Source organism: Acinetobacter sp. UBA2581 (assembly GCF_002339435.1).
Taxonomy (GTDB): Bacteria; Pseudomonadota; Gammaproteobacteria; order Pseudomonadales; family Moraxellaceae; genus Acinetobacter; species Acinetobacter variabilis.
Map to the genome: position 1 here is coordinate 1 of NZ_DDLD01000098.1, position 55,041 is coordinate 55,041.

The window sequence follows — 55,041 nt, forward strand, 5'->3', positions numbered from 1 at the left end:
TCTTTGTGCAACAAAGCCGTTGTATGAGAAAACTATAAAATTATTATTTAGATTTTTCTAATATACTTAATTAAGCGACATCCATGTCATCAAATATTAAGTAAATTAATATTCTTAAATCCTTTAAATACTATTTTTAAACTCAAACCTTCTGAATAAACAGCTCTCGATCAAAACGATACTGCGGGAAGAACACACCATCTTTGGCACGTTCACCAGCACCAATCACCATCACAGGATATTGCTGGTCATTTAGGTCTAGAAGTTCACGAACCATCGGTTCATCGAAACCTTCCATCATACAGCTATCAAAACCATAAGCACGTAAAGCCAGTACCAGGTTCTCACAGGCCAATGCTGTGGTTTTACTTGCCCATAGCTTGGCATCGGCAGGACTAAATGCAGAAACAGGCATTTGTTTATCGAGTGTACGAGCTACTTTGAAAGCAACTTTCTTAAAGTTACCAAAGGCATTCAAATAACCGGTCTTGTAGTTATAGGGAATGTACTTATAGTACTTTTTAATGGCTGGTGGAGCCTCAGGAAATGGAAACTCGCTGATATTCAGTTTTGCCATTTCATCTACACGGTCAGTACGTGCCACACAGACAATCAGCTCTGAAGCTGTTTTAGCAGCAAGCTGGCTCATACATGCTTTAACCAGACGTTTTTTCTTGGATGGGTTCTGCACCACATAAAAAGTCCACGGCTGCAGGTTTGAGGAGTTTGGTGCCAGCAAGGCCAGATCCAGACAGGCATCCAGTACTTCAGCAGGAATTGGCTTCTTGGTAAATTTACGCACTGAACGGCGGCTTTCGATGACCTTGCGGAAATTGTCTACATCAATATCCTGAGGAGCAGGTTCGTAGTAACGTTTCTTTTCAGGATTTGAACTATCGGTTGTTTGAGAAGTCGTTTGGGAGTTTTTATTAGTCATAAGCTAGATTCTTTCAAAAAAATAAAAGATTGAGGCAGTCTAAACTGCCTCAATTAAAAGATAAGTTTCAGAATTAGTTGAATTGTGTGAAATCAGGTTTCCGTTTTTGCATAAACGCCTGAACGGCTTCCGTCATTTCAGGTGAACCCACACGTTTCATAAATATCTCAGCTTCATCATCAATACACTCGATAATTTCAGCCAGATTATGCTTCATTAATGCTTTGGTCTGCTTAATGGAAGCAAGTGGTAAAGCAGCCAAAGTTTGTGCCTGTTTTTCAGCAGCAGCATAGACATCTTCCTCAATGCTATTTACCAGACCTGCACCCAATGCTTTTTCACTATTAAATCGTTGTGCAGTAAGCAGTAACTCAGCTGCTTTATGATAGCCAGCTTGTTGTACTAGCAGTTTACTTGAAGCGCCTTCAGGCGACAGGCCAAGGCTAACAAATGGAATTTGGAACAGGGCAGTATTGTCACTATAAACCAGATCAGCATGCAGCAGAATCGTTACCCCGATCCCAATCGCTACACCACGAACGGCAGCAATTAGAGGCTTGGAAAATTTTGCAGCGGACTTCAACAGCACAAAAGGAGGGGTATTGCCAGCCTTACCTTGTAGAGGCGTCTGAATAAACTTCATGAAGTCCTGCATGTCATTGCCGGCACTAAAGTCTGCATCCTGACCACGTAGAATCACGACACGCACACTACTATCCTGATCTGCTTCATCCAGTGCCTGTGCGATCCATAGATATAGTTCGCCGTAAAGCGCATTTTTTGCCTCAGGACGGTGAATGGCTAAGGTCAGTACGCCATTGTCTAAATTCGCATTTAAATGCTGATGCGGTTGTTGAATACAGCTCAGTGTCATCGTACTATCCTTGCTTTATTAATATGAATTTATTGGCGCTTATTATGTCGCAAAAAATTCCCTGTGGCATAACTGATGCGTTCATAAAAGTAAGATGTGCTATGAAATATAAATTTGATTACCTGGTGTTTATTGGTCGTTTTCAACCTTTCCATCTGGCCCATATGCAAACGATTAAAATTGCCTTGCAGCAGAGCCAGCAGGTGATTCTGGCATTAGGCTCAGCACAGCAAGAACGCAATATTAAAAATCCATTTCTAGCCACTGAACGTGAAGAAATGATCCTGTCGAATTTTTCTGAAGCAGATCAGAAGCGCATTAAATTTGTCCATGTCATTGATGTCTATAATGATGAAAAATGGCAAAAACTGGTGAAATCGCTGGTGTCTGAAGTAGTTGAAGCAGAAGCAAAAGTTGGTCTAATTGGACACTTTAAAGATGAATCTTCTTATTATTTAAGTTTGTTCCCAGAGTGGGAAATGGTGGAACTCGATAGCTTGGTGGGTGCAATTTCAGCCACCCCGTTACGTGAAGCGTATTATCGCGGTGAAGTGGTGGAATCAGCTTTTCCTTTAGGCACCAGTGAATTTTTACATAAATTTAAAAATAATGAGATTTATCAACAATTGGTCAACAAGTTTGAACTAAATGATAAAACAAATCTCGGCTGAAACCGTTTTAAGGTAGTGAGTTCATTTGATTGTTAAGGATGAACACAATGAATCTATTCCTGAAACATATAGCTTATGCGGGCGCTCTATCTGCTATGTGTATATCGGCTGCGTATGCTAAAAGCTGGACATTGACGCCTCAAAGTAGTGTCGGCTTTAGCATTAACTCCTTGGGTTTGAATGTGGTAAAGGGAAATTTTCAAGAGTTCAAGGCAACCATGCAGTTTGATCCCGATAAGCCAAAACAATCATCTACTGAGTTCACTATGCAGGTGGATAGCTTGGAGGTTTCCAAACCCAGCCTTAAAAATATGATTATGGGTGAGGACCTGTTTCATGCATCTCGCTATAAAACAGTCAATTTCAAAAGTACGCAGTTTAAGCCAAATGGTACGAATCGTTATCAGGTCATGGGTCAACTTACTCTAAGAGGTGTTACTCGACCAGTGGTATTCGATACCACGCTGACACCGAACAAGGGTAATCCTAATTTACTCGATGTGAAATCCACCACGGTGATTAATCGTTCAGATTTTGGGATGAAGAAAGCCACTGCAGGCGTGGGTGAAAAAGTTAATATTCATTTAATGGGGCAGTGGAAAACCCAATAATGTGATATTCAATTTCTGTGAATTCGACAGGACATCATAGAACTGTTTAATGAACTGGATTATTCATACATTGTTCTGCCTGTTCTAGAATGACTTTGGTTAACTGTTTTAGAGCGGGAGACTGCTGTTTCCAGTGATGCCAATATAAAGGTACATCACAACTGCATTCAGGTAGTATCTCGATCAATGTCCCATTTTGAATCCGGTCCGCAATTTGATAGTCCGGAACCAAACCATATCCTACTCCAGAAAAAATAGCATCCGCAAAGGCGGTCGAGGAGGGGATATAGTGAAAAGGAAAACATTGCTGGTTTAAGCCAAATTGAGCCAACAGTAGATGGCTATGTAAATGATCCTGATCATTATAAATCACAGCGGGTGCCTTACGCAGTGATTCCCGGTGAATGCCTTGTTTAAACCAGGAATGCACAAAGGCAGGTGTTGCGACCATTCTATAATGCATCTGTCCAATAAAATGAGCCTTACAGCCTGGCATGGCTTCACTCTCACTGCTAATACAGGCATTGACTTGACCCTGCTCTAGAAGCTTATGAGTTTCACTTTGAACAGCAACCTGAAGATTCAAAGTAATTTTCTCTGCAAGCAGAGTGGTGTTCAGACAGGGAAATAACCAGGTTGCAAGAGAATCTGCATTTACCGCAATATGAATCGAGCTAAATTCTGCTTTATTTTGACCATTTAATTGCTGGATTAATTGTTGCTGCAACAGACGTTGATGCTGCAAATAATTCAGTAAGGTTTGACCGGCATTGGTCACTTTACAAGGACGCTCACGTAGCACTAGAACTTGCCCCAAATCTCTTTCCAGATTCTGTACTCTTAAAGTGACTGCTGAAGCCGTAATATTTAATACTTTTGCGGCAGCATCAAAACTTTGGGTTTCTGCGACGGCTAAAAAAGCATCACAGTTTTTAGAATTAAGTGGCATAGCTTACCTAAATAAAATTTAGTCTGAATGATATTTTCTTAATTATATTTAATTGAAAAGAATAACATAGATAATGATCTCCATCTTTATAATTCCATGATATTCCAATGTTAAATGCATATATACAAGGTCTGGCAGTAGGCTTTAGCCTGATTATTGCCATTGGTGCACAAAATGCTTTTGTATTGAAACAGGGTTTGAAACAGCAGTATGTCTTTGCGATCTGTATGTGTTGTGCCTTATCTGATGCGATATTGATTTTTGCCGGTGTTCTGGGATTTTCACAATTGATGCTGGTCAATCCGCACTGGATCAATATGGCGAAATATCTGGGCGCGACTTTTCTGGCGATCTATGGCGCTCAGCATTTTTATCAGGCCTGGAAGAATGAGCAGCGTCTGGACACAGATCAAAAAGATGTGCCTTCTTTATATAAAGTTTTGCTGATCTGTTTAATGCTGACCTGGCTCAATCCGCATGTCTATCTGGATGCTTTGGTCTTGATTGGTTCCATCTCCACCCAATATTCCAATGCACAGATACAATTTGCTTTAGGAGCGATTAGTGCGTCCTTTGTATTCTTTTTTGGACTGGGCTATGCAGCACGTTATTTGCAACCTATTTTTCAGCGACCACAAGCCTGGAAAATATTGGATATACTTATTGGCTGTGTAATGTGGTCGATTGCGGTTTCTTTAGTGAATTGAATTATTCTTTGCAGCAACTCTAAAGAAGAAGGCATGATATTTCTATGCATGCCTTTTTGATTTTATGAAACACCTTAAGCAGCCTGTAAAGCTTTCAAATCTTCTAAAACCTGTTCAGCATGGCCAGCAGCTTTTACCTTGCGGTATTCTTTGACCAGTTTTCCATTATGGAAAATGAAGGTAGAGCGTTCAATGCCCATGACTTTCTTGCCATACATATTCTTTTCTTTAATGACATCAAAGTGTTTGCATAACACTTCTTCTTTATCACTGATCAGATTAATGGTCAGATTCTGTTTTTCAGTAAAGTTCTGATGCGCTTTAACTGAGTCACGTGATACGCCCAAAATAGTCGTATTCAGTGCATCAAACTGATCTTTTAAACAAGAGAAGCCGACTGCCTGAGTAGTACAGCCAGGTGTCGAATCTTTAGGATAAAAATAGATCACCAGCCATTCTGCATTTAATTGGGCCAGATTAATTTCACCTGTAGTGGTCGGAAAAGTGTGCTCAAGTAAGCTGATCTCAGACATGATCTCTCCAATTTTTCTAAATTTTTTCAAAAAAATAAGCCACATTATAGTGGCTTATCCTAGAAAAACATCCGTCAGGATTATTTCTTTTGAGCGGCTTTATTGGCTTCTGCAGCAAGTGAATTTAATTTACCTGCGAGCTGTGGGCCTACACAAGACTGCACGTTCTGGCTTTGTTTTTTAACAAAGTCTAAAGTAGCAGGGTTTTTCTTCTGGTTGATGGTGCTTTGAATCTGCCATTTCTGAGCTTGAGTTAATTTACCTTCTGCATCCACTTCACATGTACAAAGCTTATTCACATCAGACTGAGTCAGTTTTTTGTACTTCACTGCCTGTTTGTAGGGAATAGCGCAGGCTTTAATTAAACCGTCACGCACATTTGAACTGCTTCCAGCATTTTTCATGGCAGTTGTATATTCTTTTTTCATCGCCTCAAATTCTGCTTTTGCCTTAGCTTGATCATTATTTGCAAAAGATGCAGTTGAAAATAGGGCAGACAAAGAGAGTAGGGTAGTCGCAAGTAATTTGGCTTTAATATTCATAATATGGATTTATAACCTTGATCGATTTTAAAGGTAATAACGTGTCGGGTCTTCAACACCTGCATCAGCAAAACCTTGCTTGCGTAAACGACAACTGTCACATGTTCCACACGCACGTCCTTGGTCATCTGCTTGGTAGCAAGATACCGTTTGACTGTAGTCTACGCCATGTTCTAGGCCTAAGCGAATGATATTTGCTTTGGATAAATGTAACAAAGGTGTTTCAAATTTCAGGGCTTGACCTTCAACACCGACCTTGGTTGCAAGGCGTGCCATATTGGCAAAAGCTTCAATAAATTCCGGGCGGCAGTCTGGATAACCTGAATAATCCACCGCATTAATCCCGATCACAATTGCCTCTGCACTGAACACTTCTGCAGCGGCCAAAGCATAAGATAAGAAGATGGTATTTCGTGCAGGCACATAGGTTACCGGAATACCTTCCTGCAATTGGTCTGGTACCTCAATGCTATGATCAGTAAGGGCTGAGCCGCCCAAGTTACCTAAATCAATATTGATGACACGATGTTCTACACCCGAGCGTTGAGCCAGCGCGCGAGCTGCATCAAGTTCTGTAGTAGAGCGTTGGCCATACATAAAACTCAGTGCGATACATTCATAGCGTGCCTGCGCCCAAGCCAGACAGGTTGTTGAATCTAATCCGCCAGATAACAATACAATGGCACGAGGGCGCATAACAAATACTCCAATATAGTAAATTTACAAAAATTAACGACCAGTTTCATCATTCCATAACAACTTGTGCAGCTGCAGCTGGAAACGAACAGGGAGATGGTCTTCTAAAATCCATTGAGCCAGATCACGTGCCAATTGTGGCAAGCGCGCAGCTCCTTTTTCAACTGCAAAGGCAGGGGAGAACCAGACCGTACTGACTTTTTCATTCAACTGGTACTGTTCTACCTGCTGTTTTGACCATTCATAATCTTCACGATTACAGATCACAAACTTAATCTGGTCATGCTGAGTTAAATGGTCCAGATTTGTAAGCAAATTTCGTGCAACTTCACCTGAAGTTGGTGTTTTTAAATCCAGAACTTTGGATACCCGTGCATCCACTTTAGAAACATCTAACGCACCGCTGGTTTCTAAAGAGACTTCACAGCCTAAATCTGCAAGTCGTTGCATCAGAGGCAGGGCGTTCGGTTGAGCCAATGGTTCACCACCGGTCACACAGACATAAGGCGTTTTAAAATCAAGCGTGGTCTGGATGATGTCATCTAAAGATTTGCGCTCACCACCTTCAAAAGAATACGTAGTATCACAATAGGTACAGCGCAGTGGACATCCGGTTAAGCGGATAAATACGGTTGGTAAACCTGCAGTATTGGCTTCACCTTGTAATGAATAGAAGATCTCCGTAATGCGTAAGCCCGCAGACGGATCAGAAACTGGAATTGCGGAAGATCGAAGCGTATTCATAACAACATTAACCACTGAAAAATAAATAACAATGTATAAAAATAAAAATCCCTACGATCATTGCTGACCGTAGAGACGAGGAGCGGTTGAAGCTCCGAGGAACACAAATGTTTCCTCTAAGTTAAGACATCTTAGTCTTCGCGTAGCAGATCGTTCAGGCTAGTTTTAGCACGAGTTTTCGCATCTACTTTTTTCACGATTACAGCTGCATATAAGCTGTATTTACCGCATTTAGATGGCAGGCTGCCTGATACTACAACAGAACCAGCAGGTACACGGCCATAATGGATTTCGCCAGTTTCACGGTCATAAATCTTGGTAGATTGACCAATGAATACGCCCATTGAAATTACAGAACCTTCTTCAACGATTACGCCTTCAACGATTTCAGAACGTGCACCAATGAAACAGTTGTCTTCAATAATTGTTGGGTTAGCTTGAAGCGGTTCAAGAACACCACCGATCCCTACACCACCAGACAAGTGAACATTTTTACCGATTTGAGCACATGAACCTACAGTTGCCCAAGTATCGACCATTGTACCTTCATCTACATAAGCACCGATGTTCACATAAGAAGGCATCAGTACCACGTTTTTCGCTTGGAAAGAACCTTTACGCGCTACCGCCGGAGGAACAACACGTACGCCAGCAGCTTTAAATTGCTCGTCAGTCCAGTCAGAGAATTTAGTATCTACTTTGTCGTAGAAGCGAAGATCACAAGCTTCCATTGGTTTGTTATCGTTTAATTTAAATGATAACAATACCGCTTTCTTAATCCATTGATGAACAACCCATTCACCTTCGATTTTTTCAGCAACACGTAAAGTACCATTGTCCAGGCCAGCAATTACTTCCTCAACTGCTTGACGGATTTCAGCAGGACAGTCTGCTGCTGTGAAATTCGCACGGTCTTCAAACGCTTGTTCAATGATTGTTGAAAGCTGAGACATGATCTTCCTTCCAGAAAAAAATTTCCGATATTTTACACTATATTGCTCTAAAAAGATGGAAAACTAGGAGGGGTGCTGAATTAAATTCGCAAGTAAAGTGATTAGTATCCTTTTCGTATTTTAGATATGTACAAACATTGTTTAAAAAAGGCTTATCATTCAACAAGAAAAATTAATATGTATCAAAAAATAACAAAAGCCTAGCAAAACACAAATAAAAAATATTCATTGGCTCCTTTATATTGAGCTCATCACGAATAACTAATGATGAAAAAAAAGTTCTTTTGAGGAGAGAAATAATGAAAGCTTTATATCAACTTTTAGCAGTATCCGTTCTAGCTGCCACAGCTGGATCTGTTATGGCTGCTGATGAAACAATTGTAACAGATGAAGGCGTAGCTGAATTCTCTTTCTTTAAACCTGCAGCTGTTCGTGCTGAAGTCGGTACTACCGGTTACGGTGGCGCGATCTCTTGGAATGCTAACCCTTATGTAGGTGTTACTCTAGGTTATAACGGTGGTGATATTTCATGGTCAGATGATTTATCAATCAACGGTTCTAAATATGACTTAGATATGGACAATAACCTGACTTATTTAAATGCTGAGATTCGTCCTTGGGCGAACTGGTTCTATATGGCAGCCGGTGTAGCATATATCGATAATGATTATGATATCGATCGTCGAGTAGATCCAGAGCGTGGTTTTACAGTAAATGGCAAAGATTTTACAGCTGGTGCAGATGGGGTACGACTTAATGGTCAATTATCCTACAAAAATAATATTGCTCCGTATGTAGGTATTGGTTTCTCTCCAGCAATTACTAACCGTTGGGGTGTATTTGGCGAGTTGGGTGCATACTATAATGGTAACCCACGCGTTAATTTAGTAAGTGAAGGAACTGTAGAAGCGCGTCAAGGTGAATTTGAACAAGCTGTAAGAGATGAAGAGCGTGAAATTCGTGAAGATAATAAATACGAATGGCTTCCAGTCGCAAAACTGGGTGTAAGCTTCCGCTTCTAATATTTTACTTAATACAAAAAACGGGCTTCGGCCCGTTTTTTGTTGTTAGAACAATTTTAAAAGTGATAACCCAGTTTCAAACCTAGGATCCAAGCACTGTTATCAGAAACTGCGGATAAACCTGCGATCTGCGGCGTAATAGGTTCGGATAAGGAAATTTCAGGTTTTTGAAACTTTAAATAATATAGTCCTGTAGCAATATCCCAGGTTTCTTGAATCTTATAAAGATGACCTAGTCCGATGCCCCAATAACCATCACTCGGATTCAGGGTTGAAGCCGGATTTCCTGTACCAGAATCCCATAAGAGTTCGATAGAATTTATGCCAAAAGATGGCCATTGATAAGCAAGTCCGATTTTTCCAGACCATTGATCCTCACGATAATCAATCATCCTGAATGGTTTTACTTCCGGAAACTGTAAGGCCGCATAGTCAATTACAGCGCCAAATTTAGGCGGCTGGATCACGAAATTTTGCCAGTTTGACCAACGCAGCGTGCCATAGAGCGCATTTCGATCAGTTAAAGCTGTCTGAAAATCCAAGTTCACAGACTGTGGAGTTTGAATTTCTGTATAAGGTGCTGGATTCGTACCTACAATAATCGACTCAGTGGTTTTATTGTGATGAGTAATTGCAGAGCGATAGGTCAGTGCGGTTCTAAAAAAATATTCTTGAATCTGATAACTGATTCCAGCAAGCCAGCCCCGAGCGGCATCTCGTTCAAATGTGGCCCGATAACCATTGAATATATAAAATGTCTGTCCGGATAAATATAAATTTCCTTCTAAGCTTTGATAACTTAGCCCTGTATAAAAATTCCAGTTATCGTTTGGTTGAAAGCCAATTAATGAGGTCAAATTATGGCTCTCAAACTGAATGGTAGCAGCCTCAATTGGAAGTGTTGCACCTGCAAAAGCAGGATCATAATGATAAGCGATATCTATAGAATAAGGCTGATCGTAAATCAGTTCCCACGACACTTGAGGATTCAACTGGAATTTTAATGCGACATTAGAGATCAATTGGTTATGGACAAGATTTCCTGTTGAAAAATCCGTGATGCCTAATTGTTGCAGCTCTTCGGTATGTTGTACCTGACCGCTGATATCAGGGCGAACCCAAGCCAGTGAAACTTCAGCATAATTATTTTTTTCAAAAAACGATTGGATGCTTTGGTTAGATTGCTCAAAAGCGGCAGCAAAACTTGTCCCGGAAAAAATCAGTCCACATCCCAAGAGGGAAAATTTTTAGCTCATCATTAATATAATTTATTTATTGAATTATACTGTGATTATGCTTGATTTTTAATGAAATAATCTACTGGTAAAATTGAAAAAAGAGGCGATAGGCCTCTTCAATTTAGATAGTACAATCCATATTATTCATCTGGATAAGCGACTTTTTTCAGTGCCTTGATATCTGCATCTGGTGAGCATAAAGAAATAAACTCATAACCATAACCACGTAATAAGTGGCCTTTACGTACTGCAATCCAGGTAGTATTTACCCCAAAAATATCGGTTTTAATCTGTTTCAGACGATAGTCACGTTCTGGATCATAAGCCAGATCATTGACAATACCGACACCCATGTTGAGCTCGACATAAGTTTTAATAACATCGGCGTCCAGAGCTGACATTACAATATCCACATCCACACCGGCTTCTTCAAAGGCTGAGTCGATTTTAGAACGGCCTGTAAAACCACCGTGATAAGTAATAATCGGATAGCCAGCGAGGTCTTCAATACGAACCTGTTCTTTGCTATTCAGCGGGTGATTTTGCGGCGTAATAATACTGTGCTGCCAGTTATAATAAGGCACACTCGCCAGATTTTCTTCAGTCGTTAAGGCTTCAGTCGCAATCCCGATATCTGCTTCACCCTGAAGAAGCATTTCAGTGATTTCCATTGGACTGGCTTGTTGCAAAATTAGATGAACTTTCGGAAATTCTTTTTTAAATTGGTTCACGATTGGCGGTAATACATAACGTGCCTGGGTATGTGTTGTTGCAATCGTTAATGTACCTTCATCGACCTTGTTAAAATCATCTGCAAGACGTTTGATATTGTCTGCATCAACCAGCATACGCTCTACAATGCCAAGAAGTGCCTGACCTGGTTCAGTCAGTCCTAAAAGGCGTTTACCTTTACGGATAAATAGCTGTACACCAAGCTCATCTTCTAAATCTTTAATATGCTTACTGACCCCTGACTGCGAAGTATAAAGCGCGGCTGAAGCTTCAGTTAAGTTAAAATTCTGTCTAACAGTTTCTCGAATAATTCTTAATTGTTGGAAATTCATAATTCTTTACCCTATAAGAGGATGGGGCATTTAAAAGCCCCATCTTGCAGTCTTACGCGACCTGGTTTTCAAATAAATGCAGATTTAATGCACTCAACCAAACAGTTTGATCCGGACGGAATTGATGAGCGCGGGCTTCTTCTGGTGTAAGTGAAATTTCAATCAGATTACCTTGGCGGTCATTCAGTTCCGCAACGACTTTTCCTGCAATCCAGAGTTCACGAATAAACGTGGCCTGAATCGCATTCTCTTGTGGTTGTGCATGAATACGCAGTTCATCCGGGCGAGCGAATACAATGACATTACCCTGAGCTGCCTGTTTGGCGGCATCGAACTGGATACGATCTTCACCTAGCTGAAGTATGCCGCCATTATTCTGGCCTTCGAAACGGTTAGCTTGTCCCAGGAAGTCAAACACGAATGGTGTTTTCGGTGTTTCATACACTTCACGTGGTGAACCGATCTGTTCTACATTGCCTTTGTTCATCACCACGATCTGATCTGCAACTTCTAAGGCTTCTTCCTGGTCGTGAGTGACAAAAATTGAAGTAATGTGCAGTTCATCATGCAGGGTACGTAACCAGCGGCGCAGTTCTTTACGGACTTTGGCATCTAGTGCGCCGAATGGTTCATCCAGTAATAGTACACGTGGCTCAACGGCTAGTGCACGCGCAAGTGCAATACGTTGACGCTGACCACCAGAAAGCTGAGCCGGATAACGGTCTGCCAGGAAGCCAAGTTGTACTAGATCAAGCAAACGGGTCACACGTTTTTTAATTTCTGCTTCTGATGGACGGGTTGAACGTGGGCGTACACGTAGACCAAAAGCCACGTTATCGAATACGGTCATATGACGGAACAGGGCATAGTGCTGGAATACAAAACCCACTTCACGTTCACGGACATGAACATTGGTTGCATCCTGTCCTTCCAGAATCACCTGACCACCGTCAGCAGATTCCAGACCAGCAATGATACGCAGTAGAGTCGTTTTACCACAGCCTGAAGGACCGAGAAGGGCAACCAACTGACCATCCGGGAAATCTAGGGAAATGTTTTTCAGTGCATGGAATGCACCAAAGTGTTTTTCAATATTTTTAACTTGAATACTCATGTGGGCATTCCTTAAGAAACTGTTGAATCGTCATTACGTTTGTCTTGTTTTTCCTGGCGCAGTTCGACCCAGGTTTTCAGAACCAGAGTCACAATTGCGAGGAGAGCCAGGAGCGATGACACGGCAAACGCAGCACTAAAGGTATATTCGTTATATAGAATTTCGACGTGTAGCGGCAAAGTATTGGTTTCACCACGAATATGGCCAGAAACCACTGATACTGCACCGAACTCACCCATGGCGCGGGCATTACACAGAATTACGCCGTAAATCAGACCCCATTTGATATTTGGCAGGGTCACTTTCCAGAAGGTTTGCCAGCCAGATGCACCGAGTACAATAGCAGCTTCTTCTTCTTCAGTACCTTGCGCTTCCATTAAAGGGATCAGCTCACGTGCTACAAAAGGTACAGTAATAAAGATCGTTGCTAGAACAATCGCAGGAACGGCGTAAAGGATCTTAATGTCATTATCCATCAACCAGCCACCCATCCAGCCTTGAGTACCGAAAATCAGTACGAGCATCAAACCTGCAATAACAGGTGATACCGAGAAAGGCATATCGATAATGGTGGTCAAAATTGATTTACCCGGGAAGTTAAACTTCGCTACTGACCAGGCTGCAGCTACGCCGAATATTACATTCATTGGTACCGCGATCACAGCCGTTAGTAAAGTCAGTTTCACCGCAGATAAAGTATCTGGATGAACAAGGGCTTGCGTATATACGCCCACCCCTTGTTTAAATGCTTCAACAAAGACCAGAACCAAAGGCAGAATCAGGCAGCTTAAAAAGAAGATCAGTGCAATCGCAATCAGGGTATAACGTACCCAGGTCGGCTCACGAGTCGCATCGCGGGATTGCAATTTTTCAGCCAGCGCATTGCTGTTGGTATTTAAACTCATCGTGCAGTTCTCCCGGTACGGCGGCTTGCCCAAGCTTGCAATAAGTTAATCAGGAAGAGCATCACAAAGGAAATGAGCAGCATCACTACAGCAATTGTGGTCGCACCTGCATAGTCATATTCTTCCAGACGGGAAATAATCATTAATGGCGCAATTTCAGTTTCAAAGGGCTGGTTACCGGCAATGAAAATGACCGAGCCATATTCACCGACACCACGTGCAAAGGCCAAAGCAAAACCTGTGATCAGTGCTGGCAGCAGAATCGGGAAAATGACTTTGGTGACAATCTGAAAACGGTTTGCACCGAGTGCAGAAGCCGCTTCTTCCAGTTCAGTTTCTAAATCAGAAAGAACTGGCTGTACCGTACGGACCACAAAAGGAATACCGATAAAGATCAAAGCCAGGGTAATACCGATCGGGGTATAAGCCACCTTGATGCCAATTGGATCTAAATACTGACCAATCCAACCAGTCGGTGCATATAAAGAAGTCAGAGCAATACCGGCAACTGCAGTTGGTAGGGCAAAAGGCAGATCGACCAGTGCATCGACAATGCGTTTACCCGGAAAGCTATAACGCACCAGACACCATGCCAGTAACAGGCCAAAAACTACATTAATCAAAGCAGCGATAATGGCTGAACTAAAGCTTAACTGTAATGATTTCAAGATACGTTCAGAGCTCAGGATTTCCCATAAGCCTTCCCAGCCAATGCCGAGTGATTTAATAAAAACGGCAGATAACGGGATCAGAACGATTAATGACAAATACGCTAGGGTAAAGCCTAGAGAAAGACCAAATCCTGGCAGCACTCGGGATCGCTGCGACATGATTACTCCTCAAAAGAGAGAATGCTGGTTAAAGTTAATCAGCGAAAATTAGAAAATAGAATCGGCACAAGCATAATTTGCAGGGACTAAAATGCAAATTTAAAATAATACTTGCTCTCATCAACTTTGCTGATATGGTGCATAGCCTTTTCTGAAATCAAATATTGTTCAATTTCAGGGAAAGGACCAAAACCGGAAGCAACATTGACATGGCCTACAGCTCCCAGATTAATCGGTTTGATTTTCCAGGCTTTTGCCAGAACCTGGGCATCTTCAAAACTTAGCCATGGATCATTTTCACTGATCAGCAAAGTCGTTGGAGCCTGAATCTTGAGCTGCTGGAAATAGGCGCTGTAATCCGTCTGGCTATCACGGGCAAAACCATTTTCCCCAAAACGTGCCGGATTGGCAGGTGCAACCAGAACCAGATTTTTGACTTTAGTATTCAGTTCAGGATGCTGGGCCAGTGATGCCACGCTGGTCAAACAGCCAAAGCTATGTGCCACAATCTGTACATCATCTGGAATGGCTTGCAGAGTTTTAACAAATTCTGTGACCCATACATCCAGTACCGGATGATTCCAGTCCTTTTGCTGCACACGGGAGCAACGCATGAGCCGGTGTTGCAGGCAGGTTTGCCAGTGATTGTATTCACTGCCACCTACACCGGGAACAATAAGCGTATGAGTCATGTCGATGCTCCTGTATGAAATCAGTTTAAATTATTTTTTTGCGCTGTTAGCTTTAACGATCTGGTCAAAAACACCACCATTTTCAAAGTGGGTTTTCTGTACTTTATCCCAGCCACCAAACTCCTGATCAATAGTCACCAGTTTTAATGGCTTAAAGACTTGGCTGTATTTCGCTAGCACTTTTTCATTACGTGGGCGATAGAAGTTACGTGCTGAGATTTCCTGCCCCAATGGTGAGTACAGGAAGTTTAAATAACCTTGTGCCAGGTATTTGTTGCCTTTTTTATTGGCATTCTTTTCAACAATCGCCACGGGTGGCTCAGCTAGAATTGACAGGGAAGGAGTCACAATTTCAAACTTGCCCGGTTGTTCACGAAGGGCTAAATGTGCTTCATTTTCCCAAGCCAGTAATACGTCACCGATGCCACGTTCAGCAAAAGTGGTGGTTGAACCACGCGCACCTGAATCAAGTACTTTGGTTTGTTTATAGATTTTACGAACAAATTCTTGTGCAGTTTTGTCGTTACCGCCCGGTAAGTGTTTTGCATATGCCCAAGCTGCTAAATAGTTCCAGCGTGCACCGCCTGAGGTTTTAGGATTTGGTGTGATAATCGCTACACCCGGTTTTACCAAATCACCCCAATCCTTGATGCCCTTTGGATTGCCTTTACGTACCAGGAATACAATAGTAGAAGTATAGGGTGTTGAGTTTTGTGGTAATTTTTTCTGCCAGTCTGCAGGTAACAGTTTGGCTTTTTCGACCAGTACATCAATATCAGCGGCTAATGCCAAAGTTACGACATCGGCATCCAGACCATCAATCACGGCACGCGCCTGTTTACCTGAACCACCATGTGACTGTTTGAAGTTAATGCTTTGGCCAGTACGGCTTTTCCAGTATTTACCAAATTCTTTATTGACGTCTTCATAGAGTTCACGCGTCGGATCATAAGAGACATTCAGAAAGTCGCGCGCTGCAGCAGAAAACGAAGTTGCTGAAATAACAGCAGCCAGAACCCCTAGTTTTAGTTTTGTTGAAATGCTCATGTGAACCTCAAACTCTTACACGTTTTGTAACATGAGTGAAGAATAAACCTATTCTTTATGCATAAAAAATAATTAAAAATGAATTTTATATGAAAATATAAGATAAAAGAGTTTATAAGTATTTGAAACAACAATGGCCTTATTCAATAAGGCCATTGCATAGACATTTATTATTACGATTTTGTGCTATTTGCCTTTACGATCTGGTCAAAGATACCGCCATTGGCAAAGTGTTTTTTCTGTACCTTGTCCCAGCCACCAAACTCTTTATCAATAGTCACCAGCTTCAGCGATTTAAAGACATTGCTGTATTGTTTTAATACTGCCGCATTACGTGGGCGATAGAAATTCTTCGCAGCAACCGTTTGACCCGCAGGTGAGTACAGGTAATTCAGATACGCTTTAGCCAGATTTTCATTACCATCTTTTTTGGCATTCTTTTCAACGATTGCCACTGGTGGCTCAGCCAGAATCGACAGAGAAGGGGTGATGATTTCAAACTTGCCTGGTTGCTCACGAATCGCTAGGTGCGCTTCATTTTCCCAAGCCAGTAACACGTCACCGATCCCGCGTTCCGCAAATGTTGTGGTTGAACCACGTGCACCTGAGTCCAGAACTTTAGTCTGTTTGTAGATTTGACGAACGAATTCTTGTGCTTTGGCATCATTACCACCCGGTTGGTGTTTCGCCCATGCCCAAGCGGCCAGGTAGTTCCAGCGCGCGCTACCAGAAGTTTTCGGATTTGGCGTAATGATTTCTACGCCCGGTTTCACCAGATCGCCCCAGTCTTTAATGCCTTTAGGATTACCTTTTTTCACCAGGAAAACGATGGTTGAGGTATAAGGTGTCGAGTTTTGCGGGAATTTTTTCTGCCAGTCTTTAGGTAGCAGGCCGCGTGCTGCAATCTCATCAATATCTGCAGCTAGGGCCAAAGTCACGACGTCCGCATCTAGACCATCAATGACAGCACGTGCCTGTTTACCTGAACCGCCATGTGACTGTTTGAAGTTAACATCCTGACCAGTAGATTTTTTCCAGTAAGCACTGAATTCTTTATTAAAGTTATCGTACAATTCGCGAGTTGGATCATAGGACACGTTCAGGAAGTCTTTTGCAGATACGCTAAAAGCGGTTGCTGAAATAAGTGCTGCCAATACCCCAATTTTTAATTTACGGATGTTCATATTTGCCTCAAATGTTTCTTTGTTTTGTTGGATGGGGCAAGAATAGCTGGAGATTTTTTGCATAAAAAATAATTAAAAATGAATTTTATGTGAGTAAAACAGATATATAGACAGAGCTTATATTTCATCGCTCTATCCGTCACCAGAGAGGCCTTAAAAGCATGTTGTATTTAAAAAATGCTCAACTCGTCAAAGATATAGATGTGCTGGATCGTGCCTTTCATTATGGTGATGGCTGCTTTACTACCGCCCGCATCCGTCGAAACCGGATCGAGTTAGCAGACCGTCATCTAGCCCGTTTAAGGATGAGCCAGCAAAAATTAAGTTTGCATGCTGATCTGGACCTGATTGAAAAAAGTTTGCAAGCGTTATTGAGGTCAGAAGCTGAACTGAACGGAACCTTAAAGATTGTACTGAGTCGTGGTATAGGACAGCGTGGTTATAGCCTGCCAGACCATCCGGCAGATCTTTGGATGTTCTATTATCCGAAAACTGTACAGGACTTCAGTTATGAGCAGATTCAGGCGGGTGTATTGCAACAGGCCATTGGCCTCAGCATGCCGAATCTGGTGGGGTTGAAAACCTTAAACCGTCTGGAACAGGTCTTGCTTAAACAGGAAGCGGATCTGCATGGCTGGCCGGAAGCACTGGTAACTGATGTGCAGGGTACAATTGTTGAAGGGGTGAGCAGTAATTGCTTCATTCGTATAAACAATACATGGATTACACCAGAACTTCGTTATAATGGCGTCTTCGGTGTGATGCGTGCAGAAATTTTGCAACGTATGCAGGATCAAGGCATTATCTGTCAGCGGCGTGATGTGGAAATGGATGAAATTCCCCATATCGACAGCCTGTTTTTCTGTAATGCGCTCAGTCCGATGAAAATTGCCACTCAATTTGAGCAGCGTGCTTTAAATGTAGATGCTTGTATTGAACTTTTTAACCGTCTTCGATTGAATCAGATGCCTTATTAATATGTCAGCTTCCAAGTCTAAAACCAAAAAGAAAAATAATGCCAAACGCCCTGGTTTCATGAAGGGGATAGTTCTATTTCTAATCGGGATACTCCTGGTTCTAGGGCTGATCCTAAAAGCCAGCCTATGGAAAGATTATCCTGTAGAAGGTCAAAAACAGTTACTGGCAATTAGTAACGGTGAAACCTATTCTGGATTTATTGATCGGCTGGCCAAAGAAAATCATGTCAGCTTTCCGATTATTTTAAAGCTGTATCAGCGCATCATGATTCATGACACCATGAAGGCAGGTGTTTATGAAATTCCTCAAGGTATGAGTATCCGTGCAGTGCTGGACATGATTTCCAATGCAGAAAATGCTCAGATGAACCGGATTCTGGTGATTGAGGGCACGACCTTTAAACAGCTGATTGATGCTTTAAAGAAAGATGATCTGGTGACTAAAGAAGTGGTGAATTTGCCAACCGATCAATTGCTCAAAGAACTCAATATTCCATTTAATCATCCTGAAGGTCTATTTGCTCCAGATACCTATTTCTTTGCCAAAGGTGAAACGGATCGCAAGATTCTGACCGATCTTTATCAGCGCCAGATGAAGTCTCTGGATCAGGCTTGGGAAAAACGTGCTTCAGATCTGCCATATCAGAATAAATATGAAGCGCTCATCATGGCATCGATCATTGAAAAAGAAACCAGTCTGGATAGCGAGTTACAACAGGTATCTGGTGTATTTGTGCGCCGTTTGAAAATAGGCATGCGTCTACAGACAGATCCAACCGTGATTTATGGTATGGGTGAGAATTACAAAGGTAATATCACCCGTCAGGATCTACGCACTCCAACACCCTATAACACCTATACCATGGCTGGCTTACCACCGACACCGATTGCCTTGCCAAGCAAGAAAGCCATTGAAGCAGCGATGCATCCGGACAATTCACAAAATCTTTATTTTGTTGCAACGGGTAATGGTGGGCATAAATTCAGCAGCAGTCTGCAAGACCACAATAGAGCAGTGCAAGAATATCTCTCTGTTTTACGTTCAAAAAATAAGGAATGAGCATGTTTATCAGCTTTGAAGGCACTGAAGGTGTAGGGAAAACCACACTCATTCGTCGTATCTATGATGATTTTATTGCTCAAGGTAAAGAGGTCGTGCTGACCCGCGAGCCGGGCGGTACACCGATGGCAGAACAGATTCGTTCGCTATTGTTGGCCGTAAACCACGAAGAAGCGATGTGCCATGATACAGAGTTATTGCTGATGTATGCGGCACGTGCCCAGCATCTGACACAAGTGATTCTACCCGCTTTAAATGCTGGAAAAATTGTCTTATGTGATCGCTTCAGTGATGCCAGTTTTGCCTATCAATGTGCAGGGCGTGGACTCAGTGAAGACAAGCTGAATCTGTTGAATCAAAATTTCGTGGAACGTATGCCGGATATTACGTTCTGGCTGGATGCACCGATTGAACTGGGTATGAATCGCGCACGTGCCCGAGGTGCGCTGGATCGGTTTGAGCAAGAGAAAGTTACTTTCTTTGAGAAAGTTCGCGCCGGATATGCCACGCTATGCCAGCGTCATCCAGAGCGGATTAAACGTCTGGATGCGACTCAAACACCGGATCAGGTGTTTGAACAGGCGCTGTCTTATTTAAAATAATTTTATTCTAAAGATATTTTTGGCATACTTTTCTCTAGTTATTTCAAGGAAGAATCTTCTATATTGGAAGAAATCAGGAAGATAAAACATGATGAAAAGTACAAGAGAAGAAATCATCCAGTTTTTACAGCAGGAATTTCCACAGAGCCTGGAAAAGTGCCAGATCGAAGCTGTAGTGCCTCAGGGTGCAATCTTACTGTATCGAGTGAGTGAGCAGGAATTACGTCCCGGCGGCACAGTGTCTGGCCCCACCATGATGACCTTAGCTGATCTGGCCTTATATATTGCGATCCTCGGTGAGATTGGACTGGTTGGCCTGGCAGTGACTACGAACTTAAATATCAATTTTCTGCGTAAACCTTCGGGTGGTGTTGATCTGCGAGGGGAAAGTAAATTGATGAAAGTGGGGAAGGCGCTCATTGTGGGAGAAGTCTGGATTTATTCGATTGATCAGGAAGAGCCGGTTGCTCATGTGACAGCGACCTATTCGGTTCCACCACGTAAAGAACACGTGCATTCCTTAAAATGCTGATTAATTCTTACAAATTATATGCTTTATTTAAATCCTGATTATTCTAAAAACTTAAAAAATCAGAGCCAAAGAAAAGGCAGATAACATTTAAAAATATTATCTGCCTTATTTATATTTTTAAGCATTCACCAAAGGGGTTTCTACTTCAAAACTTGGTGGAATCAGTACAGTTTTACGTAGTTCAGGCAGCAATTCTGGATAATCCAGGGTGAAATGCAGGCCACGGGACTCTTTACGCTGCATGGCACAACGCACGATCATCTCTGAAACTAACACCAGATTACGTAGCTCAATCAAGTTTTTGCTCACCTGATAATCCTGATAGTACTCGGTAATTTCTTTCTTCAACATCTCAATTCGGTGCAGGGCACGTTCCAGACGTTTAGTGGTACGCACAATACCGACATAGTTCCACATGGTCTGACGCAGCTCGTCCCAGTTTTGCAGAATAACTACATCTTCATCAGGATTGGTCACCTGAGAATCATCCCATTCTGGTACCTCAGGGATAGCTTGATCTGTTCTGAAATTTTCCTGAATCTGTTTGGCAGCACTCATGCCATATACAAAACATTCTAAAAGTGAGTTACTGGCCATACGGTTAGCGCCGTGTAAGCCAGTATAAGAAGTTTCACCAATGGCATAGAGTCCAGCAATATCGGTCTGACTGTTTTCATCTACGACCACACCACCACAGGTATAATGCGCAGCAGGAACCACAGGAATCATTTCCTTGGTGATGTCGATGCCAAGTTCTAACAGACGTGCATATAAGGTTGGGAAGTGTTCTTTGATGAAGCTTTCATCTTTATGGGTAATATCTAGCCAGACATGACGAATGCCCAGACGTTTAATCTCATAGTCAATCGCGCGTGCCACAATATCACGTGGTGCCAGCTCTGCACGCTCATCAAAACGCAGCATAAAACGCTCACCATCAGGTAGGCGTAAATAGGCGCCTTCACCACGCATGGCTTCTGTGATCAGGAATGAACGGGCTTGTGGATGATATAAACAGGTCGGATGGAACTGGTTGAATTCCATATTGGCAACCCGGCAACCGGCACGATAGGCCATCGCAATCCCATCACCAGTCGCGATATCCGGATTGGAAGTATAAAGATAAGCTTTCATCGCACCGCCACAAGCCAGGGCAGTAAATGGTGCTAAGAAAGTATGAACTTGTGCACTTGCTTCATTGAGTGCATATAAACCTAAGGCGCGATTTTCACCATCTAAGCCCAGTTTTTGTGAACAGATCAGGTCGATCGCAATGTAATTTTCAAAGATGGTAATATTTTCTTTTTCCTGAACGCGCTGTACTAACGTGGTAGAAATGGCACGCCCAGTCGCATCAGCTGCGTGAATGATTCGGCGCTGTGAATGGCCGCCTTCACGGGTCAAATGTAATTGTTCCTGCTCATCCAGAGTAAATTGCACGCCATGTTTCAGTAGAAAATCCACCGAAGGCTTACCACCTTCCACCGTCTGCTTCACAGCATCCATTTCACACAGATGTACACCTGCAATCATGGTGTCATCAATATGCTGTTCAATCGAGTCTGTCTCATCCAGTACGGCTGCAACACCGCCTTGAGCATAATAGGTACTGGCATCGGTCAGGGTAGATTTGGCAAGAACTGCAATATTAAAATGTTCAGGCAAAGAAAGTGCTAAACTTAGGCCGGCACCACCACTGCCCACAATGATCACGTCAAAATGATGGGTAAGGGGAAAATTAGACATGTCCATCAGCTAATTGAAAAAAGTCCGGTAATCAGAGCGCTTTTTTGTACAAAAGGCAAGCGTTTAAGTGCTCATTTATTGATGAAAAAAATTAATAAAAGCTTTAACTTAATGCTTTAGAAAAATTAAAGGTTGCTAACATTCAAGCTTTCGAACATATTTTTACTTAAAATATATGAAGTTTGTGATAAAACCTATTTACATAAATTTATCAACAATTTGGGTGAATAATTTATATGAAAATTCTGGATTTAAAAAAAGGATTATTTGCAGCGACTGTTACTATGAGTGCTGCTCAGTTACAGGCAGTAACACCCGTCGATTTTTCTAACCTGGTTGATCAGGTCAGTCCGGCAGTTGTCAGTGTGAGTGTTGTCAAAAAAATGAGCGAAGAAGAGCTCTTGCAACAACAGGTTCCTGAAATTTTACGCCGTTTCTTTGGTAATCAAGTGATTATTCCGCAGCCACGTGTACCGCAGGAAAAAACCGGATATGGGAGTGCCTTCTTCATTAGTAAGGATGGCTATCTGCTGACCAACCACCACGTAGTTGAAGATGCGTCTAAAGTGACAATTACCTTGAATGATCGTCGGGAAATTGATGCAACAGTCGTGGGAAGCGACGAGCGTACTGACGTCGCTTTATTGAAAGTTAATGGTTCAGGTTTCCCGGAACTGCGTACTGGTGATGTCGATAAATTACGTGTAGGTGAACCCGTATTAGCAATCGGTTCACCTTTTGGTTTTGACTACTCCGCTTCTGCCGGCATTGTCAGTGCCAAGATGCGTAACATGATGGGTGAAACAGCCGTACCATTTATTCAAACTGACGTTGCCCTCAACCCGGGAAACTCGGGTGGACCGCTATTTAACCAGCGCGGTGAAGTGGTTGGGGTGAACTCACGAATCTTCAGTGGTACTGGCGGTTATATGGGGCTGTCATTTTCGATTCCGATTGATGTCGCTATGGAAGTCGCTGACCAGCTGAAACGTGATGGTAAGGTGACTCGTTCTTATCTGGGGGTAAGCCTGCAAGATATCGACCGTACTTTGGCTGAATCTTATAAATTATCTAAGCCAGAAGGTTCTTTAATTACCCAGGTTGCACCAAATTCGCCAGCGGCTAAAGCGGGTCTGCAAGCCGGTGATGTGATTTTAAAATACAATGGTACTGATATTTCACGCACTAGCCAGTTGCTGAACTATTTAAACCGTTCTGCGCCTAAACAGCAGATCCAGTTAGAAATATTACGTGATGATAAACGTCGTAATATCAATGCAACACTCACGACTGCGCCAGATGAAACGCCAGCCAAAGCAGGCAACCAGGCTCAGCCAAATAAAGGTCCGGTATTAGGCGTTACTATTCGTGAATTAAGTCCGGCTGAAAAAGAGCGTTTAGAGATTAAGGGTGGTGTAGTCATTCAGGACGTTCGTAGAGACGGGATCGCAGCTCAGGCACGGATCATGCCAAATGATGTTGTGACTCAAATCAATGGTAAAGCGATATTGAACAGTAACCAGTTTGTGGAAGCTGTGGCAGACCTGAAAAAAGGTAGTGTTGCCCGTGTCGGTCTGATTCGTCAGGGTCAACGTGCCATTGTCGGGATGCGCATTTCATAAAATATATGAATCTTCAATAAAAGACCGCTTGTATAGGCGGTTTTTTATTTTTCGCAATTTACCCGAGCCATAATTTCTGTAGACTCTGTACATGGAAAAAATTGCGATAAAGGATAAGAGAAAAGTGACTGGTATTTTTGACCAAGTTTTAAAGGTACATCCTGAACATATTGATCGTCTAGGACATGTGAATAACGTCATTTATGTGCAGTGGATGCAGGATGTGGCCTCGGCCCATATCGAGCAATTAGGACTCGGTTTAAATGAGTATCTGCAACTTAAACATGCCATGGTTGCAGTTGAACATCATGTCCAGTATCGCAAGGCGGCATTTGAAGGGGATGAGCTGATTCTACGAACCTGGTTAAGTGATTTGAATGCCTTATATTCATTCAGACAGTATGCTTTTTATCGTCCACAGGATCAGAATGTCCTATTTACCGGTAGCACGCAGTGGGCTTGTATCGAAATTGCGTCGGGTCGCCCGAAGCGTATGTCGCCAAGTTTTACCCAAGCTTATCAGCCCCTCTCAGACAGTATTAACCCTTATGATTTTTCTACTTTATATTTGAGTGAAGAAGCAAAGGCAATAAGAGAAGAATCAATCTAATAAGGTGATGATATTGAGATCGAATAGAAGGCAGCTACTAAATAGGAAACAGCCCATTTAACAAGCTGTTTCTAAGAAAAAGCTGAGGAAAAGAAAAATAAGAAGAAACTGGTCATGTGCTTAAGACAGCTAAGAGAGAAGAAAGATAATTCTTTTTCTGTATCTCCATTCTGCTATAATCCTCGGCAATTTCTATTCGGCTTTTGTTATGCAATGACTTTTTAAATTGCATGGCGCGTTTTTTTCTCAAGGTAGCCCATGGCGCAAGCTAAAAAATCTGTTGATATTAAAAACATTCGTAACTTCTCGATTATTGCGCATATTGACCACGGTAAATCGACTCTGGCAGACCGTTTTATTCAAACTTGTGGTGGTTTACAGGATCGTGAAATGCAGGCTCAAGTTCTTGATTCTATGGAACTTGAACGCGAACGTGGGATTACCATCAAAGCGGCTTCGGTCACCTTGTACTATACCCATCCAAATGGTCAAGAGTATCAGTTGAACTTCATTGATACCCCGGGACACGTGGATTTCTCTTATGAAGTTTCACGTTCTTTAGCGGCCTGTGAAGGTGCACTTCTCGTTGTGGATGCAGCGCAAGGGGTAGAAGCGCAGTCTGTAGCAAACTGCTATACCGCGATTGAGCAGGGTCTGGAAGTTTTACCAGTACTGAACAAGATTGACTTGCCACAGGCTGAACCCGAACGTGTAATTCAGGAAATTGAAGATATTATCGGGATTGAAGCGACTGAAGCACCGACCTGTTCAGCAAAAACTGGCCTAGGTATTGAAGGTGTACTTGAAACGCTGGTGAATGTCATTCCTGCACCAACAGGTGAACGTGATGCACCGCTGCAAGCGTTGATTATTGACTCATGGTTCGATAACTACTTGGGCGTGGTATCTCTAGTTCGTGTGAAACAGGGGCGTGTTCGCAAAGGCGACAAGATGCTGGTGAAATCGACGGGTCAGACACATATCATCACTTCAGTCGGTATTTTCAATCCGAAGCATACTGAAACCGATATCCTTGAAGCGGGTGAAGTTGGTTTCGTGATTGCCGGTATTAAAGACATTTTTGGTGCACCAGTGGGTGATACCATTACACTGGCAACTACTCCAGAAGTTCCAACATTACCTGGTTTCAAAAAAGTAAAACCACAGGTCTATGCGGGCCTGTTCCCAATCGATTCCAGTGATTTTGAACCTTTCCGTGAAGCATTGCATAAACTGCAAATCAATGACTCTGCGCTGTTCTTCGAACCAGAAAGTTCTGATGCTCTAGGCTTCGGTTTCCGCTGTGGCTTCTTAGGTATGCTGCACATGGAGATCGTACAGGAGCGTCTAGAACGTGAATACGATCTGGATTTGATCTCTTCAGCACCAACTGTAATTTATGAAGCAGTGATGAAAAATGGCAATACCATTTACATCGATAGTCCGTCAAAAATGCCAGATGGCTCAACTGTTGAAGACCTGCGTGAACCAATTGCAGAGTGTCATATCCTCGTGCCACAGGAATACCTGGGTAATGTCATGACCCTATGTATTGAGCGCCGTGGTGTACAGAAAGACATGAAGTTCATGGCGAATCAGGTATCCGTTACTTTTGAAATTCCAATGGCCGAAGTGGTGATGGATTTCTTTGATAAATTGAAATCTTGTTCACGTGGTTTTGCGTCACTAGATTACAACTTTGTGCGTTTTGAAAGTTCATCACTGGTGAAAGTGGATGTCCTGATCAATGGTGAAAAAGTCGATGCTTTAGCAATGATTTGCCATCGTCAGGATGCACGTCATCGTGGAATTGCACTGGTTGAAAAAATGAAAGACCTGATTCCTCGTCAGATGTTTGATGTGGCAATTCAGGCTGCTATTGGTGCGCAAATTATTGCCCGTTCTACTGTAAAAGCAATGCGTAAAAACGTATTGGCAAAATGTTATGGTGGGGACGTATCACGTAAGAAGAAACTTCTTGCAAAACAGAAAGAAGGTAAGAAACGTATGAAACAGGTGGGTAGCGTTGAAATTCCACAAGAAGCGTTCTTAGCTGTACTGAAAGTCGAACGCTAATACTATAAGGATAATAAGCCCATGGATTTTGATTTTAATTTGATTCTTGTTCCTGCGACCTTATTTTTCGTCGCGGTCTGGTTGCTGGATAAGTTTGTTCTGAAACAACGACAGACCAAAGGTAAGGGCAATGAAAACTTCATTATTACCTGGGCTTATGATTTCTGGCCGGTTTTGGCGGTCGTTTTAGTATTGCGTTCTTTCCTGTACGAACCTTTCAATATTCCATCAGACTCCATGGTTCCAACCCTGGAAACCGGTGATTTTATCCTGGTCAATAAATTTGACTATGGTGTGAAATTACCAATTGTTAATACAAAAATTCTGGATACAGGTAGCCCGGAGCGTGGTGATGTCGTGGTCTTCCGCTATCCGCCACAACCAACGATTAGCTATATCAAACGTGTAATTGGTTTGCCAGGTGATCATATTGTTTATGATCATGGCCAGTTAACCATTAATGGTGAGAAAGTAGCAAAAGTTCCAGTAGAATTCAGCCGTGAAAAAGATCGCCTGGATACGCCAAATTCGATTTATCATAAAGAAACCATTGGCGAACATACTTTCACTATGCGTGAACTGGAAGGAGTAAATGTAGCTCGTCAGGCTCCATTCCTTAACTATATAGAAAATGGTAAGTTTTCAGCTGAAAATGGTTTATATTGGGAAGTGAAAGTTCCAGAAGGCCATTACTTTGCGATGGGGGATAATCGCGATCAAAGTGCTGACAGTCGTTTCTGGGGCTTTGTTCCGGAAGAAAACTTAACAGGTCGCGCATTCTATATCTGGATGCATAAAGAACCTGGCTTTAAACTGCCATCGTTTAGTCGAAACGGAATAATCGATTAATTATTTCAGTCAGGAAAATAAAAAATGAAACATCAACAAGGTGCTTCGTATATTGGAATTTTATTTGCAATCATGGGGTTTGCTTTTCTTGCCAAAGTGGCGATTGCAGTTTGGGGGCCATACTTTGATGATCGTATGGTGGACAATCAGATTGAGGAACTTTTAAAGAGTTCTCCGGCAAATATTGCACCAGAAAAATTTCGTCAACAGATGGGTCAGCGTTTAGAAATGAACAATATTCGCGATCTGAAATTTGATGAAATTGCCAAGGTAACCAACACTGATGGTTTACAGGTGCACAAGAATTATGAAATTCGCAAGAATTTTATATTGAATATAGATTTAGTGATGAAGTTTGAGAAAGATTTTGATCAAAGCACAGTCAAAACTAAATGATGAGCGTCTTGCCAAACGGATCGGTTATCAGTTTAAACAAGCTGATCTGTTAAAACTGGCATTGACCCATCGTTCAGTCAGTCATAAACACAACTATGAACGCCTAGAATTTCTAGGCGATTCTCTTTTAGGGATGATTATAGCCAATTATCTCTTTACTGCTTACCCGCAGGAAAACGAGGGCCGTCTGACGCGTATGCGTGCGACTCTTGTCCGACAGGAAGCGTTAGGGAAAATTGCTAATGATCTAAAATTGAGTCAGAACCTGATTCTCAGTACGGGTGAGCTGAAATCGGGTGGTCATCATCGTGAGTCTATACTTGCGGATACGGTCGAAGCCATTATTGGTGCGATCTATGTGGATTGCGGTGATCTCACTGTACTACAGGCGATTGTGCTAAAATGGTACGAACCGTATTTAGACAATATAGAACCAACTGACCAGCTGAAAGACCCTAAATCACGCCTACAGGAATATTTACAAGCACGTAAAAAACCTCTCCCAGTTTACGAGGTTGTAGATATTCAGGGTGATGCCCCGAACCAGCATTTCAAAGTGGAATGCCAGGTAGAAGGCTTACCGGTCATGGCCGGTGAAGGTTCAAGCCGACGATTCGCTGAACAGGCGGTTGCGGCAGATATTTTAAAACATTTGGAGCATAAGTCTTAATGACTACTCATTCCGATCACATTGATGCTGATCACGAGTCGCAAAGCGACAGCAATGACTTGATTAGTCAATTTTTCAGTGCACAGGGTACTGAAATTCCTTCTGATTATCGTAGCGGTTTCGTGGCGATTGTCGGACGTCCAAACGTAGGTAAATCGACCTTGATGAACCACTTACTGGGCCAGAAACTTTCGATTACTTCACGTAAGCCACAAACCACACGTCATAAAATTGTAGGGATTGATTCACGTGAAAAATCTCAGGCAGTATTTGTTGATACACCGGGGATGCATAAGAAAGAAGTGCGTGCCATCAATAAAATGATGAACCGAGCTGCGCACTCTGCACTGCGTGACGTGAACCTGGTACTGTTTGTAGTTGACGCACAGAAATGGACCCAGAACGACGAGCTTGTTCTGGAGAAATTAAAAAATGCGGATATGCCAGTAATTCTGGTGATTAACAAGCTGGACACGTTTGAGAACAAGAATGAGGCCTTACCGCTGATTCGTGAACGTGCTAAACTGATGAACTTTGCTGAAATCGTACCGGTATCTGCACTTCGTGGTGCAAATCTCGAACACTTACGCGATACGATTGCCAAGTACCTGCCATTCCAGCCACCACTGTATTCATTAGATCAGCTTACCGATCGTTCAGAGCGTTTCCTGGCCTCTGAAATTATCCGTGAAAAGATCATGCGTCAGTTAGGCGAAGAACTGCCATACGATTTAACTGTTCAGATTGAATCTTTCAAAACTGAAGAGCCGACCCTGAACGAAAAAACAGGTCGTATGAAGCCGGCATGTACTTATATTGATGCCACCATTTTCGTTGATCGTGCTGGCCAAAAAGCCATTGTGATTGGTGAAAAAGGCTCCAAGCTGAAAAAAATCGGTATGGATGCACGTGTCGATATGGAAAAGATGTTCGAACAGAAAATCATGCTAACGCTTTGGGTGAAAGTCAAAGGCGGCTGGTCTGATGATGAGCGAGCCCTGAAAAGTCTAGGTTATAGCGACATTTAAATTGGATAGGAACGGATCATGATGAAATTTCTGGTAGTCATTGCATGTGTTTTATTTTTGCAGGGCTGTATTCATAAAGTAGTGACCGTTCCTGCCAAAGTTGCCTATAAAACCACAAAGTACGCGGTCAAAGGGACCGCGGCTGTTGTGGGTGCCGCCATTCCCGATGGGGATGACGAAGAAGACGAGAAAAAATCAAAAAAGAATAAAGACTAAAGAAGTAGCCTATGCGTAATGAAGTGCTGCATGGATACTTGATTCATCATCGTAAATATCGCGATCGCAGTCATATTGTGCATTTATTTACCCAGGAATATGGCCGTATTGACGGGATACTGAGACAAAATCCTCCACCACAATATCAACCCATCAGCTTGCTAGCCTCTGGCAAATCTGAACTCAAAAACTTCACCAAATTAGAAATTGTTAATCAGCCGATCTTTTTTTTTGGCGATGCCTTCTTTTCTGGCTTTTATCTAAATGAAATCCTGTTGCGTTTATGTCCGCTTGAAGTGCAAATGCCGCTGACCTTTGCCAAATATGGCGAAACGTTGAATGCCTTGCAAAAACTCTCCGATCAGGAAAATCCCAATACTTATTTAAAACAGGTTCTGCGTCAGTTTGAACATATCTTATTAGAAGAACTGGGCTATGAACTGGATTTTTCGGTTGATGCCAATCAGGCACCAATCAATCCCTTGCAACATTACTATTTTCAGTTGAATGAAGGTTTTATGCCTTCGGCCAAGGCCTTGCACTCAACCATGTCGGGCCAGCAGATTTTAACAATGCAGCACTATGAAAAGGGTAGGGATTTTAATCCAGAACAGTTACAATTACTGACGAAGCTATATCGACAGGTGATCACTGCTTTGCTTGGTGACCGACCACTGAAAAGTCGACAGTTGTGGATCCAAAATTCTCAATCTCAATCGTAGTTAGGAAAATATTATGGCTGCATTACTTGGTGTCAATATTGACCATGTCGCAACTTTAAGACAAGCACGTGGTACGACGTACCCAGACCCAGTCAATGCTGCATTGATCTGCGAACAGGCGGGTGCAGAGGGCATTACCTTGCATTTACGTGAAGACCGTCGTCATATCCAGGATGATGATGTACGTCGTATGCGTCCGGTATTGACCACGCATATGAATCTGGAAATGGCTGTGACTGATGAAATGGTGGCTTTTGCTAAAGAAATTCAGCCGCATCATGTCTGTTTTGTGCCTGAAAAACGTCAGGAAGTCACTACTGAAGGCGGTCTGGATGTGGTTGGTCATTTTGAAGATGTGAAAAAAGCCACTCAAGAACTGACTGCGATTGGCTGTGATGTGTCACTATTTATTGATGCTGACTTTGCCCAGATTGATGCTGCGGTCGCGTGTGGTGCGCCGACGATTGAGATTCACACAGGCGCCTATGCCGATGCAGAAACTCCAGAAGCGCAACAAGCGGAACTTGAACGCATTGTGAAAGGCGCTGAATATGCTGCTTCTAAAGGTCTGGTGGTGAATGCAGGTCATGGTCTGAATATGGATAATGTCACTCCAATTGCTGCAATTCCTCAAATTCATGAATTAAATATTGGTCACTCGATTATTGCAGATGCAGTTTTTGTTGGTTTAGCGCAAGCGGTTCAACAAATGAAGGCTGCAATTAAAGCTGCGCGTTAAGATTGCAAGAAACATATGTCAAATATTGATTATGATGAACTGATGAAGCCTGTCATTGGCTTCCTGGGTTGTGAAACACCAAAAGCCTGGCTCGATGAGGCATTACAGAATCTGGAGATCCTGATGCAGGATCATGCTAACTGTGAGAAGAAAGCAGCCAGTACAGCAATGAACCTGATGTTCCGCTATAGCTTCTTTGTAGATTTACAGGTGAAACTGGCGCAACTGGTACGTGAAGAAATGCTGCACTATGAACAGGTGCTGGAATTCATGAATAAGCGTGGCCAGCAATGGATTGGTCTCAGTGCAGGGCGTTATGCGGGTGGTTTGCGTAAGGAAATCCGGACCTATGAACCAGAAGCATTAATTGATGTGCTGGTGATTGGTGCTTTTGTAGAAGCACGCTCTTGTGAGCGTTTCTATGCGCTTGCTCCGCTGGTGGATGACGAGTTAGGACGCTATTACCGTTACTTGCTCAAATCTGAATCTCGCCATTTTGAGGACTACTTGGCCTTAGCTTTGGATGTGGCTAAAACTGCAAAATTGAAAAATCCGCAAGAAGATATTCAAAGTCGAATTAAGCATATCCGGGAAGTAGAAAAGAATCTGATTCTCAGTCCAGATGAAATGTTCCGTTTCCATAGTGGTGTGCCAACAAAAGCAGCTTAAGAAGCTACTTTATTAAGACATCAAAGAAGATCCTCCAAATTGGGGGATTTTTTTATAACTATAAAGAATCTGTAACTAACTTATTTATTAAAAGAATTTAAAATAGCCTAAGCGATATAAAATTTAATCTGATGTTTCTTACAGTAAGAGTGGAGAAATTAGCATCATGCAAGATAGTAAACGTTGTTATTAACTAAAAATAAGTATGTATAAACACATTTGATTAAATGAAAATATAAGCCAATCTAACTAGGTAAATAAAAGGGCAGAGTAAGAATATATAAGAGAAAAGAAGAATCGAATCATTTTATAAATGAAATTTCAGGCAATAAAAAAGCCCGCTTTAATGCTGCGGGCTTTCTTGAATTTGGCTCTCCCACCTGGGCTCGAACCAGGGACCTGCGGATTAACAGTCCGTCGCTCTACCGACTGAGCTATGGGAGAATCTGAATGCGATTATAGAGAGATTTTATCAAGGGTCAAGCAAAAACTGTCATATTTATTACAAATTGCGCTTATCTGATTTTAATTTAAACGATTGCATTAATTTCTTAAAAAATGCTTGTCAGAACAAATTTCACTTGCTAGATTGAAAACATAAAGTCGTTTGACCAAATGGTCAAACAGTGTGGATTTAAACCTACTTGCCAGCACAAAAATGGCTAAACCGGAGAAAGCGAATGAATACGCTCACTATCCCTCAAATTTTCTCTCAACTGTCTTTTTATCAAGATCATTATCTCGAAATTATTCAAGATTCTGCTCAATACTTTACCCCTGTGGCTGGTGCAGAAATCCGTTTATGGCCCTTAGCGACTAAACAGTTATATCTGGGTGACTTGTTGCAACTATGGTTTGCAGAAAAGTGGCTGGTCGAAAAAGAACGCCAATTTAGTTTTGAGATTTTTCTGAACATGCCTGAAGCTCAGAAAAAAGATCTTTATATTTATGCGCTTGCTGGTAATCTTCTGACCGGATCGAACCAGTCTAAAGTGTGGCAAGCTTCTGCTAAAGAAACTCAGGTACTGAGTGTAGCAAATGTTTCTAAGCATTATTTCGAATATCGGGCATTGACCCAGCCGAAACTGGTAAAAGCACCGCAAGGGAAATGGGGCGTACTTTAAGCCTTAAACACGTTAATGGTCGGAATTGCGAAAAATCATGCAGGTTGCTGTGGCATGGGCATAAATACGGCCTTCGTCATCCAGAATTTGACCCTCAGAAATGCCTAGATTTTTACTGAGATTAATTGATTTTCCGATTGCTTTTAGTTCTTGGTTGTGAGGAATTGGACGGCACATTTTTACATTCAGATCAATTGTGCCATAACCGACACCGGCTTCAAGTAAAGTATGAATCGCGCAGCCTGTTACCGTATCTAAAACAGTTGCAGCAAAACCGCCATGTATACCTCCCATAGGATTCAGATGGCGTTCATCTGCTTTTACAACAAAGGTCACGTGTCCCGGTTCGACTTCGCTTGCAGACATGGGAATAGTGGTTGCCATAGAAGGCATAGGTAGGTTGCCCTTAAGCATCTCTTGCATAATCTGCAAACCTGAAAGATTCTTGAGATCCATAGCTTGTCCTTATTATTTTAAATACTGGATTTGAATGACAAGTTTAGGCAGATGGTGCTTCGATCAGCAATAAAAAATTGTATGAGGAAATGTACAAAGCCTTTTACTTATAATGAATCCGGTAAAATGATTAAAAATAATAATACCGAGGAAGAATAATCATGAAAGCGAGATGTTTATGCGGTGCGACTCGATTTGAAGTTCAGCTTAGAAATTATGAAGTGGCCGCCTGTCATTGTTCCATGTGCCGCCGCCACACAAGTGGGCCTCTCATGTCGATTGATATAGAAAATATTCACTTTATTGATCAGCAGCATTTATCTGTTGCAAGTACTTCTGAATGGGCAGAGCGTGGTTTTTGCAATGCCTGTGGTACTTTTATTTTCTGGCGGACCAAAGATCATTCCTTTGCCAATATTAATGTATTTACTTTGGAGCAACTGCCAGAGGATCTGGATTTCAATTTAGAAATTTATATAGATCATCAGCCAGCATTTCATTCATTTAACAATCAAACCAAAAAAATGACAGAAGCTGAGGTCATTGCCATGTTTCAGCAACCTGATTCCTGAAATAAATATAATCAGATAAAGGAAGAGCAAGTCTGGTGATTTTATCTGATGAAAATAGTGATTAGTAGGTTCGTATTTCAAATAGCGTTCTACTTTTCATGTTGTGATCATTCTTTCTTTTTATTAAATTGTTAAACATTAGAATGAAAAACTCATAATTTCTGAGCTTAAAAAATTATTATTTTCTATAAGCGAACTGAAGATAGAGACTGAACTTTTTTATAAAAATCAATAAATATAAAGATTTATGGCACAAGGATTGTATGTGATTTCCACTGTATATCTCAGTTTTAAATAATTCAGTTTAAAAATAAAACCCGAGAAAAAAAATTAAGAATAGAGTGATTTTGCAATGAAACAGTTTTTGCATCTTTGGGTGCCTATTTTTTTGAGTAATAGCATCATAATGTTGGCCGGAATATTTGACATGATTTTCCTGTCTCATTACTCACCGCAACATGTGGCTGCTATGGCTGTGTGTTTATCTATTTATTCTTTATTATTTGTTTCGGGGACGGGGATCTTGCAGGGTATGATGCAGGAACTTGCTGAAGCATATGGGCGACGTGCTTTTGATGATATTCAAAAAATTCTGAAACAGAGCATCCTTATTGTCGGTGTCCTGTCTGTCTTTGCAGGATGGTTATTGACTCATGCGGATCCATTGCTGCATTTATTAAAAGCAGATAGTGCATTACAGGCTTTGATTCAACCTTGTTTATGGTTACTGGCTTGGACGCTTCCAGCACATTTGTTAGTGCGTATTCTATATATTTTGACGCAAGCCTGTGGTCAGGCGAAGCGTGTGTTCTATGCCAATATTTTTTATCTGATATTCAAAGTGAGTTTGGCTTATTGCCTGATTTTTGGGATTCAGGGTTATGTGCCCGCCTATGGGGTTGAGGGAGCTTTTATTGCTCATCTGACTGTTCAATGGGCACTATTAGTGGTCTATTACCTGATATTTCTGGAAAAGCAGTTGCGTGTGCACTGGTCCGGACAATTTTTCCATTTTAAGACTTTGCTAAAAATTTTAAGAATCGGCTTACCCTCAGCAATTGTTGTATTTATTGATGTCTTTACAATTAGTGCGATTGCATTATTGATCTTGCCTTTGGGGGAGATAATGGTGAATGCGCATCAAGTAGCGAGGGGTTTGGCTGGCCTGCTGTTTATGGTCCCATTTTCGATGAGCTCTGACTTTAGCATTCTGGTCTCTACTAGGATTGGTGCAAATCAAGTGCAATCTGCCTGGGCTTTAACTTTTAAAGCGTTACGTGTGGTGGTTGCAAGCGCAGTTGTTCTGGCGGTCTTGATCGCAATTTTTCAGAAACCGATTGTGGCGCTGTTTAGTGATCATACGGATGTGCTTACGGTGAGTCTGGCATTGATGTTCTTATTGTGCTGGATGCATATTTTTGATGCGATTCTGGTGATTAGCGTTAATATGCTGCGCTGCTGGAAAGTGGTGGTCTTGCCCATGTTTATTTTTAGTGGAGTACTGCTATTAGGTGGATTGAGCGGAGGCTGGTATTTGGCTTATCATCCAGTATCGCTCTTCAATCTCAATCTGAATGTCTCGGGAATAAGTGGTTTCTGGTGGATGCTGGCTATTTCCTATACCTTTGCGGCATTGATGTGTTTGCTTTGTTTGGCACTTAAATACCGTAAGCATTTACAAACTGCATAAAAAAACCCGCGATGATCGCGGGTTTTTTTATCTAATCAATTAGATTATTTCGCAGCTTTTTCAGCTTCGATCGAAGCAATCGCCTCATCAACGCCTTCGATAGAATCAGCAGCTTTTTTGATACGTGCAAGTGCATCAACTAATACTTCGTCAGCAGTTGCGTAAGAGATACGCATGAAACCACCTAGACCGAATGCATCACCAGGAACGACTGCAACGCCAGTTTCTTCCAGTAACCAAGCAGAAAATTCTGTGCAAGAGTTCAGACCTTTCGCACGAATCAATGGTTTGATGTTTGCATATGCATAGAATGCACCGTCAGCAGGAAGGCAAGAAATACCTTTAATGTCATTCAAGCCATTTACAACTAGGTCATGACGACGTTTGAACGCTTCAACCATTGGTACAAGAACGTCTTGAGGACCATTCAATGCAGCTTCTGCAGCAACTTGTGAAATAGAAGTTGGGTTAGAAGTTGATTGAGACTGGATTTTTTTCATCGCACCGATCAGTTTAGCAGGACCTGCTGCATAGCCGATACGCCAGCCTGTCATTGCATAGGCTTTAGACACACCGTTTAATACGATAGTGCGGTCGTAAAGGTCAGGCGCAACAGTTGCGATGTTGTAGAATTCATCTTCCCAGCGGATTGGTTCGTACATGTCATCAGATGCGATGAATACTTCTGGGTATTTACGAAGTACTGCAGCTAAAGCTTCTAATTCAGCTTTAGTGTAGATCATGCCAGTCGGGTTAGAAGGGCTGTTTAATACCACTAAACGGGTTTTGTCAGTGATCGCAGCTTCTAATTGCTCAGGAGTAATTTTGAAACGTTGTTCTTCACCACATTTCACGATTACTGGTGTACCTTCAGCAATGATCACCATGTCTGGATAGCTTACCCAGAATGGAGCAGGGATGATCACTTCATCACCTTTGTTTAACAAAGCAAGTGCCAAGTTAAAGAAAGACTGTTTACCACCACAGGAAACCAGGATTTGGTTCGCTTGATAGTCAAGGTTATTGTCACGTTTTAATTTAGCAATAATTGCTTTTTTAAGACCTGGCGTACCATCAACAGCGGTGTATTTGGTGAAACCGTTGTTAATTGCTGCAATTGCTGCATCTTTGATGTGTTGAGGGGTATCAAAATCTGGCTCACCTGCGCCCAAACCAATAACGTTGTGACCAGCAGCTTTCAATTCAGCAGCCTTGTTTGTCACAGCAAGCGTAGGGGACGGTTTGATGGCATTCACACGATCAGAGAGACGTACGTCCACGGCAGTATTCCTTCTTATAGGGATTAAAAAATAAAAAGCACATTATCTTAGCCTAAAATGGTGCACATTGGGCAAAAGAATTTGGAAAAATATACGAAAAAAATGCTGAATCAGTACAACTTTATCTTGAACATCGATAGGTAGTTTAGATAAACAGGAACTAAGAATATACTTTGAGGATGAGAATAATAGGAGAAATATAAACTAAAAATGGCCACTTTAAAGTGACCATTTATATGAGGAAGTGTTGTTGTTATGCACTAAAACGTGACAAATCTTCTTCAGGACGAGCAGTCAGCACTTCAATGCCATTTTTTGTTACTAAAAGAGTATGCTCATATTGAGCCGATAATTTATGGTCTTTAGTGACCACAGTCCATTTATCACCCAGTAGTTTGGTTTGCCAAACACCGGCATTTACCATTGGTTCAATCGTAAAAGTCATACCTTCTTCAAGCACCATACCAGTATCTGGCTGACCATAGTGCAGAACCTGTGGTTCATCATGGAAAGTCGTACCGATGCCATGGCCACAGTATTCACGAACAACGCTAAAACGTTCAGATTCAACATATTTTTGAATCGCATGGCCGATGTCACCAATGGTAGCACCTGGTTTCACTACAGCCATACCACGATACATTGCTTCTTGAGCGACTTTACATAGACGGTTTGCTAAAATTGAAGTTTCACCACCCACGATGTACATCATATTGGTATCTCCATGGAAACCATCTTTGATGACCGTGACATCAATATTTAAAATATCGCCTTTTTTCAGGATCTTGTTTTCAGATGGGATCCCGTGACAGACCACATGGTTTACAGATGTACAGATTGTATGCTGGAAAGCAGGGCGGCCAGGCGCTGCACCATAACCTAAACATGCAGGAATGGCATTCTGCACATTTACAATATAGTCATGACAAATCGTATCCAATTCCAGTGTTGTTACGCCGGGTTTGATATGCGGTTTGATCATATCCAACACTTCTGCAGCCAGTCGTCCAGCGATACGCATCTTTTCGATATCTTCTGCGGATTTGATTAAACGACGGGGAGCTTGATAAGTAGTGTTCATGATCTCTAAAAACTTTTGGAAATTTGTATGTGACTATGGTATAAATAGCCGCCCATTTTATCAAATGCTTTTTCGTGAATATATTTGCGAGGCTGATTGAATGGTGTATTAAAAATCCGCACATATATCGTCACATTACTCTGGGTGCCCGCAAGGGTGGAGAATGCGGATATATGGAGGCCTAACCCAAACTTTAAGGTAAAGAAAATGGCAGATTACAACGTAAGCATGCGCGACCTTCTACAAGCTGGCGCGCACTTTGGTCACCAAACTCGTTTCTGGAACCCAAAAATGCGTCAATATATCTTTGGCGCGCGTAACAAAATTCACATCATCAACCTTGAGCACACTGTTCCTGCGTTAAATGATGCTTTGAACTTCGCTAACCAATTGGCTAGCAAAAAGAACAAAGTTTTGTTCGTTGGTACTAAACGTGCTGCTTCTGCAATCATCCGTGAACAAGCTCAACGCGCTGGTCAACCATACGTAGATCACCGTTGGTTAGGTGGTATGTTGACGAACTGGAAAACTCTTCGCCAATCTATCAACCGTTTAAAAGACCTTCAAACTCAATCTCAAGACGGTACTTTCGCTAAACTTACTAAACGTGAAGCTTTAGAACGTAGCCGTGAGATGGAAAAACTTGAACGTGCTTTAGGCGGCGTTAAAAACATGGGTGGTTTACCTGACGCATTATTTGTAATCGACGTTGATCACGAAGCGATTGCAATTAAAGAAGCTAAAAACCTTGGTATTCCTGTAATCGGTATCGTTGATACTAACTCTAACCCAGACAACGTAGACTACGTTATTCCGGGTAACGACGATGCGATCCGTGCAGTAACACTTTATGCTTCTGCTATGGCTGATGCGATTCTTGCTGGTAAAGAATATGCTCAATCACAAGCAAATGCACAAGCTAAAGCAGAAGAAGCTCCTGCTTCTGAGGCTTAATGCGTTAGACGCTAGCTTGTCATTTTTGCGACACGTGATGGTGGCAAAGTAAGCGTTATGTATGCAGGCGGCCCATGAGAATCCTCTGGGCCGTTTCTGTTCTAAAAAGAATTCATTTTCTACCGAATTTAGGAGATAAACATGACTGCAGTTACAGCAAGCATGGTTAAAGAACTGCGTGATCGTACTGGTCTAGCAATGATGGAATGTAAAAAAGCTTTGACAGAAGCTGGTGGTGACATCGAATTAGCGATCGACAACCTTCGTAAATCTGGTCAAGCAAAAGCAGCTAAAAAAGCTGGTAACATTGCTGCTGACGGCGCGATCACAATTGCTCAAGAAGGCAACAAAGCAATCCTTCTAGAAGTAAACTGCCAAACTGACTTCGTTGCTAAAGACGAAAACTTTGCTGGTTTCTCTGCGAAAGTTGCTGCTGCTGCACTTGCTGCAAACGAAACTGACGCTGCTAAAATCGCTGAGCTTAAACTTGAAGATGGCGCTACTGTAGAAGAAGCTCGTATTGCGCTAGTTCAAAAAATCGGTGAAAACATCCAAGTACGTCGTGCGAAAATTGTTGAAGGTGAAAACCTGGCTGTTTACAAACACGGTCTTCGTATCGGTGTTGTTGTATCTTACTCAGGTGATGCTGAAACTGGTAAAGGCTTGGCAATGCACATTGCTGCATTCAACCCGGTTGCTGTAAACGCTGAACAAGTTCCTGCTGACCTTATTGCGAAAGAAAAAGAAATCGCTGAAGCAAAAGCACTTGAATCTGGCAAACCAGCAAACATCGTTGAGAAAATGGTTGTAGGTTCTGTTGAGAAATACCTGAACGAAGTTGTTCTTGAGCGTCAACAATACGTAATCGACAACGACAAGAAAGTTGCTGAAGTTCTTAAAGCGACTGGTACTACTGTTGCTAACTTCGTTCGTTTCGAAGTGGGTGAAGGTATCGAGAAGAAAGCCGAGCTTTCTTTCGCTGAAGAAGTTGCTGCTGCTCAGGCTGCTGCAAAATAATTCGGTAACGGATTAGAAAAAAGCCCCGAATGGGGCTTTTTTTATGACTAAATAAAGAATAATCAAGGAGGAATTATGGCAAATAAAACCAATATGGGGATCGGGGCTGTCATTGCACTTTTGGTGGCTGCTTATTTAGGTCTGGATTTATCAGAATCTAAACAACAGACCAATACTTTTATACCTTCAGCAGAAATTGCGCTTCAAGAGCAGACTCATGTTCAAAAAAGTACGCATAAGCTTTCTGATGATACCCAGCGTATAGAGCAAGCTTACCAGCACAGACAAAGTGATCTTCAGGTTCAGGCGAGTGGTAAGGTGGTAGTGTTATTAAAAGATGATAATGAAGGTTTCCGTCATCAGAAATTTATTCTGGAATTATCCTCTGGTCAAACTGTATTAGTTGCGCACAATATTGATCTGGCGCCACGCATCCAGAATATTCAAAAAGGGGATCAGGTTGAGTTTTTTGGTGAGTATGAATATAGCGACAAAGGTGGGGTGATTCATTGGACCCATCATGATCCATCCAATAAGCACATCAGTGGTTGGTTAAAACACCAAGGAAAAACCTATCAATAAAGGAATTTTCCTTGGTTTTATAAATGTAATGATATTACATACGCTTTAAGCGCACTGTATTGCCTCAGATTGACGAGATTTCCATTTAGGTAGGACTTTGCCTAAATAGGCATCCATGCACCATAACGGGCCAATGAGAAGGAATTGAAGGTCCTTGAAGAAAGAAGGCTTTTTACCTTCGACTTTGTGTCCATAAAATTGCCCAATCCAGGCAAAAACAAACAAGGCAATAAAGAAGCCGATACCTACAGGTAAAACCCAGATAAACCAAGCCATCATCAGGGTTAGCGCTGCCATTGCTACAGCCAGTACAATATCTAGACGTGCATAAAACACAAAAGCCAGAACCAGGAGCAGGGCAGTCAGTAAAGCGCTAAAGTGTGCCATGATGCCAATAATGGAAAAATAGATGGCAGGCACGCAGACCCAATGGATCAGTTTGTTGGTTTTGTTTTGATGACTTTCACTATATTCATCTAACCATTCGGATATTGTTTTCATTCTATCGCTCCCATCCATGAACGTACTGTCAGTTTTTAAAATATAAAACAGTTTGAGGGTATGGTCAAAATGAAATCGATAGTGGGTGAGTAAAGTAGAGAAGAGCTATATCTGAATGGAATAACATCGACAGTATTAAGGATAAAAGCAAGTCGAATGCTTGCTCTACATCACCAAATAAAAAAGCCACATGACTGTGGCTTTTGAGTTAAATGTAGAGCGGTCAAATCTTATGAGTTTGGCCCATCTACACGCTCAATATTGACATGTGCAGTACCAGCATTGGTAATACCAAGCTGTTTAGCAGCACCGTAAGATAAATCTAGAACACGGTTGCCATGGAATGGACCACGGTCATTCACCTTCACAACAACACTCTTACCATTGTTTTTGTTGGTCACGCGGATAAAGCAGTTTAATGGCAGGCTACGGTGTGCAGCAGTCATTGCATTCATATCGAATGTTTCACCACTGGCAGTTTTACGGCCATGGAACTGACGACCATACCAAGATGCTGTACCTGTCTGACTGAATTTACGAACTGTGTTTGAAGCAACATTGTTCAGTTTCTCAATCACTGAAGGCTCTTCTGCAGGAATTGCAATTTTTGCTGCAATGGTTTGACGACGAACTTTATCGCCAGAACGCTCAGTGATTGAAAGGCTGTTCAAATTTGTGAAATTTGAATTGAAGCTTTGAGCTTCTTTGTTTAATACACGCGCTGCAAGACGCGAATTGTCATGATCATTATTGAATGATGATGACTGAACCATATCTGCTTGCGATTGCGTTAGGGTAACGGTCGCGGCGATGGCCATAAAATACTTCAGAAAAGAAGAATGCATTGAATCAACTCCTAACAGCATGTTTCATTAGATTGGGCCTAAGTAGCTGATAACCCTATAAACATGCCTGATATTTAACTTATGCAACTACATTTAACGAATTGGATAATATTCATGCTGGCAACTGGCTGTCTAGTGTTTAATTAAAATAGTTAAAAAAAGTACGCAAAATAAACAATGATTGATTAAAAAATAATCAATATTGTAACAATGCGTAAAAAATGCCTAAAATTTAGGCATTTTGTTTAATAAAAATCTTGACTTTAATAGTATGTAGTAATTTTTACTGTTATCGGCTCGTAATTTCTGTACCTAAAAGCCACAATGCAGTGGCATACATACGACTACGATTGTACGTGGTAATCACTTGAAAATTCGGAAAAGTAATATAGTAAATCGGTCCGTAATTTTCTTGTAATTGAATAACATTGACCATATCAAGATCATCAATACGAACAATCGGATTCATCGGACTGATCCCTTGGGTTTTGATTACTCCATAAGGCGTTGGCTGTGTGAGATCTTTGGCGATGACAGAATCAGGATTCGAACCACTATAACGGGCAGGGAAGGCAATCGGCTGATCACGTTGCCAGCCATTTTGAGCCAGATAGTTGGCAATTGAACCAATCGCATCTACCGCAGAATTACGTAGATCGATATGGCCATTACCATCATAGTCGACCCCATACTTTGGAATATTACTTGGCATAAACTGTGGATAGCCCACAGCACCCGCATAAGAACCGACGATTGAGGATGCTGACACACCATCCTTATATGACCATGCGATCAATGCCGCCAGTTCATCCTGGAAGTATTGCGCACGACGTTCATAACCAAAGCCAAGAGTTGCCAGTGCATCGCGGGTCACAAATGAACCCTTGTTGCTGCCAAAACCGGTCTCTACCCCCAAAATACCCAGAATGATCGATTGTGGTACACCAAACTGCTGCTCAGCGCGATTTAGTGTTGCAGCATATTGCTGCTTGAAACGTACACCACGTTGAATCGTGCCTTCTGACAGAAAATTGGTCTTATAGGCATACCATGGCTTACTTTCACCTGGACGATTCATGATATTGATAATATTTGGAAGATTTTTTGCTCCCGTCATTGCACTGTCTACTTGCTGAGCACTTAGACCATAGGTCTGCATGGTATTCTGCTTGAAACTGGCATAAGAGGGATGATATTGAAAATCGTTGGCCAGGCTTAAACTACTGAGTCCGAATGCACTGACAAGGATCGAAAGCTGCTTCAATTTTTTATAAAAATTCGATTTCAACATCTTGGTATGATTTCCAATTTTTTGGTAGGTTTGTGGCTATGTCATTTGAATCGTGCCATGAAAAAGATCAATTCACTTTTCTCAATTTTCTGGCATTAGAGGCAATATTAAAGATAACATTCTGATGAATAGGAGTCATATAAACTCCCTTAAAAACAGGAAAAGGTTGGTTGTTTTTTCAGCATTTTGTATTTTAGTTCACAATAACTGTAACAAGCTATTTCTTAAGCCACAAAAAAGCCTGACCGAAGTCAGGCTTAATCTGCATTTTTTGATTAGATATGCGGCTTTATTCAGTAAAGAATAAAGTGTCGTGATATTCTGCCATTGCCTGCAATTCATCCTTATTTAAATTCAGGATAATTTTATCTGCTGCAATATTAATCGCCTTGATTACTGCTGAAGCACCAATATCAGCAGCCTTGCGTTTAATCATGCCTAAATCTAAGGTTTTATTAAAGTCGACCATAAAATGACGTACAGTCGCTTCACCAAACTGTTTGTACAAATTGCTGAGACTTTGTTTATCGACACTTTGGCCAGCTTTTAATTCTGCATAATGGTGTTTTAGATTGGTGACCAGATTGGCATCTAGAGGTTCACCAATACGGAAATTTCCTTCCGGATCTTTAAACAGGCTGCGTTCAGAGAAAGCGATCGACTCCTTGACGACTTCATTTGGTGCTTTACCCAGTAACTGTTTGAGTAACACTGCCACAGTAGACTTGATATAGCCCGCCAATTTTTCTGCCGTATCGCGTTTTTCGCTTGCCGGAAAACGGCGTACCAGTTCCGTGAGAATTGCATCAATAATTTCATCATTAATCATTAATGCAGTTTTATCACGCAGTGGATAAAGCGGTTCACTCGAGTTTTTATTTTTCTGTGCAGTCTGAATTGTATTTAATAGTTCTGCAGAAGGAATAAAACCAAAAAAAGGCATTCTTAAACCTCAATGTTTTTTATTGTCGCGCTAAACGAATAGGGCGAGGCATCCATGTGGAATCCGATACACGACAAGGGTTGATATCCAATCCACCACGGCGTGTATAGGTCGCATATACCATCAGCTTTTCCGGTTTCAGATTTTGCCAGATATCGGCAAACATCTGTTCCACACATTGTTCGTGAAAACCATTGTGCTGACGATACGAAATAATATAAGCCAAAATACTCTTATAACAAGGTTTTTTGCCCTGATAGCGTATAAATACTGTACCCCAGTCCGGTTGTCCAGTGACTGGGCAGTTACTTCTTAATAAATGTGAATAGAGTTGCACTTCGATATTTTCATCGCTGTGCTGATTTAAAGACAATAAAGAAGCGTCCGGATGATTTTCCAGGCGTTCCGGAGTCAGGTCATCAATACAGATACCTTCAGGCTTGGAAATTTCCAGTTCATCAACATGGAAAAGATCCAGTGTGATTTCAGCACCGGCAGCTTTTGAGAGGTCTTTTTCTACAGTTGTAATAAAGGCCTCTTGCGAATCAAACTTGGCAAAGTTCAGACTATTGAAATATAGCTTTAAAGATTTTGATTCAATGAGATTTGGGGAAAATGCTGGTAGGGTAATTCGACCAATTGCCACTTGAGGCACGCCGGCAGCATTTAACCAAGAAATTTCAAATACATGCCACCAGTCTTTACCTTGCTGAATAGCTTCAACATGGGCATATTTTTCACGGGCAGGCGCACGGGAAATCGGAAACAAAATATCGGGTTGATACTCTGTTGGGTAGTTGGTGTCTTTACCAAGGAGAGAATGTTCTACACTCATTATTCACGCATTCCTGAACCACGAGACAATAAATAGTAAGCAATACCGTAAAGCACGGCACACCAGAAAGTAATCACGACCAATGAAATGGAAACATTGACATCACTATGACCTAAAATGCCGAAACGGAACGCATTGACCATATACACGATCGGATTAACTAAAGAGAGATTTTGCCAGAACGGACTTAAGGCTGAAATCGCATAAAATACACCGCCTAAATAGGTCAGTGGTGTAAGTACAAAAGTCGGGATGATCGAAATATCATCAAAAGATTTGGCATAGACAGCATTAATAAAACCGCCTAGAGAGAATAATAGCGAGGTAATGAGTACTGTATATATAGTCACAAACCAGTTAGTAATATAAAGGTCTGCAAAAAACAGGCTCATGGCACTGACAATAATGGCAACAAACAGACCACGAATTACACCACCCAATACATAGCCCCATAAAATGGCATGTAAAGGTACAGGGCTCATAATTAGCTCTTCAATGCTTTTCTGAAATTTTGAGCTAAAGAAGCTGGAAGAAACGTTGGCATAACTATTAGTAATCACAGCCATCATAATCAGACCAGGGACAATAAACTCCATATAACTATAGCCGCCCATTTCTCCAATACGTGAACCGACCAGATTACCGAAGATCACGAAATATAGACTCATGGTAATGGCAGGTGGCAACAGGGTTTGTGGCCAGATCCGCATAAAGCGGCGAACTTCTTTATGAACGATGGTATATAAGGCGACGCCGAGCTGATTTATATTCATTGTGCAGCTCCATCCAGATTTTTCTCGACCATTTTCACAAACAGTTCTTCTAAGCGATTTGACTTGTTACGCATACTGCGTACTTGAATATTCTGAGATTCCAGTAACTGGAACAGGTCATTCATGCTATGAGCTTTATCCAGTGTCACTTCTAGGGTCATTGGATCAACTAAATTAAATTTCACACCAATAATTTCAATATTTAATGGCTCAATAGGCGCAGCCAGATCGAAGATAAAGGATTCTTCATTAAGCTGATTCAGGAAGTTCTTCATGGTGGTATCTTCTTTGATCACACCACGGTCGATAATCGCAATCCGACGACACAACATCTCTGCTTCTTCCAGATAATGAGTCGTCAAAATAATAGAAGTACCATTATTGTTCATTTCATTAAGAAAATCCCACATGGAACGACGCAATTCGATATCCACACCGGCGGTCGGTTCATCCAGAATCAATAATTTTGGTTCATGCATCATCGCACGGGCGATCATCAGGCGACGTTTCATACCACCTGAAAGCATGCGAGCTTGAGTAGCGCGTTTTTCCCAAAGACCCAGTTTATTTAAATATTCTTCAGCACGCGCTTGAGCAATTTTTTTAGAAATACCGTAATAACCAGCTTGAGTGACCAGAATATCAAAGGTCTTTTCAAACTGGGCGAAGTTAAATTCTTGGGGTACTACGCCTAAACATTGTTTGGCTTCAGAAGGGTGGGTATCCAGATTGTGACCAAAAATCTCAACAGTTCCAGAGGTTTTTCTTGTTAATGAACTGATAATACCAATAGTAGTGGACTTGCCCGCGCCATTAGGTCCTAACAGGGCATAGAATTCACCTTCAGGTACAGTTAAGTTGATTCCTTTAAGTGCCTGAAAACCATTTCCATAGGTCTTCGACAAATCCCTTAATGTCAGCGCATCAGTCATAGAGATCTCAAATGGTGAAAAGTTGAGATATTGTGAGTGATCTTGCAAAATAAACCAAGTCATTCACATGGAATTCTCTGTTGCTGTTTTGGCACACTGTATAAAGGATAGGCATAAAAATAACGAAGTTATAGATAGTTGCTTTACCTTATGCGAATTTTTGTTATGATGTGCATCGCGCGCTCATAGCTCAACTGGATAGAGTACAGGTCTCCGAAGCCTGTGGCGTGGGTTCGAGTCCCGCTGAGCGCACCATCATTTTATTAGTTCACTTACCTCATTAGACTAAAAAAACAATTCCAGATTTATAAAATAAATTATGGATTCTCTTCCTCTTCATCCTGATGTTTTTGACGTATTTGATCTCTTTTCACCTGAGGGTCTTGATCTACGCCTAACTGACCGCGTTGAATCTCTCGATCTTGTTTCTCTTGTGGGTCTAACTCTTCTTCTGGAAACTCTTCATTCAGTTCTTCATCTGGTTTAGCCATCGGGAATTACCTCTTGGAAATATAGGTAGTAATGTTTGTAGAAGATGCTCTTGGACCTCTTATTCTATAAAAGTGGGTGAATTACATTGTTGTATTTATAGTTTGTTTAATCTCATAAATTGTTGTTTCTATAAATAGATGTGCTGAGTAGTTTTTCTATCAAAAAATTAGTATCTTATGCTCACAATAAAAATGAGATATAGATATGAAAAAATTATTATTCATTGGGTTAATGATTGGGGCTTCTTCAGTTGCTGAAGCGAATACACCTTTAGCTATTCAATATGGTAATCCTGCTCCAAAAGATAAAGCCGTTATTACGACTACACCTTATTATGCTCAAGAAAACCTAATAAGTCAGTACTTTTTAGCTTTTGGTTACGCCGGTTCAAAAATAGGGTCAGACAGCTTTTTGGGTACTGAATCATTCGATGGACTGTTTATTAATGGTGAATATCAATCCCATCCGACGACCAGCTTATGGGCCGAATACAAATTTCAAAGCTCAGATATTGATTACAATCAAGTTACAATTGGGGTAAAAAATAAATTTCTGGAAAATGATCAGTTTTATTCAGCAATTTCTATAGGTCTGGGAATGAGCTGGGTAGATGAAAGTGAAACGGATGCAGATCTTGGTCGAGTCGATCTGGAATTGGATTATTTTACAATTCCTGTTGCCTTGGAAGTCGGTTATAAAATTGCTCCTGAAGCAGATTTATTTGGATCTTTTGGTTATCAATGGATGTTTAACCGTGATGCCAAGATTTGTATGAATGGCGCATGTGTCTCTGGCAAGAGTGATGATCTGGACTTGAATGGGGTTACTTATCAATTTGGTTTTCGCTATTACTTTTAGTGGCTAATCAATGGCCTTAATAGCGAACTCTTTTACTTAAGACTTAAAATTGTATCTAGCTAAAATTATTCATTTTTCACATAAATAAAGAATATTTTTATTAAAATTTAAATAGATAGGATATAGAGATTGAAAAGAATAGAGTTGTTTGTAGTGCTCTATTGATCCAGCCAAAATATTCTAATCTGCTTTTGAAAAAGCACAATTTAAATATTGTATAAGTCTTCTTTTAGAAGTGTAAAAGTGTATTGTAGGTAAAAAAAATCCTGCTATATTGAACTCATGGTAGGTCATAAAATGAAACGACGCTACCAATAAGTTGGACGGATCAATGACAGTTAGTTGAGCTCGAACTTAGGTTCAGGCAATAAATCTAGCACTAGCCATCCAACACAGAGCCCGCAGCGATGCGGGCTTTTTAATGCAAAATTTTAAGCGAGAGTTATTAATAATTTCGACTCTTTTATTTGTATAGCACATTCTTCATTAGCGACTATATATAGTCGATAAAAGGTGCTCGCTAAAAAATCTTACATATTCGTTTGAAAGCCTTTCAAATAACTATGTTATAAGAATTCAGACAAGCAAATTTAATAATGCCAATAAAGGGAGGTATGACGATGACAGAAGGTTTAATTGAAGTGCAAGTCAAAAACCAGTATGGCAAAACCCTGAATGTAAAAGCATTACTACGTGCCGGTGCTCATCATAGTGATCCGTCCCAGCATTTGGAACAGCAAGTCGAATATATTGTAGTGGATGATGAAATTATCAGACCAACAATTGAACTGTTATTTGCCAGTGAGCAGACCGACTGCATCTATCGTGTTCTGGATGCTAAATAAGGATCCGGGATTCATTAAGCTGCTTTATGACGTTTAAAGAAAGATATAGCTCATCCAATGATGAGCTTGATTTCGATATCTTAGTTCACTTCTTTATCAAATTGTTTGATGCAGAATAAAAACTGATAAATTTAATTCAAAGAGATTGGATAAATTCCTATCATTTCTCAGTTTTATCATTTTTTTATATAAAATAATATCAAACTATCTATATAGATGATCTAAATTAATTTCTTCGAAAATGCGCTCTAAGAAAAGCATTATTTCAGAAAACTTTTAATGTGACATTTACATCATAACGACCAAATTCTTCCAGAATCTGCTGAAGTGTTTGTTGTCCCAATGCATCTGCAGCTGCAATTTGTACTTCCTGATTGGTCTTGCTGTCAAAGCATTCAATCGTCTGAATCAGCCATTGATGTTCATAGGCAGTTTTCTCAATCAGTATGCGACGCGGTTGCAGCGCATCACTGATCTGGCGAGGCAAGACATACGTGATCGCCAACTGAATATGTTCTAGTTCATCGGCAGCACTGACAAAAGTAATGACCCAGTTTCCCACCTTGCTCAGTTGCATGGGATTATCAAAGGTATCGAATTCAAGATAGTGTTGCATAAGCGTGGGAAGAATAAAAAGTAATACATTCTATATGGCTTTAAATCCTTAATATAGCTATGCATCTATAGTCGAAAGTAAATGAATACAACTACTTTTCAATGAATTAAAATTATATTTTTCAATTAATTAAGAAAAATTCTTGGCTGGATTTATTCATCTTTAAACTTAAGATAGACTTAAAAAGACTGAATCTATGAAGAGTTTTAAGCCTGAGCACGCAGCATGGATAAAGCATGGCTAATTTGCTTGAACAGTTGGTTTAACTCTTGTGAAGGCATGCGGCTTTCCTGGAGAAGTGTCAACCATTGCACCTGACAGACTTTTAAGGCATTGATATCTGGTGCCTGAGCAATATTTTGAATGTGTTGTTTGGCCAATAAGCCACAGTATTTTTTTAAACTTTCCAGCATCAAGCTGCGTACCTGTTCTTGGTTGAGTGCTATATAGGTAATGTCAGCAGGTACGTCAGGCACGTGGGTCGTGGTAACTAATGTCGTAGTAATCGGCGCTTCAAGATCGGCAGATGGGGCAGGACTGGTGATTGAAGTCTGAATATTTGATTCAGGAAAGTGTGGAAATGAGGCTTTTACTGAGTTATTAGCAGGTGCTGAAGTTTGTGCTGACTCTGTACCGACTGCTGCATTTGAAGTCTCTAACTCTTGTACTTCAATCAGTCCTATATCACATAATTGTTGCAGCAAATCATGTGGTGCAATACGCGCTTTAAACTGAGGTGTGAGTAAATCAAAATCCTCAGTGCCAATTAAAACCAAAAGACGTCTTTGACGTGCATTAAGCTCGACATTGCGATGTTGAAGAACATGTAGACCCTTTGCAGTTTTTGAATAGCGCATCATACCTGAATGCCTTATATACAGAGTTCAAGTAGATGCTAATATTAGAAAATTACACTAATATGAAGAGGCTGTTAAATTTACTTAAAATTAAAGTGTTGTAATTGCAATATTTTCTAAAGCCTTACGCAGATAAGGATCGAGATCCTCTTGACGAAGCAGCCATTGCACATAGTCAGCAGGCAGTTCAGCAATCGCAGTACCACGGTGCTTACCAAAATTGATGGTCCGTGGAATACGCGCATCTTCAGATGCCTCATAGAGTTCTTCAATACTGCTGATTTTCAGGTGATGCACAATATGCATCAGAATATTTGCTGTCAAAATGATATCCATATCGGCGCGATGAGCTTTACGGATCATTTCTCGGGCGCGTTCACTGCCTTTGGTAATCATATAGATTAATGCAGAGATATTATGTGCTTCTGCCTCTGGCCAAACTCGGCGGGCGAGGGCAAGGGTACAAACTGCTTTAATATTCGATGAATCGACGCCACATTTTTCTAAGGCACGAATATCATAATCAATATTATGGCCAATGATATAAGTAGTTTCTTGCGGGAGTTCAAAGCTGCTGTAGTGCGGTTGTCCTTCCAGATCAGACTGCAGAATATGATGTACGGCCATTGCAGCAAAGGAAATTGGTTCGTCGCATGAATAAAGTTGATCAAACAAGCGACTTTTATCCAGACTGATTTTATGATCTATGATCTCTACAGGCGCATAGGCAATTTCAATGGGTTGACCATTCAAGGTATGGGTTTCAGTATCGAGAATGATAGCCTGCATGACGGAAATATGCCTGAAAAAAGTGGATATCAAAATCTAACATTATTATTTCAATCCTGACAATTGAAATGCCGGATTTTAACTTTAATTGCAGACTTTTTGACTGATACAGAACATTTGTAATCTACACTTATAAATAAAAGTTTTCAAAGTTTCTGTAAATATTTCCATAACTTAAATTTATCATGTCGGAATGGTCATAAATTAAATCGCTATTTATTAGAAAAATAACAAAATAATCTCTTGCCATTAATAGAATAACTTGGGAAATTAATCTATAGTTTTATCATTTGATAAAACTATAAAAAATCATAAGAGACAATAATTAAGACAAGGATAAGATCGATGAAACGTCATGTATTGACTGGTTCTCTACTCGCCCTAAGCGTAGCTTTAACTGCTTGTAATGATAGCGATGATGATGGTAATTTTGAGTCCAAACCCGCTATTCCGGTAAATAATATTGCCAATCCGGTTGTAGCAACGCCTGTGGCTTATACCGAAACGGACCTGACAGCTGTTGCCGATGAAAGCGTGGTTATGACTTATAAGATGTTAGGTATCAATAATAACGAAACCCAAGCGACGGCACTGCTTTTCACTCCAAAAGGAACACGTCCTGCGAAAGGTTGGCCGATAGTTGCATGGGCACATGGTACGACCGGTGTGGCTGATCAGTGTGCACCAAGTAAAAATCAGCTTAATAATGACATCACGAATATGATTACTGGTCTCCTTAAGGCTGGATACATTGTCGTTGCACCTGATTATGAAGGCTTAGGAGAGCCGAGTGGTACAGAACTTCATCCTTTCCTTAATCTTAAGAGTGAAGCCTATTCAATTACCGATGCTGTAGTCGCAGCAAAAGACTATTTAGGTTCGGATGCCTCTAATCAATGGATGGCTGTCGGTCATTCTCAAGGTGGTCAAGCGGCTTTAGGCGCTGCACAATATGCGGTACGTGCTTCTCAAATGACTTATAAAGGTACGGTGGCTTTAGCACCTGCTTCTAATTTTAGTTTGATTTTGGCAGGTGGTGAGGCTCAAGCTGGACAGGAAACAAATCTGAATAAAAAAATTGAAACTTTAGCCTCTTTAGATACTTTTACTGCACTGATCGCCGCGGGATTGCGTAATCCGAATCCAAATCTGCAATATAGTCAGGTCTTTAAAACACCAACAGATGAGATTGCCAAGAATGCTGAAACAGACTGTTATGATGTATTAGGCAATAAATTCGGTATGGCAATGGGAGCTTATGCCCAAACCAATGGAAATCTAGAAGGATATTCGCGTACTCAAGCTAATTTTATGAGTATTCCAGTAGTGAAGAATTTCCTGGATAAAGACTCTCAGCCTTTACAAGTTAAAGTGTCTACACCTGTGATTATTTATCAGGGAGAGGCGGATCCCACTGTTCCAAAGGCTGCAACAGATGTTTTGGTTAGCTTGGCGAATCAGAAACAAACCTCGGTACAATATATTACGGACGGTTCATGGGATCATGGTAGCGTCTATGCACTGAATATTGCTAATATTATTTCAGATGTAAAATCTCTAATGCCAATTCAATAACTTATTTTTATCTCTATAGCTCATGTTTTTTAAGCATGAGCTATTTTTATTGCAAACTGAATAAAGTTCATGATCGAAATTGGCAAAGTTCATGTTACAATACGCGCCAATCTTAGCACGGCTTAAAAGCCCTAATTTAATAGGACCTCGCTAATGTTTGCCAATATCTCTATTGCTGAATTTGATCCAGAAATCGCTCAAGCAATCTCTAACGAAGATGCTCGCCAAGAAGCGCACATCGAGTTGATCGCTTCTGAAAACTATTGCTCACCAGCAGTAATGGAAGCTCAAGGATCAAAACTCACTAACAAATATGCAGAAGGCTACCCAGGCAAACGCTACTATGGCGGTTGTGAATATGTAGATGTCATTGAACAATTGGCAATTGACCGTGCTAAAGAATTATTTGGTGCTGATTATGCTAACGTTCAGCCACATGCTGGTTCTCAAGCAAACTCTGCAGTTTACCTAGCGCTGCTTAACCCAGGTGACACAGTATTGGGTATGAGTCTGGCTCACGGTGGTCACTTGACTCACGGTGCGAAAGTAAGCTTCTCAGGTAAAACTTATAATGCAATTCAATACGGTCTGAATCCAGAAACTGGTGAGATCGATTATGAAGAAGTTGAGCGTCTAGCTGTAGAACACAAACCACGTATGATCGTAGCTGGTTTCTCTGCATACAGTCAAATCGTAGATTGGCAACGTTTCCGTGATATCGCGGACAAAGTTGGCGCTTACTTATTTGTAGATATGGCTCACGTCGCTGGTCTGGTTGCTGCTGGCGTTTACCCAAGTCCAGTTCAAATTGCTGACGTAACAACTACGACTACTCACAAAACTCTTCGTGGTCCTCGTTCAGGTCTGATCTTGGCGAAAGCAAACGAAGAAATCGAGAAAAAACTTCAATCAGCTGTATTCCCAGGTAACCAAGGTGGTCCTCTGGTTCACGCGGTTGCTGCTAAAGCAATCTGCTTCAAAGAAGCAATGGCACCTGAATACAAAGCATATCAACAACAAGTGGTTAAGAATGCTCAAGCTATGGCTGAAGTTCTAATCGAACGCGGTTACGACGTTGTATCTGGCGGCACTAAAAACCACCTGTTCTTGTTGTCTCTGATCAAACAAGATATCACTGGTAAAGATGCTGATGCTTGGTTAGGTGCTGCTCACATCACTGTGAACAAAAACTCTGTACCAAACGACCCACGTTCTCCATTCGTGACTTCAGGTATCCGTATCGGTACACCTGCTGTAACGACTCGTGGTTTCGGTGAATCAGAAGTTCGTGAACTTGCTGGTTGGATCGCTGACATCCTTGATGCTAAAGGCGATGAAGCCGTAATCGCTGCGGTTAAAGAAAAAGTTGCTGCTGTTTGCGCTAAATTCCCTGTTTACGCAAAATAAGCCTAACTTGAGAAAAGCCCCCTCAAGGGGGCTTTTTTATTGGGTGATATTGTTTCTGACTCATCTTCTGCTGCTCACTTTTATGATCAGTTAAAAGAGACGATAAGATCAAAGCTTAATCAATCCTATATATAAAATACTCATCCTTTTATAAAACAAAGTTGAGAAATACAGATCCTATAAATCTGATTTCGAAAAGAGTATTGAGTTTTTCTAAAACTGGTTACATTCTTTGAAAAACAGCTTTATAAGTTGAGTTAAGACACAATTTTTTTAGCAGCTAAAAAAAGATTTTTTATATTTAACTTAATTTAATTCGATTAATCACTTAGAACCTAGATTCATTCGCTTTTTAAAAACTATTCAATCATTCATTAAACAAGGTAGTAAGAATGGCTAAACCAAAAATTATTTTATCTGAACAGGATGTGGAACGTCTCGAAACCATGCTTGAAAATCAGGACAAGCTCAGTGAGACCATGCTTCAACTGGAAGATGAACTGGCTCGTGCTGAAGTGATCAAGCCAGAGGACATGCCAAGCAATGTAGTGACCATGCATGCGCGTGCATTGTTGACGATTGCACCATCAACGGAGCCTGTAGAAATTACCCTAGTTTACCCGCATGAGTTTAAAGGTGAAAAAGGGCAGGTAAATGTCGTAGCACCGATTGGAACTGCGATCTTGGGTCTGGCAGAAGGACAAACTATTGAATGGCCACAACCTGATGGTCAGTTGATGAAAGTCACGATTGAAAAAGTGCTGTATCAGCCAGAGCGAGAAGGTGACTATCTATAATTTTTTAGTTAAATCGCCGATATAAAAAGGCCCCTATAATCGGGGCTTTTTAATATCCATGTTTTAATGCTTGGTGAGTTTAGTAAGCGTCCGCTGAACCCC

General features: G+C 41.3%; 61 protein-coding genes and 2 tRNA genes. 31 read left to right on the top strand and 32 right to left on the bottom strand.

The window, feature by feature from the left end; genetic code table 11:
• Nucleotides 1-142: 142 nt before the first annotated feature.
• Together B3Q46_RS12465 and B3Q46_RS12470 are read right to left on the bottom strand one after the other, a co-directional pair.
• On the bottom strand, nucleotides 143-937 hold the full coding sequence (locus B3Q46_RS12465; protein WP_005236685.1) for a nitroreductase family protein: 795 nt from the start codon (nucleotides 935-937) through the stop codon (nucleotides 143-145).
• A gap of 73 nt (nucleotides 938-1,010) precedes the next feature.
• Nucleotides 1,011-1,811, bottom strand: coding sequence for an enoyl-CoA hydratase (locus tag B3Q46_RS12470; protein ID WP_286716059.1), 801 nt, complete (start codon nucleotides 1,809-1,811; stop codon nucleotides 1,011-1,013).
• Nucleotides 1,812-1,912: 101 nt separating this feature from the next.
• On the opposite strand from B3Q46_RS12470, the gene B3Q46_RS12475 reads away from it, so the two are divergent.
• Nucleotides 1,913-2,482 (top strand): nicotinate-nicotinamide nucleotide adenylyltransferase, encoded by a 570-nt coding sequence (locus B3Q46_RS12475; RefSeq protein ID WP_004784571.1) that lies wholly within the window; start codon nucleotides 1,913-1,915, stop codon nucleotides 2,480-2,482.
• 47 nt (nucleotides 2,483-2,529) lie between these two features.
• Nucleotides 2,530-3,093 carry a YceI family protein gene (locus B3Q46_RS12480; RefSeq protein WP_005236683.1) on the top strand — a complete coding sequence of 188 codons (564 nt, stop codon included), beginning with the start codon at nucleotides 2,530-2,532 and terminating at the stop codon, nucleotides 3,091-3,093.
• 46 nt (nucleotides 3,094-3,139) lie between these two features.
• On the opposite strand, the gene B3Q46_RS12485 is transcribed toward B3Q46_RS12480, so the two are convergent.
• Entirely contained in the window at nucleotides 3,140-4,042 is a 903-nt protein-coding gene (locus tag B3Q46_RS12485; protein WP_004784566.1) for a LysR family transcriptional regulator ArgP, read from the bottom strand.
• Nucleotides 4,043-4,149: 107 nt separating this feature from the next.
• On the opposite strand from B3Q46_RS12485, the gene B3Q46_RS12490 reads away from it, so the two are divergent.
• Nucleotides 4,150-4,749: a LysE/ArgO family amino acid transporter gene (locus tag B3Q46_RS12490; RefSeq protein WP_004784563.1), complete on the top strand. Its 600-nt coding sequence runs from the start codon at nucleotides 4,150-4,152 to the stop codon at nucleotides 4,747-4,749.
• A gap of 74 nt (nucleotides 4,750-4,823) precedes the next feature.
• Here B3Q46_RS12490 and B3Q46_RS12495 read toward each other — a convergent pair whose 3' ends face one another.
• The 5 genes from B3Q46_RS12495 to dapD all read right to left on the bottom strand — a co-directional run bounded on the left by B3Q46_RS12495 (nucleotide 4,824) and on the right by dapD (nucleotide 8,217).
• On the bottom strand, nucleotides 4,824-5,282 hold the full coding sequence (locus B3Q46_RS12495; RefSeq protein WP_004784561.1) for a peroxiredoxin: 459 nt from the start codon (nucleotides 5,280-5,282) through the stop codon (nucleotides 4,824-4,826).
• An 80-nt stretch (nucleotides 5,283-5,362) separates the two neighbouring features.
• Nucleotides 5,363-5,824, bottom strand: a complete 462-nt coding sequence (locus B3Q46_RS12500) for a hypothetical protein (protein ID WP_004784559.1) — start codon at nucleotides 5,822-5,824, stop codon at nucleotides 5,363-5,365.
• A gap of 27 nt (nucleotides 5,825-5,851) precedes the next feature.
• A complete protein-coding gene (queC, locus tag B3Q46_RS12505; protein WP_004784557.1) occupies nucleotides 5,852-6,520 on the bottom strand; it encodes a 7-cyano-7-deazaguanine synthase QueC in 669 nt (222 codons plus the stop codon).
• 33 nt (nucleotides 6,521-6,553) lie between these two features.
• The gene (gene queE, locus B3Q46_RS12510; protein WP_005236680.1) at nucleotides 6,554-7,264 is read right to left on the bottom strand and encodes a 7-carboxy-7-deazaguanine synthase QueE; all 711 of its coding nucleotides are present in this window, start codon (nucleotides 7,262-7,264) and stop codon (nucleotides 6,554-6,556) included.
• 131 nt (nucleotides 7,265-7,395) lie between these two features.
• Nucleotides 7,396-8,217 (bottom strand): 2,3,4,5-tetrahydropyridine-2,6-dicarboxylate N-succinyltransferase, encoded by an 822-nt coding sequence (gene dapD / locus B3Q46_RS12515; protein ID WP_004784553.1) that lies wholly within the window; start codon nucleotides 8,215-8,217, stop codon nucleotides 7,396-7,398.
• Nucleotides 8,218-8,516: 299 nt separating this feature from the next.
• Between dapD and carO the strand changes: the two genes are divergently transcribed.
• Nucleotides 8,517-9,239, top strand: a complete 723-nt coding sequence (gene carO, locus B3Q46_RS12520) for an ornithine uptake porin CarO (protein WP_004784551.1) — start codon at nucleotides 8,517-8,519, stop codon at nucleotides 9,237-9,239.
• A gap of 56 nt (nucleotides 9,240-9,295) precedes the next feature.
• On the opposite strand, the gene B3Q46_RS12525 is transcribed toward carO, so the two are convergent.
• The 8 genes from B3Q46_RS12525 to B3Q46_RS12560 form a co-directional block, all read right to left on the bottom strand.
• Nucleotides 9,296-10,474, bottom strand: coding sequence for an OmpP1/FadL family transporter (locus tag B3Q46_RS12525; RefSeq protein ID WP_004784547.1), 1,179 nt, complete (start codon nucleotides 10,472-10,474; stop codon nucleotides 9,296-9,298).
• A gap of 143 nt (nucleotides 10,475-10,617) precedes the next feature.
• On the bottom strand, nucleotides 10,618-11,541 hold the full coding sequence (locus B3Q46_RS12530) for a CysB family HTH-type transcriptional regulator (RefSeq protein WP_004784546.1): 924 nt from the start codon (nucleotides 11,539-11,541) through the stop codon (nucleotides 10,618-10,620).
• 52 nt (nucleotides 11,542-11,593) lie between these two features.
• Nucleotides 11,594-12,655, bottom strand: a complete 1,062-nt coding sequence (locus B3Q46_RS12535; RefSeq protein ID WP_004784543.1) for a sulfate/molybdate ABC transporter ATP-binding protein — start codon at nucleotides 12,653-12,655, stop codon at nucleotides 11,594-11,596.
• 11 nt (nucleotides 12,656-12,666) lie between these two features.
• Nucleotides 12,667-13,560 carry a sulfate ABC transporter permease subunit CysW gene (gene cysW / locus B3Q46_RS12540; protein ID WP_004784540.1) on the bottom strand — a complete coding sequence of 298 codons (894 nt, stop codon included), beginning with the start codon at nucleotides 13,558-13,560 and terminating at the stop codon, nucleotides 12,667-12,669.
• A complete protein-coding gene (gene cysT, locus B3Q46_RS12545; protein WP_004784537.1) occupies nucleotides 13,557-14,390 on the bottom strand; it encodes a sulfate ABC transporter permease subunit CysT in 834 nt (277 codons plus the stop codon). The genes cysW and cysT overlap by 4 nt, the downstream gene beginning before the upstream one ends.
• 86 nt (nucleotides 14,391-14,476) lie before the next feature.
• Nucleotides 14,477-15,082, bottom strand: a complete 606-nt coding sequence (locus tag B3Q46_RS12550) for an RBBP9/YdeN family alpha/beta hydrolase (protein WP_286716068.1) — start codon at nucleotides 15,080-15,082, stop codon at nucleotides 14,477-14,479.
• 30 nt (nucleotides 15,083-15,112) lie between these two features.
• Nucleotides 15,113-16,129 carry a sulfate ABC transporter substrate-binding protein gene (locus B3Q46_RS12555; RefSeq protein ID WP_005236675.1) on the bottom strand — a complete coding sequence of 339 codons (1,017 nt, stop codon included), beginning with the start codon at nucleotides 16,127-16,129 and terminating at the stop codon, nucleotides 15,113-15,115.
• Nucleotides 16,130-16,302: 173 nt separating this feature from the next.
• Nucleotides 16,303-17,313, bottom strand: coding sequence for a sulfate ABC transporter substrate-binding protein (locus B3Q46_RS12560; RefSeq protein WP_005236673.1), 1,011 nt, complete (start codon nucleotides 17,311-17,313; stop codon nucleotides 16,303-16,305).
• 161 nt (nucleotides 17,314-17,474) lie between these two features.
• Between B3Q46_RS12560 and pabC the strand changes: the two genes are divergently transcribed.
• The 4 genes from pabC to B3Q46_RS12580 all read left to right on the top strand — a co-directional run bounded on the left by pabC (nucleotide 17,475) and on the right by B3Q46_RS12580 (nucleotide 20,484).
• Nucleotides 17,475-18,290: an aminodeoxychorismate lyase gene (gene pabC, locus B3Q46_RS12565; RefSeq protein WP_005236671.1), complete on the top strand. Its 816-nt coding sequence runs from the start codon at nucleotides 17,475-17,477 to the stop codon at nucleotides 18,288-18,290.
• Between the two features lies 1 nt (nucleotide 18,291).
• A complete protein-coding gene (gene mltG, locus B3Q46_RS12570; RefSeq protein WP_005236670.1) occupies nucleotides 18,292-19,350 on the top strand; it encodes an endolytic transglycosylase MltG in 1,059 nt (352 codons plus the stop codon).
• A gap of 2 nt (nucleotides 19,351-19,352) precedes the next feature.
• The gene (gene tmk / locus B3Q46_RS12575) at nucleotides 19,353-19,952 is read left to right on the top strand and encodes a dTMP kinase (protein WP_004784527.1); all 600 of its coding nucleotides are present in this window, start codon (nucleotides 19,353-19,355) and stop codon (nucleotides 19,950-19,952) included.
• A gap of 91 nt (nucleotides 19,953-20,043) precedes the next feature.
• On the top strand, nucleotides 20,044-20,484 hold the full coding sequence (locus B3Q46_RS12580) for a PaaI family thioesterase (RefSeq protein ID WP_171064820.1): 441 nt from the start codon (nucleotides 20,044-20,046) through the stop codon (nucleotides 20,482-20,484).
• 117 nt (nucleotides 20,485-20,601) lie between these two features.
• Here the strand turns inward: B3Q46_RS12580 and nadB are convergent, their stop codons facing one another.
• Nucleotides 20,602-22,230, bottom strand: coding sequence for an L-aspartate oxidase (gene nadB, locus B3Q46_RS12585; RefSeq protein ID WP_005236669.1), 1,629 nt, complete (start codon nucleotides 22,228-22,230; stop codon nucleotides 20,602-20,604).
• A gap of 236 nt (nucleotides 22,231-22,466) precedes the next feature.
• On the opposite strand from nadB, the gene B3Q46_RS12590 reads away from it, so the two are divergent.
• From B3Q46_RS12590 to B3Q46_RS12640, 11 genes are all read left to right on the top strand, one after another.
• The gene (locus B3Q46_RS12590; protein WP_004784522.1) at nucleotides 22,467-23,852 is read left to right on the top strand and encodes a Do family serine endopeptidase; all 1,386 of its coding nucleotides are present in this window, start codon (nucleotides 22,467-22,469) and stop codon (nucleotides 23,850-23,852) included.
• A gap of 124 nt (nucleotides 23,853-23,976) precedes the next feature.
• Nucleotides 23,977-24,462: an acyl-CoA thioesterase gene (locus tag B3Q46_RS12595; protein ID WP_004784520.1), complete on the top strand. Its 486-nt coding sequence runs from the start codon at nucleotides 23,977-23,979 to the stop codon at nucleotides 24,460-24,462.
• A 258-nt stretch (nucleotides 24,463-24,720) separates the two neighbouring features.
• A complete protein-coding gene (gene lepA, locus B3Q46_RS12600; RefSeq protein ID WP_004784519.1) occupies nucleotides 24,721-26,538 on the top strand; it encodes a translation elongation factor 4 in 1,818 nt (605 codons plus the stop codon).
• Between the two features lie 21 nt (nucleotides 26,539-26,559).
• Nucleotides 26,560-27,387 carry a signal peptidase I gene (gene lepB / locus B3Q46_RS12605; protein ID WP_004784518.1) on the top strand — a complete coding sequence of 276 codons (828 nt, stop codon included), beginning with the start codon at nucleotides 26,560-26,562 and terminating at the stop codon, nucleotides 27,385-27,387.
• A gap of 24 nt (nucleotides 27,388-27,411) precedes the next feature.
• Nucleotides 27,412-27,783, top strand: coding sequence for a DUF4845 domain-containing protein (locus B3Q46_RS12610; RefSeq protein ID WP_004784516.1), 372 nt, complete (start codon nucleotides 27,412-27,414; stop codon nucleotides 27,781-27,783).
• Nucleotides 27,755-28,453: a ribonuclease III gene (rnc, locus tag B3Q46_RS12615; protein WP_004784515.1), complete on the top strand. Its 699-nt coding sequence runs from the start codon at nucleotides 27,755-27,757 to the stop codon at nucleotides 28,451-28,453. Before B3Q46_RS12610 ends, rnc begins: the two co-directional genes overlap by 29 nt.
• Nucleotides 28,453-29,481, top strand: a complete 1,029-nt coding sequence (gene era / locus B3Q46_RS12620) for a GTPase Era (protein WP_004784513.1) — start codon at nucleotides 28,453-28,455, stop codon at nucleotides 29,479-29,481. Before rnc ends, era begins: the two co-directional genes overlap by 1 nt.
• Before the next feature lie 18 nt (nucleotides 29,482-29,499).
• Nucleotides 29,500-29,697, top strand: coding sequence for an NF038104 family lipoprotein (locus B3Q46_RS12625; protein ID WP_004784512.1), 198 nt, complete (start codon nucleotides 29,500-29,502; stop codon nucleotides 29,695-29,697).
• Nucleotides 29,698-29,708: 11 nt separating this feature from the next.
• Complete coding sequence (gene recO / locus B3Q46_RS12630) at nucleotides 29,709-30,419, top strand: DNA repair protein RecO (protein ID WP_286716076.1); 711 nt, start codon at nucleotides 29,709-29,711, stop codon at nucleotides 30,417-30,419.
• 13 nt (nucleotides 30,420-30,432) lie between these two features.
• On the top strand, nucleotides 30,433-31,158 hold the full coding sequence (pdxJ, locus tag B3Q46_RS12635; protein ID WP_004784507.1) for a pyridoxine 5'-phosphate synthase: 726 nt from the start codon (nucleotides 30,433-30,435) through the stop codon (nucleotides 31,156-31,158).
• Nucleotides 31,159-31,173: 15 nt separating this feature from the next.
• Entirely contained in the window at nucleotides 31,174-31,827 is a 654-nt protein-coding gene (locus B3Q46_RS12640; RefSeq protein ID WP_004784505.1) for a tRNA-(ms[2]io[6]A)-hydroxylase, read from the top strand.
• A gap of 368 nt (nucleotides 31,828-32,195) precedes the next feature.
• On the opposite strand, the gene B3Q46_RS12645 is transcribed toward B3Q46_RS12640, so the two are convergent.
• Nucleotides 32,196-32,271: transfer RNA gene (locus B3Q46_RS12645), tRNA-Asn, on the bottom strand.
• A 236-nt stretch (nucleotides 32,272-32,507) separates the two neighbouring features.
• Between B3Q46_RS12645 and B3Q46_RS12650 the strand changes: the two genes are divergently transcribed.
• Nucleotides 32,508-32,951: a hypothetical protein gene (locus tag B3Q46_RS12650; protein WP_004784504.1), complete on the top strand. Its 444-nt coding sequence runs from the start codon at nucleotides 32,508-32,510 to the stop codon at nucleotides 32,949-32,951.
• Between the two features lie 12 nt (nucleotides 32,952-32,963).
• Here B3Q46_RS12650 and B3Q46_RS12655 read toward each other — a convergent pair whose 3' ends face one another.
• Entirely contained in the window at nucleotides 32,964-33,407 is a 444-nt protein-coding gene (locus B3Q46_RS12655; RefSeq protein ID WP_004784501.1) for a PaaI family thioesterase, read from the bottom strand.
• A 161-nt stretch (nucleotides 33,408-33,568) separates the two neighbouring features.
• On the opposite strand from B3Q46_RS12655, the gene B3Q46_RS12660 reads away from it, so the two are divergent.
• On the top strand, nucleotides 33,569-33,979 hold the full coding sequence (locus B3Q46_RS12660) for a GFA family protein (RefSeq protein WP_004784500.1): 411 nt from the start codon (nucleotides 33,569-33,571) through the stop codon (nucleotides 33,977-33,979).
• Between the two features lie 427 nt (nucleotides 33,980-34,406).
• Nucleotides 34,407-35,669, top strand: coding sequence for an MATE family efflux transporter (locus tag B3Q46_RS12665; protein WP_267460443.1), 1,263 nt, complete (start codon nucleotides 34,407-34,409; stop codon nucleotides 35,667-35,669).
• Between the two features lie 44 nt (nucleotides 35,670-35,713).
• Here the strand turns inward: B3Q46_RS12665 and B3Q46_RS12670 are convergent, their stop codons facing one another.
• Entirely contained in the window at nucleotides 35,714-36,949 is a 1,236-nt protein-coding gene (locus tag B3Q46_RS12670) for a pyridoxal phosphate-dependent aminotransferase (RefSeq protein WP_005236666.1), read from the bottom strand.
• A 253-nt stretch (nucleotides 36,950-37,202) separates the two neighbouring features.
• Nucleotides 37,203-38,030 carry a type I methionyl aminopeptidase gene (gene map, locus B3Q46_RS12675; protein WP_004784494.1) on the bottom strand — a complete coding sequence of 276 codons (828 nt, stop codon included), beginning with the start codon at nucleotides 38,028-38,030 and terminating at the stop codon, nucleotides 37,203-37,205.
• 207 nt (nucleotides 38,031-38,237) lie between these two features.
• Here map and rpsB point away from each other — a divergent pair, with 207 nt between their 5' ends.
• The 3 genes from rpsB (at nucleotide 38,238) to B3Q46_RS12690 (ending at nucleotide 40,583) form a co-directional block, all read left to right on the top strand.
• Nucleotides 38,238-38,984 (top strand): 30S ribosomal protein S2, encoded by a 747-nt coding sequence (gene rpsB / locus B3Q46_RS12680; RefSeq protein WP_004784492.1) that lies wholly within the window; start codon nucleotides 38,238-38,240, stop codon nucleotides 38,982-38,984.
• Nucleotides 38,985-39,125: 141 nt separating this feature from the next.
• Entirely contained in the window at nucleotides 39,126-40,001 is an 876-nt protein-coding gene (gene tsf / locus B3Q46_RS12685) for a translation elongation factor Ts (protein WP_004784491.1), read from the top strand.
• A gap of 75 nt (nucleotides 40,002-40,076) precedes the next feature.
• Nucleotides 40,077-40,583 (top strand): DUF3465 domain-containing protein, encoded by a 507-nt coding sequence (locus B3Q46_RS12690; protein ID WP_004784486.1) that lies wholly within the window; start codon nucleotides 40,077-40,079, stop codon nucleotides 40,581-40,583.
• Between the two features lie 45 nt (nucleotides 40,584-40,628).
• Here B3Q46_RS12690 and B3Q46_RS12695 read toward each other — a convergent pair whose 3' ends face one another.
• From B3Q46_RS12695 to B3Q46_RS12725, 7 genes are all read right to left on the bottom strand, one after another.
• The gene (locus B3Q46_RS12695) at nucleotides 40,629-41,084 is read right to left on the bottom strand and encodes a DUF962 domain-containing protein (RefSeq protein ID WP_004784483.1); all 456 of its coding nucleotides are present in this window, start codon (nucleotides 41,082-41,084) and stop codon (nucleotides 40,629-40,631) included.
• Between the two features lie 230 nt (nucleotides 41,085-41,314).
• Entirely contained in the window at nucleotides 41,315-41,929 is a 615-nt protein-coding gene (locus B3Q46_RS12700; protein ID WP_004784482.1) for a septal ring lytic transglycosylase RlpA family protein, read from the bottom strand.
• A 289-nt stretch (nucleotides 41,930-42,218) separates the two neighbouring features.
• Entirely contained in the window at nucleotides 42,219-43,220 is a 1,002-nt protein-coding gene (mltB, locus tag B3Q46_RS12705) for a lytic murein transglycosylase B (protein ID WP_125279353.1), read from the bottom strand.
• Nucleotides 43,221-43,509: 289 nt separating this feature from the next.
• Nucleotides 43,510-44,163 (bottom strand): hypothetical protein, encoded by a 654-nt coding sequence (locus B3Q46_RS12710; protein WP_004784477.1) that lies wholly within the window; start codon nucleotides 44,161-44,163, stop codon nucleotides 43,510-43,512.
• Nucleotides 44,164-44,182: 19 nt separating this feature from the next.
• Nucleotides 44,183-44,998 carry an NADPH-dependent 7-cyano-7-deazaguanine reductase QueF gene (gene queF / locus B3Q46_RS12715; RefSeq protein WP_004784475.1) on the bottom strand — a complete coding sequence of 272 codons (816 nt, stop codon included), beginning with the start codon at nucleotides 44,996-44,998 and terminating at the stop codon, nucleotides 44,183-44,185.
• A complete protein-coding gene (locus tag B3Q46_RS12720; protein WP_004784472.1) occupies nucleotides 44,998-45,771 on the bottom strand; it encodes an ABC transporter permease in 774 nt (257 codons plus the stop codon). The genes queF and B3Q46_RS12720 overlap by 1 nt, the downstream gene beginning before the upstream one ends.
• On the bottom strand, nucleotides 45,768-46,703 hold the full coding sequence (locus B3Q46_RS12725; RefSeq protein WP_004784471.1) for an ABC transporter ATP-binding protein: 936 nt from the start codon (nucleotides 46,701-46,703) through the stop codon (nucleotides 45,768-45,770). The genes B3Q46_RS12720 and B3Q46_RS12725 overlap by 4 nt, the downstream gene beginning before the upstream one ends.
• A gap of 179 nt (nucleotides 46,704-46,882) precedes the next feature.
• Between B3Q46_RS12725 and B3Q46_RS12730 the strand changes: the two genes are divergently transcribed.
• Nucleotides 46,883-46,958: transfer RNA gene (locus tag B3Q46_RS12730), tRNA-Arg, on the top strand.
• A 62-nt stretch (nucleotides 46,959-47,020) separates the two neighbouring features.
• Here the strand turns inward: B3Q46_RS12730 and B3Q46_RS12735 are convergent.
• Nucleotides 47,021-47,194 carry a hypothetical protein gene (locus tag B3Q46_RS12735; RefSeq protein ID WP_004784318.1) on the bottom strand — a complete coding sequence of 58 codons (174 nt, stop codon included), beginning with the start codon at nucleotides 47,192-47,194 and terminating at the stop codon, nucleotides 47,021-47,023.
• A gap of 205 nt (nucleotides 47,195-47,399) precedes the next feature.
• On the opposite strand from B3Q46_RS12735, the gene B3Q46_RS12740 reads away from it, so the two are divergent.
• Together B3Q46_RS12740 and B3Q46_RS12745 are read left to right on the top strand one after the other, a co-directional pair.
• Nucleotides 47,400-48,053 (top strand): hypothetical protein, encoded by a 654-nt coding sequence (locus tag B3Q46_RS12740; protein ID WP_004784317.1) that lies wholly within the window; start codon nucleotides 47,400-47,402, stop codon nucleotides 48,051-48,053.
• A gap of 620 nt (nucleotides 48,054-48,673) precedes the next feature.
• Nucleotides 48,674-48,898, top strand: a complete 225-nt coding sequence (locus tag B3Q46_RS12745; protein WP_004784316.1) for a hypothetical protein — start codon at nucleotides 48,674-48,676, stop codon at nucleotides 48,896-48,898.
• A 265-nt stretch (nucleotides 48,899-49,163) separates the two neighbouring features.
• Here the strand turns inward: B3Q46_RS12745 and B3Q46_RS12750 are convergent, their stop codons facing one another.
• The 3 genes from B3Q46_RS12750 to B3Q46_RS12760 form a co-directional block, all read right to left on the bottom strand.
• A complete protein-coding gene (locus B3Q46_RS12750; protein ID WP_004784314.1) occupies nucleotides 49,164-49,514 on the bottom strand; it encodes a hypothetical protein in 351 nt (116 codons plus the stop codon).
• A 206-nt stretch (nucleotides 49,515-49,720) separates the two neighbouring features.
• A complete protein-coding gene (locus B3Q46_RS12755; RefSeq protein WP_004784311.1) occupies nucleotides 49,721-50,374 on the bottom strand; it encodes a hypothetical protein in 654 nt (217 codons plus the stop codon).
• Between the two features lie 87 nt (nucleotides 50,375-50,461).
• Nucleotides 50,462-51,160, bottom strand: coding sequence for a DUF3820 family protein (locus B3Q46_RS12760; protein WP_004784309.1), 699 nt, complete (start codon nucleotides 51,158-51,160; stop codon nucleotides 50,462-50,464).
• Between the two features lie 345 nt (nucleotides 51,161-51,505).
• Here B3Q46_RS12760 and B3Q46_RS12765 point away from each other — a divergent pair, with 345 nt between their 5' ends.
• From B3Q46_RS12765 to rnk, 3 genes are all read left to right on the top strand, one after another.
• Nucleotides 51,506-52,735 (top strand): alpha/beta hydrolase, encoded by a 1,230-nt coding sequence (locus B3Q46_RS12765; protein WP_004784307.1) that lies wholly within the window; start codon nucleotides 51,506-51,508, stop codon nucleotides 52,733-52,735.
• 153 nt (nucleotides 52,736-52,888) lie between these two features.
• Complete coding sequence (gene glyA, locus B3Q46_RS12770) at nucleotides 52,889-54,142, top strand: serine hydroxymethyltransferase (protein WP_004784306.1); 1,254 nt, start codon at nucleotides 52,889-52,891, stop codon at nucleotides 54,140-54,142.
• Nucleotides 54,143-54,534: 392 nt separating this feature from the next.
• Nucleotides 54,535-54,939, top strand: coding sequence for a nucleoside diphosphate kinase regulator (rnk, locus tag B3Q46_RS12775; protein ID WP_262736487.1), 405 nt, complete (start codon nucleotides 54,535-54,537; stop codon nucleotides 54,937-54,939).
• Nucleotides 54,940-55,041 lie beyond the last annotated feature (102 nt).

Coding starts and splice junctions, on each gene's coding strand:
- B3Q46_RS12465 (WP_005236685.1), bottom strand. CDS start 937: ATGACTAATAAAAACTCCCAAACGACTTCTCAAACAACCGATAGTTCA.
- B3Q46_RS12470 (WP_286716059.1), bottom strand. CDS start 1,811: ATGACACTGAGCTGTATTCAACAACCGCATCAGCATTTAAATGCGAAT.
- B3Q46_RS12475 (WP_004784571.1), top strand. CDS start 1,913: ATGAAATATAAATTTGATTACCTGGTGTTTATTGGTCGTTTTCAACCT.
- B3Q46_RS12480 (WP_005236683.1), top strand. CDS start 2,530: ATGAATCTATTCCTGAAACATATAGCTTATGCGGGCGCTCTATCTGCT.
- B3Q46_RS12485 (WP_004784566.1), bottom strand. CDS start 4,042: ATGCCACTTAATTCTAAAAACTGTGATGCTTTTTTAGCCGTCGCAGAA.
- B3Q46_RS12490 (WP_004784563.1), top strand. CDS start 4,150: ATGTTAAATGCATATATACAAGGTCTGGCAGTAGGCTTTAGCCTGATT.
- B3Q46_RS12495 (WP_004784561.1), bottom strand. CDS start 5,282: ATGTCTGAGATCAGCTTACTTGAGCACACTTTTCCGACCACTACAGGT.
- B3Q46_RS12500 (WP_004784559.1), bottom strand. CDS start 5,824: ATGAATATTAAAGCCAAATTACTTGCGACTACCCTACTCTCTTTGTCT.
- queC (WP_004784557.1), bottom strand. CDS start 6,520: ATGCGCCCTCGTGCCATTGTATTGTTATCTGGCGGATTAGATTCAACA.
- queE (WP_005236680.1), bottom strand. CDS start 7,264: ATGAATACGCTTCGATCTTCCGCAATTCCAGTTTCTGATCCGTCTGCG.
- dapD (WP_004784553.1), bottom strand. CDS start 8,217: ATGTCTCAGCTTTCAACAATCATTGAACAAGCGTTTGAAGACCGTGCG.
- carO (WP_004784551.1), top strand. CDS start 8,517: ATGAAAGCTTTATATCAACTTTTAGCAGTATCCGTTCTAGCTGCCACA.
- B3Q46_RS12530 (WP_004784546.1), bottom strand. CDS start 11,541: ATGAATTTCCAACAATTAAGAATTATTCGAGAAACTGTTAGACAGAAT.
- B3Q46_RS12535 (WP_004784543.1), bottom strand. CDS start 12,655: ATGAGTATTCAAGTTAAAAATATTGAAAAACACTTTGGTGCATTCCAT.
- cysW (WP_004784540.1), bottom strand. CDS start 13,560: ATGAGTTTAAATACCAACAGCAATGCGCTGGCTGAAAAATTGCAATCC.
- cysT (WP_004784537.1), bottom strand. CDS start 14,390: ATGTCGCAGCGATCCCGAGTGCTGCCAGGATTTGGTCTTTCTCTAGGC.
- B3Q46_RS12550 (WP_286716068.1), bottom strand. CDS start 15,082: ATGACTCATACGCTTATTGTTCCCGGTGTAGGTGGCAGTGAATACAAT.
- B3Q46_RS12555 (WP_005236675.1), bottom strand. CDS start 16,129: ATGAGCATTTCAACAAAACTAAAACTAGGGGTTCTGGCTGCTGTTATT.
- B3Q46_RS12560 (WP_005236673.1), bottom strand. CDS start 17,313: ATGAACATCCGTAAATTAAAAATTGGGGTATTGGCAGCACTTATTTCA.
- pabC (WP_005236671.1), top strand. CDS start 17,475: ATGTTGTATTTAAAAAATGCTCAACTCGTCAAAGATATAGATGTGCTG.
- mltG (WP_005236670.1), top strand. CDS start 18,292: ATGTCAGCTTCCAAGTCTAAAACCAAAAAGAAAAATAATGCCAAACGC.
- tmk (WP_004784527.1), top strand. CDS start 19,353: ATGTTTATCAGCTTTGAAGGCACTGAAGGTGTAGGGAAAACCACACTC.
- B3Q46_RS12580 (WP_171064820.1), top strand. CDS start 20,044: ATGAAAAGTACAAGAGAAGAAATCATCCAGTTTTTACAGCAGGAATTT.
- nadB (WP_005236669.1), bottom strand. CDS start 22,230: ATGTCTAATTTTCCCCTTACCCATCATTTTGACGTGATCATTGTGGGC.
- B3Q46_RS12590 (WP_004784522.1), top strand. CDS start 22,467: ATGAAAATTCTGGATTTAAAAAAAGGATTATTTGCAGCGACTGTTACT.
- lepA (WP_004784519.1), top strand. CDS start 24,721: ATGGCGCAAGCTAAAAAATCTGTTGATATTAAAAACATTCGTAACTTC.
- lepB (WP_004784518.1), top strand. CDS start 26,560: ATGGATTTTGATTTTAATTTGATTCTTGTTCCTGCGACCTTATTTTTC.
- B3Q46_RS12610 (WP_004784516.1), top strand. CDS start 27,412: ATGAAACATCAACAAGGTGCTTCGTATATTGGAATTTTATTTGCAATC.
- era (WP_004784513.1), top strand. CDS start 28,453: ATGACTACTCATTCCGATCACATTGATGCTGATCACGAGTCGCAAAGC.
- B3Q46_RS12625 (WP_004784512.1), top strand. CDS start 29,500: ATGATGAAATTTCTGGTAGTCATTGCATGTGTTTTATTTTTGCAGGGC.
- recO (WP_286716076.1), top strand. CDS start 29,709: ATGCGTAATGAAGTGCTGCATGGATACTTGATTCATCATCGTAAATAT.
- pdxJ (WP_004784507.1), top strand. CDS start 30,433: ATGGCTGCATTACTTGGTGTCAATATTGACCATGTCGCAACTTTAAGA.
- B3Q46_RS12640 (WP_004784505.1), top strand. CDS start 31,174: ATGTCAAATATTGATTATGATGAACTGATGAAGCCTGTCATTGGCTTC.
- B3Q46_RS12650 (WP_004784504.1), top strand. CDS start 32,508: ATGAATACGCTCACTATCCCTCAAATTTTCTCTCAACTGTCTTTTTAT.
- B3Q46_RS12655 (WP_004784501.1), bottom strand. CDS start 33,407: ATGGATCTCAAGAATCTTTCAGGTTTGCAGATTATGCAAGAGATGCTT.
- B3Q46_RS12660 (WP_004784500.1), top strand. CDS start 33,569: ATGAAAGCGAGATGTTTATGCGGTGCGACTCGATTTGAAGTTCAGCTT.
- B3Q46_RS12665 (WP_267460443.1), top strand. CDS start 34,407: ATGATTTTCCTGTCTCATTACTCACCGCAACATGTGGCTGCTATGGCT.
- map (WP_004784494.1), bottom strand. CDS start 38,030: ATGAACACTACTTATCAAGCTCCCCGTCGTTTAATCAAATCCGCAGAA.
- rpsB (WP_004784492.1), top strand. CDS start 38,238: ATGGCAGATTACAACGTAAGCATGCGCGACCTTCTACAAGCTGGCGCG.
- tsf (WP_004784491.1), top strand. CDS start 39,126: ATGACTGCAGTTACAGCAAGCATGGTTAAAGAACTGCGTGATCGTACT.
- B3Q46_RS12690 (WP_004784486.1), top strand. CDS start 40,077: ATGGCAAATAAAACCAATATGGGGATCGGGGCTGTCATTGCACTTTTG.
- B3Q46_RS12695 (WP_004784483.1), bottom strand. CDS start 41,084: ATGAAAACAATATCCGAATGGTTAGATGAATATAGTGAAAGTCATCAA.
- B3Q46_RS12700 (WP_004784482.1), bottom strand. CDS start 41,929: ATGCATTCTTCTTTTCTGAAGTATTTTATGGCCATCGCCGCGACCGTT.
- mltB (WP_125279353.1), bottom strand. CDS start 43,220: ATGTTGAAATCGAATTTTTATAAAAAATTGAAGCAGCTTTCGATCCTT.
- B3Q46_RS12710 (WP_004784477.1), bottom strand. CDS start 44,163: ATGCCTTTTTTTGGTTTTATTCCTTCTGCAGAACTATTAAATACAATT.
- queF (WP_004784475.1), bottom strand. CDS start 44,998: ATGAGTGTAGAACATTCTCTCCTTGGTAAAGACACCAACTACCCAACA.
- B3Q46_RS12720 (WP_004784472.1), bottom strand. CDS start 45,771: ATGAATATAAATCAGCTCGGCGTCGCCTTATATACCATCGTTCATAAA.
- B3Q46_RS12725 (WP_004784471.1), bottom strand. CDS start 46,703: ATGACTGATGCGCTGACATTAAGGGATTTGTCGAAGACCTATGGAAAT.
- B3Q46_RS12735 (WP_004784318.1), bottom strand. CDS start 47,194: ATGGCTAAACCAGATGAAGAACTGAATGAAGAGTTTCCAGAAGAAGAG.
- B3Q46_RS12740 (WP_004784317.1), top strand. CDS start 47,400: ATGAAAAAATTATTATTCATTGGGTTAATGATTGGGGCTTCTTCAGTT.
- B3Q46_RS12745 (WP_004784316.1), top strand. CDS start 48,674: ATGACAGAAGGTTTAATTGAAGTGCAAGTCAAAAACCAGTATGGCAAA.
- B3Q46_RS12750 (WP_004784314.1), bottom strand. CDS start 49,514: ATGCAACACTATCTTGAATTCGATACCTTTGATAATCCCATGCAACTG.
- B3Q46_RS12755 (WP_004784311.1), bottom strand. CDS start 50,374: ATGATGCGCTATTCAAAAACTGCAAAGGGTCTACATGTTCTTCAACAT.
- B3Q46_RS12760 (WP_004784309.1), bottom strand. CDS start 51,160: ATGCAGGCTATCATTCTCGATACTGAAACCCATACCTTGAATGGTCAA.
- B3Q46_RS12765 (WP_004784307.1), top strand. CDS start 51,506: ATGAAACGTCATGTATTGACTGGTTCTCTACTCGCCCTAAGCGTAGCT.
- glyA (WP_004784306.1), top strand. CDS start 52,889: ATGTTTGCCAATATCTCTATTGCTGAATTTGATCCAGAAATCGCTCAA.
- rnk (WP_262736487.1), top strand. CDS start 54,535: ATGGCTAAACCAAAAATTATTTTATCTGAACAGGATGTGGAACGTCTC.